The 57,671-nt window shown below is 68.0% G+C and carries 46 protein-coding genes and 1 pseudogene (1 of these 47 running past the window's edge); 13 read left to right on the top strand and 34 right to left on the bottom strand.

Annotated elements, in window-relative coordinates:
• Positions 1-90, bottom strand: the beginning of a protein-coding gene (locus tag NRB20_RS34585) for an acyl-ACP desaturase (protein ID WP_153415626.1). The gene continues 873 nt to the left of window position 1, outside the view; only the first 90 of its 963 coding nucleotides appear in the window; the start codon lies at positions 88-90; its stop codon lies off the left edge, out of view.
• A 156-nt stretch (positions 91-246) separates the two neighbouring features.
• Positions 247-789 (bottom strand): hypothetical protein, encoded by a 543-nt coding sequence (locus NRB20_RS34580; protein WP_153415625.1) that lies wholly within the window; start codon positions 787-789, stop codon positions 247-249.
• A gap of 266 nt (positions 790-1,055) precedes the next feature.
• Between NRB20_RS34580 and NRB20_RS34575 the strand changes: the two genes are divergently transcribed.
• On the top strand, positions 1,056-3,941 hold the full coding sequence (locus tag NRB20_RS34575) for an ATP-binding protein (protein WP_194290112.1): 2,886 nt from the start codon (positions 1,056-1,058) through the stop codon (positions 3,939-3,941).
• 9 nt (positions 3,942-3,950) lie between these two features.
• Here NRB20_RS34575 and NRB20_RS34570 read toward each other — a convergent pair whose 3' ends face one another.
• From NRB20_RS34570 to NRB20_RS34535, 8 genes are all read right to left on the bottom strand, one after another.
• Complete coding sequence (locus NRB20_RS34570; protein ID WP_153415623.1) at positions 3,951-4,418, bottom strand: winged helix DNA-binding protein; 468 nt, start codon at positions 4,416-4,418, stop codon at positions 3,951-3,953.
• Positions 4,419-4,435: 17 nt separating this feature from the next.
• Complete coding sequence (locus NRB20_RS34565; protein WP_153415622.1) at positions 4,436-5,629, bottom strand: GAF domain-containing protein; 1,194 nt, start codon at positions 5,627-5,629, stop codon at positions 4,436-4,438.
• Positions 5,630-5,819: 190 nt separating this feature from the next.
• A complete protein-coding gene (locus NRB20_RS34560) occupies positions 5,820-6,461 on the bottom strand; it encodes a hypothetical protein (RefSeq protein ID WP_153415621.1) in 642 nt (213 codons plus the stop codon).
• Positions 6,462-6,914: 453 nt separating this feature from the next.
• A complete protein-coding gene (locus tag NRB20_RS34555; RefSeq protein WP_153415620.1) occupies positions 6,915-7,646 on the bottom strand; it encodes a MerR family transcriptional regulator in 732 nt (243 codons plus the stop codon).
• A gap of 68 nt (positions 7,647-7,714) precedes the next feature.
• Complete coding sequence (locus tag NRB20_RS34550; protein WP_153415619.1) at positions 7,715-10,135, bottom strand: serine/threonine-protein kinase; 2,421 nt, start codon at positions 10,133-10,135, stop codon at positions 7,715-7,717.
• Positions 10,136-10,169: 34 nt separating this feature from the next.
• Positions 10,170-11,765: an amino acid permease gene (locus NRB20_RS34545; RefSeq protein WP_153415618.1), complete on the bottom strand. Its 1,596-nt coding sequence runs from the start codon at positions 11,763-11,765 to the stop codon at positions 10,170-10,172.
• A gap of 103 nt (positions 11,766-11,868) precedes the next feature.
• Positions 11,869-13,359, bottom strand: a complete 1,491-nt coding sequence (locus NRB20_RS34540) for an MFS transporter (protein ID WP_319945782.1) — start codon at positions 13,357-13,359, stop codon at positions 11,869-11,871.
• Positions 13,360-13,488: 129 nt separating this feature from the next.
• The gene (locus NRB20_RS34535; RefSeq protein ID WP_153415617.1) at positions 13,489-13,917 is read right to left on the bottom strand and encodes a hypothetical protein; all 429 of its coding nucleotides are present in this window, start codon (positions 13,915-13,917) and stop codon (positions 13,489-13,491) included.
• 264 nt (positions 13,918-14,181) lie between these two features.
• Between NRB20_RS34535 and NRB20_RS38700 the strand changes: the two genes are divergently transcribed.
• A complete protein-coding gene (locus NRB20_RS38700; RefSeq protein ID WP_319945781.1) occupies positions 14,182-15,063 on the top strand; it encodes a MerR family transcriptional regulator in 882 nt (293 codons plus the stop codon).
• A gap of 331 nt (positions 15,064-15,394) precedes the next feature.
• Here NRB20_RS38700 and NRB20_RS34525 read toward each other — a convergent pair whose 3' ends face one another.
• Positions 15,395-17,056 (bottom strand): helix-turn-helix transcriptional regulator, encoded by a 1,662-nt coding sequence (locus tag NRB20_RS34525; RefSeq protein ID WP_153415616.1) that lies wholly within the window; start codon positions 17,054-17,056, stop codon positions 15,395-15,397.
• Positions 17,057-17,590: 534 nt separating this feature from the next.
• Here NRB20_RS34525 and NRB20_RS34520 point away from each other — a divergent pair.
• From NRB20_RS34520 to NRB20_RS34505, 4 genes and pseudogenes are all read left to right on the top strand, one after another.
• On the top strand, positions 17,591-18,136 hold the full coding sequence (locus tag NRB20_RS34520) for a TerD family protein (RefSeq protein WP_319945780.1): 546 nt from the start codon (positions 17,591-17,593) through the stop codon (positions 18,134-18,136).
• Positions 18,137-18,402: 266 nt separating this feature from the next.
• A complete protein-coding gene (locus tag NRB20_RS34515) occupies positions 18,403-18,885 on the top strand; it encodes an aggregation-promoting factor C-terminal-like domain-containing protein (RefSeq protein ID WP_153415615.1) in 483 nt (160 codons plus the stop codon).
• A 20-nt stretch (positions 18,886-18,905) separates the two neighbouring features.
• Complete coding sequence (locus NRB20_RS34510) at positions 18,906-20,519, top strand: DUF885 domain-containing protein (RefSeq protein WP_153415614.1); 1,614 nt, start codon at positions 18,906-18,908, stop codon at positions 20,517-20,519.
• Between the two features lie 267 nt (positions 20,520-20,786).
• Positions 20,787-21,845 (top strand): annotated as a pseudogene (locus NRB20_RS34505) (DUF475 domain-containing protein); the annotation flags it as partial.
• 199 nt (positions 21,846-22,044) lie between these two features.
• Here NRB20_RS34505 and NRB20_RS34500 read toward each other — a convergent pair.
• The 3 genes from NRB20_RS34500 to NRB20_RS34490 form a co-directional block, all read right to left on the bottom strand.
• Positions 22,045-22,557: a mycothiol transferase gene (locus tag NRB20_RS34500; protein WP_319945779.1), complete on the bottom strand. Its 513-nt coding sequence runs from the start codon at positions 22,555-22,557 to the stop codon at positions 22,045-22,047.
• A 131-nt stretch (positions 22,558-22,688) separates the two neighbouring features.
• Positions 22,689-23,129: a DUF4254 domain-containing protein gene (locus tag NRB20_RS34495; protein WP_319945778.1), complete on the bottom strand. Its 441-nt coding sequence runs from the start codon at positions 23,127-23,129 to the stop codon at positions 22,689-22,691.
• Between the two features lie 6 nt (positions 23,130-23,135).
• Complete coding sequence (locus tag NRB20_RS34490; protein WP_194290111.1) at positions 23,136-23,456, bottom strand: hypothetical protein; 321 nt, start codon at positions 23,454-23,456, stop codon at positions 23,136-23,138.
• A gap of 175 nt (positions 23,457-23,631) precedes the next feature.
• Between NRB20_RS34490 and NRB20_RS34485 the strand changes: the two genes are divergently transcribed.
• The 3 genes from NRB20_RS34485 (at position 23,632) to NRB20_RS34475 (ending at position 25,441) form a co-directional block, all read left to right on the top strand.
• A complete protein-coding gene (locus tag NRB20_RS34485) occupies positions 23,632-24,501 on the top strand; it encodes a helix-turn-helix domain-containing protein (RefSeq protein WP_153415612.1) in 870 nt (289 codons plus the stop codon).
• The gene (locus tag NRB20_RS34480; RefSeq protein ID WP_153415611.1) at positions 24,498-24,866 is read left to right on the top strand and encodes a DUF397 domain-containing protein; all 369 of its coding nucleotides are present in this window, start codon (positions 24,498-24,500) and stop codon (positions 24,864-24,866) included. The genes NRB20_RS34485 and NRB20_RS34480 overlap by 4 nt, the downstream gene beginning before the upstream one ends.
• A gap of 245 nt (positions 24,867-25,111) precedes the next feature.
• Positions 25,112-25,441 (top strand): HIT family protein, encoded by a 330-nt coding sequence (locus tag NRB20_RS34475; protein WP_227834159.1) that lies wholly within the window; start codon positions 25,112-25,114, stop codon positions 25,439-25,441.
• A gap of 395 nt (positions 25,442-25,836) precedes the next feature.
• On the opposite strand, the gene NRB20_RS34470 is transcribed toward NRB20_RS34475, so the two are convergent.
• The 3 genes from NRB20_RS34470 to NRB20_RS34460 form a co-directional block, all read right to left on the bottom strand.
• Complete coding sequence (locus tag NRB20_RS34470; protein ID WP_153415610.1) at positions 25,837-27,324, bottom strand: HNH endonuclease signature motif containing protein; 1,488 nt, start codon at positions 27,322-27,324, stop codon at positions 25,837-25,839.
• A gap of 787 nt (positions 27,325-28,111) precedes the next feature.
• The gene (locus NRB20_RS34465; RefSeq protein ID WP_319945777.1) at positions 28,112-28,504 is read right to left on the bottom strand and encodes a TA system VapC family ribonuclease toxin; all 393 of its coding nucleotides are present in this window, start codon (positions 28,502-28,504) and stop codon (positions 28,112-28,114) included.
• Positions 28,501-28,725 (bottom strand): antitoxin, encoded by a 225-nt coding sequence (locus NRB20_RS34460; RefSeq protein WP_153415609.1) that lies wholly within the window; start codon positions 28,723-28,725, stop codon positions 28,501-28,503. The genes NRB20_RS34465 and NRB20_RS34460 overlap by 4 nt, the downstream gene beginning before the upstream one ends.
• A 79-nt stretch (positions 28,726-28,804) precedes the next feature.
• Here NRB20_RS34460 and lipB point away from each other — a divergent pair, with 79 nt between their 5' ends.
• The 3 genes from lipB (at position 28,805) to NRB20_RS39130 (ending at position 30,954) form a co-directional block, all read left to right on the top strand.
• On the top strand, positions 28,805-29,443 hold the full coding sequence (lipB, locus tag NRB20_RS34455) for a lipoyl(octanoyl) transferase LipB (protein WP_153415608.1): 639 nt from the start codon (positions 28,805-28,807) through the stop codon (positions 29,441-29,443).
• A gap of 78 nt (positions 29,444-29,521) precedes the next feature.
• Positions 29,522-29,893: a DUF1707 SHOCT-like domain-containing protein gene (locus tag NRB20_RS34450; protein ID WP_194290110.1), complete on the top strand. Its 372-nt coding sequence runs from the start codon at positions 29,522-29,524 to the stop codon at positions 29,891-29,893.
• Between the two features lie 20 nt (positions 29,894-29,913).
• Positions 29,914-30,954 carry an SPFH domain-containing protein gene (locus NRB20_RS39130; RefSeq protein WP_153415606.1) on the top strand — a complete coding sequence of 347 codons (1,041 nt, stop codon included), beginning with the start codon at positions 29,914-29,916 and terminating at the stop codon, positions 30,952-30,954.
• 100 nt (positions 30,955-31,054) lie between these two features.
• Here NRB20_RS39130 and NRB20_RS34440 read toward each other — a convergent pair whose 3' ends face one another.
• The 17 genes from NRB20_RS34440 to NRB20_RS34360 all read right to left on the bottom strand — a co-directional run bounded on the left by NRB20_RS34440 (position 31,055) and on the right by NRB20_RS34360 (position 56,642).
• Positions 31,055-35,941 (bottom strand): NAD-glutamate dehydrogenase, encoded by a 4,887-nt coding sequence (locus NRB20_RS34440; protein WP_153415605.1) that lies wholly within the window; start codon positions 35,939-35,941, stop codon positions 31,055-31,057.
• Positions 35,942-36,081: 140 nt separating this feature from the next.
• Complete coding sequence (locus NRB20_RS34435; protein ID WP_153415604.1) at positions 36,082-36,834, bottom strand: hypothetical protein; 753 nt, start codon at positions 36,832-36,834, stop codon at positions 36,082-36,084.
• Positions 36,831-37,940, bottom strand: a complete 1,110-nt coding sequence (locus NRB20_RS34430; RefSeq protein ID WP_153415603.1) for a discoidin domain-containing protein — start codon at positions 37,938-37,940, stop codon at positions 36,831-36,833. Before NRB20_RS34430 ends, NRB20_RS34435 begins: the two co-directional genes overlap by 4 nt.
• 77 nt (positions 37,941-38,017) lie before the next feature.
• Positions 38,018-38,422, bottom strand: coding sequence for a helix-turn-helix domain-containing protein (locus NRB20_RS34425; RefSeq protein ID WP_227834158.1), 405 nt, complete (start codon positions 38,420-38,422; stop codon positions 38,018-38,020).
• A complete protein-coding gene (eccE, locus tag NRB20_RS34420) occupies positions 38,423-40,162 on the bottom strand; it encodes a type VII secretion protein EccE (RefSeq protein WP_153415602.1) in 1,740 nt (579 codons plus the stop codon).
• Entirely contained in the window at positions 40,159-41,511 is a 1,353-nt protein-coding gene (mycP, locus tag NRB20_RS34415) for a type VII secretion-associated serine protease mycosin (RefSeq protein ID WP_153415601.1), read from the bottom strand. Before mycP ends, eccE begins: the two co-directional genes overlap by 4 nt.
• Positions 41,511-43,040 (bottom strand): type VII secretion integral membrane protein EccD, encoded by a 1,530-nt coding sequence (eccD, locus tag NRB20_RS34410; RefSeq protein WP_153415662.1) that lies wholly within the window; start codon positions 43,038-43,040, stop codon positions 41,511-41,513. The genes mycP and eccD overlap by 1 nt, the downstream gene beginning before the upstream one ends.
• The gene (locus NRB20_RS38675; protein WP_227834157.1) at positions 43,037-44,545 is read right to left on the bottom strand and encodes a MinD/ParA family ATP-binding protein; all 1,509 of its coding nucleotides are present in this window, start codon (positions 44,543-44,545) and stop codon (positions 43,037-43,039) included. The genes eccD and NRB20_RS38675 overlap by 4 nt, the downstream gene beginning before the upstream one ends.
• A 36-nt stretch (positions 44,546-44,581) precedes the next feature.
• Entirely contained in the window at positions 44,582-45,412 is an 831-nt protein-coding gene (locus NRB20_RS34400; protein ID WP_319945776.1) for an ESX secretion-associated protein EspG, read from the bottom strand.
• Positions 45,413-45,438: 26 nt separating this feature from the next.
• Positions 45,439-45,753 (bottom strand): WXG100 family type VII secretion target, encoded by a 315-nt coding sequence (locus NRB20_RS34395; protein WP_153415600.1) that lies wholly within the window; start codon positions 45,751-45,753, stop codon positions 45,439-45,441.
• 51 nt (positions 45,754-45,804) lie between these two features.
• The gene (locus NRB20_RS34390; protein ID WP_153415599.1) at positions 45,805-46,179 is read right to left on the bottom strand and encodes a hypothetical protein; all 375 of its coding nucleotides are present in this window, start codon (positions 46,177-46,179) and stop codon (positions 45,805-45,807) included.
• A 65-nt stretch (positions 46,180-46,244) separates the two neighbouring features.
• Complete coding sequence (locus NRB20_RS34385; protein ID WP_153415598.1) at positions 46,245-47,498, bottom strand: PPE domain-containing protein; 1,254 nt, start codon at positions 47,496-47,498, stop codon at positions 46,245-46,247.
• Positions 47,499-47,502: 4 nt separating this feature from the next.
• Positions 47,503-47,841 carry a hypothetical protein gene (locus tag NRB20_RS34380; protein ID WP_153415597.1) on the bottom strand — a complete coding sequence of 113 codons (339 nt, stop codon included), beginning with the start codon at positions 47,839-47,841 and terminating at the stop codon, positions 47,503-47,505.
• Positions 47,842-47,947: 106 nt separating this feature from the next.
• Positions 47,948-51,955, bottom strand: a complete 4,008-nt coding sequence (gene eccCa, locus NRB20_RS34375; RefSeq protein ID WP_153415596.1) for a type VII secretion protein EccCa — start codon at positions 51,953-51,955, stop codon at positions 47,948-47,950.
• 4 nt (positions 51,956-51,959) lie between these two features.
• The gene (eccB, locus tag NRB20_RS34370; RefSeq protein ID WP_319945775.1) at positions 51,960-53,513 is read right to left on the bottom strand and encodes a type VII secretion protein EccB; all 1,554 of its coding nucleotides are present in this window, start codon (positions 53,511-53,513) and stop codon (positions 51,960-51,962) included.
• A gap of 4 nt (positions 53,514-53,517) precedes the next feature.
• Positions 53,518-55,278 carry a type VII secretion AAA-ATPase EccA gene (gene eccA / locus NRB20_RS34365; protein WP_319945774.1) on the bottom strand — a complete coding sequence of 587 codons (1,761 nt, stop codon included), beginning with the start codon at positions 55,276-55,278 and terminating at the stop codon, positions 53,518-53,520.
• A gap of 413 nt (positions 55,279-55,691) precedes the next feature.
• A complete protein-coding gene (locus tag NRB20_RS34360) occupies positions 55,692-56,642 on the bottom strand; it encodes a C40 family peptidase (protein ID WP_153415594.1) in 951 nt (316 codons plus the stop codon).
• Positions 56,643-56,844: 202 nt separating this feature from the next.
• On the opposite strand from NRB20_RS34360, the gene NRB20_RS34355 reads away from it, so the two are divergent.
• On the top strand, positions 56,845-57,671 hold an 827-nt coding region (locus NRB20_RS34355), incomplete at its 3' end, for a hypothetical protein (RefSeq protein ID WP_194290109.1).

Raw genomic sequence — 57,671 nt, 5'->3', positions numbered from 1 at the left:
CTTGGCGATCGACAGGTGTCTGTTGAGGTTCTGCTCGGCGACGGGCTCGAGTTCGTTGAGAATTTCCAGCTGCGTCAGATCCCGGGCCATATGCGGAGCCTTTCCCTTGTCATGTCGTGAAGTCGTGCACCTGTCGAGGCCACCGGAGAACCGTACCGGTGACCGGTCCAGTTAACGATGATGCGTTATCAGCGCACTGTGCACTACCTGTGCCAAGACTGTGAGGACATCCAAGGACATCGCGGCTCAGGTCAGTGCACCGTCCCGACACAGGCTCGATGAGCGCCACGTGGCGGGCGGCCGCGCGCCGGATTCGAAGTCCCACCAGGAGATCGGCCCGACCGAGCGCCAGAACAGGAACATACCGGTGTCGTCGGTGACCGCGCTGAAGATGTCCGCGCTGCCGTCGACCAGCTGGTTGCCGGAGCAGTAGTCGTTGTAGGAGGTGCCGGGCTGCCAGGCTCCGGGACTGAAGCTGCCGGCCGGGTTGCCGATCGCGCCCGGGTTGGACACCGTGCTGTGGTGCGCGGTGGCCCCGTTCTTGTTCCAGCGGGCGTTGCCGAACGCGTCCATGTGGCAGCTGAACGCGTAACCGCCCGCGTACACCACCTGCCCCTGCCGGTGGCTGTTACCCGCCCACAGGCACGGCGTTCCGGTCGCGTCCGCGTGCGCCGCCGGGGCGCCCGTCGCGCCGAGTCCGGTCGCGGTGATCGCGGCCAGGGCGCACAGCATCGCCGTCCGCATCCCCGCCCGGAACCGTTGTGACACAGGTCCGTTGATTCTGCTCATTGCCGTCTCTTCCGTGTGCGGGCCGCCGCCCGGATGTGGATCTCGGGGCCGGTGCGCCCGAGATTCATCACGGGGATAATGTACCGTTGACTAACGGCACATCGTTTGAGAAATTCTCACGGTTGAGAAGAGTCAGCCACCCCGCAAAGGTGTGTCGATTCGGACAAATGCGACACTACGTGCGCGAACCGTGCACAGTGCCCGAATATTCGGCACGCGGATCGCCGGTGGGTAGTATCGACCGCCTGGCAGGAGCTGGAGTTGGTATGTCGGACGTTTCCCATGGTGACAGCGAGGACAACGGGCAGGATCGTCGCCTGATCGGTCGCGAGCGCGAGCTGATCGTCGTCGCCGAACGACTCGCGCGCACGGTCGCCGGACACGGCGGCGTGGTGATCATCGACGGTGCGCCCGGGGTCGGCAAGACCTCGGTGCTGGAGCGGATCGTCCGCTCCGCGGAACGGGTGCACCTGCGGGTATTGACCTGCGCCGCCAGCGAACTGGAGATGCGCGCGCCATTCGGCGCGACCCGCACCTGGTCGGCCGCCGACTGGTTCGACCGGGAGGTCCCGGCCGAACTGATCGACCGCTCGCGCGCGCTGCTGCGCGGTGAGACCGTCGCCGCGGGCGATGCGATCGGCTGGGCGAACTCGGTCATCGACGGCTTCCTCGAGATCATCGAAAAGCTCTGCGCCACGGGTCCGCTCGTGGTCGTCGTGGACGACGCGCACTGGGCGGATCCGGCCACCCTGCGCGCGATCGAACGGCTCGCGGAGCTGATCGACGAGCTGCCGCTGCTGCTCGTGCTCGCCCTGCGCCCGCTCCCGCGCGAGGGCCTGGTGACCGAGGTGGTCGAGCGGGTGCTGGCGGCGGGCGCGGCGCGGGTGGTCCTCGAGCCCCTCGACGATCCGGACGGCGCGGAACTCGCCGCCGCCGTCCTGGGCGCGCCGGTGGGCCCCGGCCTGGCCCGCGCACTGACCTGGGCGGCCGGAAATCCCTTGTTCATCACGGAATTGGTGGCCGGGCTGCGGCAGGCCGGACAGCTCACCCTCGCCGACGACGGCACGGTGGAGCTGGCCGCGGGCGCGCCCGGCGGACGCACCGATCCGCGCCTGCCGGTCTCGCTGACCGAGGCCATCCTGCGCCGCCTGGACTATCTGCCGACCAACGCGCAGCGGGTGCTGTCCCTCACCGCCGCCCTGGGCGCGGGCGTCGAGGCGGGCGAGCTGGCCAGCGTGCTGGGGGCCGAGGCCGCGGAGATCGACGAGATCGTCGCCCTGGCAACCGATGTCGGGGTGCTGATCTCCGGACGCACCGGCCTGGTCTTCCGGCACGATCTGATCCGCCGGGTGTTCGCCGACCAGGTGCCCGGGGCCACCCGGTCGAGTCTGCAATGGCATGCCGCGCAGACCCTGATCGCCGCGTCCGGACCGATCGAACGCATTGCGGGATACCTGCTTTCGGCCGGAATGCAATTGGATCCGCCGACCATCGATTGGCTGCTCGCCTCGGCCAACCGGCTGATGATCTGCGCGCCCGAGAGCGCGGTGTTGCTGCTGGGCGCGGCCGTGGCGCAGGATCAGGCCGCGAACCGTCCGCGACTGCTGCTGGTGCGCGCGCTGCTGTGGGGCGGGCGGGCCGGTGAGGCCGAACGCGCGGCCCGCGAAGCGCTGGAACGGCTGCCCGAACCCGGGCAACGTCAGCGCGGGGACTTCCTGTGGCTGCTGTCCCAGGCCTGTCTGGCACAGGGCAAAGTCGCTGCCGCACACGAGGTTTCGACCACTGCCGTGCGCGAGGGCGCACCACCGGTGCGCGAGGCGCGGCATCAGGGCGTGCTGGCCGTGGTCTCCCATCTGCTGGACCGGCTCGACGATGCCGAGCGAGCCGCCGATCGCGCCCGGACCCTGGGATTCGAACTCGCCGACCCGGTCTCGATCGGGATGGCACAGTTCTCGCTCGGGCTGGTCCGCTATTACCAGGGTCGACTGGCGGAGTGTATCGAGCTGGGCGACAACCTGATCCGGCAGTACGAGCTCCTGAGCCAGGGCCGCAGCACCTTCGCGCACTTCAATCCCTACCTGGTCAGCGGCCAGTGCCTGATGGAACTCGATCAGCCCGAGCGGGCCGAGGAAATCCTCACCGCGACAGTCGATTACGAGGAACGCAGCGGCGGCGCGATGCAGACCGCGAATGTGCTTGCCGTGGGCAAACTGCACTTCACCAGCGGCCGCTGGGACGACGCGCTGCTCGCGCTCGCCCGCTGCCGGGACACCCCCGACGTGTTCGGCTACGCGCGCGTCGCACCGAGCCTGATCGCGCTGATCGACATCTATCGCGGAAACTTCACCGGCACACCGGATTCCATACCGCCGCTGATCGACGACATCGCCGGACGCACCGGACTGCACGTGCGCGCGTGGGCCCAGGCGATGGCCCTCGAACGGGACCGGCAGCCCGGCGAGGCGCTGGATCTGCTGCTGTCCACCTGCGCGAAGGTCGAATCGCCGTGGACCGAGATCACGCTCTACCACATCTATCCGGAGATGGCCCGGCTCGCGGCGATCACCGAACGCGCCGACGAGCTGCGGACCATCGCGCGGGACGCGCAGGCGGCGGACGAGCGCATCGCGACCAACTCGCGGCATGCCACCGCACTGCTGTGTTCCGGTCTGGCACAGCAGGATCCGGATCCCATCGCCGAATCGGCCGAACTGTTCACCGCCGCCGGGCGACCGTTCTACACCGCGCACGCCTACGAGAATCTGGCCGCGGTGCACGCGCTGGCGGACCGGACCGAGGCCGCGCGATCGGCCTCGGACGCGGCGGTCGAGTTGTACGCGGGGATGGATGCCCAGTGGGCCGTCGCCCGCGCCGAGGCCCGGCTGCGCGGTCTGGGGTTGCGGCACGGTCGGCGCGGTCCGCGCAATCGGCCCAAATCCGGTTGGGCCGCACTGACTCCCACCGAACGACGGGTCGCGGACTACGTCACCGAGGGGCTGTCGAATTCCCAGATCGCCGCGCAGATGCTGCTGTCCCGGCGCACCGTGCAGACGCACGTGTCGAGCATTCTGGCGAAACTGGACTTCACCTCGCGGGTGCAGATCGCGATCGGGCGGGCCAATGATGCTCGGCCGCAAGAGGTTCCGCAGTAGCTCCGGAGATCACTGCCGGGATCGACGGACCGGGACCTGCGGTTCGGGGGTGCGATCGCCGAGGACCTCGTCGGCAAGTACGCTCAGCCCCAACATGATCCGGTTCATCTGCGCATCGGTGAGACCCGGGATGACCGCGCGCACACCGTCCTCGATCGGCAGCGAGGTGTCGGGCACCTGCTTGCGCGCCACACTGCCGGGCCGGACCGACACCAGCGTGCGGCGACCGTCGCGCAGATCCTGGGACACCTCGAACACACCTCGTTCCCGCAGCCGCACAACGGTTTTCGAGACGAAGCTCTGCGCCAGACCGGTCCGCTCGGCGATATCGCCGATGGCCGAGCCGGGATGGGCGGTGACATCCTGCACGATGGTCACCATTCCGGCGGACATCTGCTGATCACCGGAGCACACCGTCGCACTCGCCGCGATCTCACGCAGCACGCGGACCAGCCGGTGCAACTCGGCGACATTCATAGTCGCCGATGATACATCTACGACTTGGTGCCTCTGACCTGCCGCGACAATCCATCACCACAGGCGGGCAGCCGATTTCCCAGGGCATGGAACGGCGCGGTCACGACCTCCTCGGCCAGCGGCGCGCGGCATCGCGACCGCTCCATCACCATCCGACCGGAGTTGACATTGACCGGCCCCGATTCCTCGGGCGCCGAGACGCGCACGAATTCGGCGATCGCCAGATGTTTGGCCGAATAGCCGGGATACGGATACAGCGACAGCGAGGCGGGACCGTAACCGCCGCTGTGGTTCAGCACCCGCAGCGTCACCGTCGCGGCGACCCCCGAACGCAGCCGCTCGGCCACCTCCGCCAGCCGGGCGCGGTCGTCCGGATGGAACACCTCGACCGGGGAGGGCAGATTGTCCCAGCGCACCCAGGGCGCGGGATCGGTGAGCCAGTGCGAGATGCTCGCGTGCTCCACCTGCAGGACGCCCAGATGCGTCCCGGCCCGGCGATGCGCCTCGCGCAGGGCCACCCGCTCCAGCGCGGTGACCTGAGCGGCCGGATCGACCGGTCCGGCGTCCTCGATCAGCAGCCACGCGCCCTCGGTGCGCAGATCGTCGCGGGCCCGCATGGAGATCAGCCAGCGGGCCGAAATGCCCACTGTCACATCGAATTGCAGGCTCGCGCCGGGATTCGGGTCGTAGAGCAGATCCAGTACCTCGGCGTGCCGGTCGAATCCGGTCCAGCGGTGGAACAGCTCCGCGATCGACATGGCGGGCGCGTAATCCTCCGGCGACATCCCGGCCAGTTCGGTCACCCCGGCGGGCAACCGGATCGTCTGCGAGGCCAGATCCCAGATGCCGCCGACCGCGGGCGTCGGGCGCGGCACCCGCGCACCGGCCGGTCCGAGCCACAGCCGCACCGCGTGCACGTCACCGGCGGGTCCGAGCACCGGGCGGGCGAGCATCCGGTGCGGACCGGCGTCGGTGTCGACCCGCAGATCCACATCGATCGCCTCGCGGGACGCGGTGAGAATGGCCTGGCAGGCACTGCTGGTGGACAACCCGTACGCCGGGGGCAGCTTGGCCAGCAACCGCTGCACGACCCGCTGCCAGCCTGCGAAATCACGCGGCTCACCACCGACCGATGCTGCCGACATACCTTCGGGCGCCAGCATCTCCACCGTCAGCCACGGGTTGATGCGCGGCGTTCCGAACGACCCCATGCCAAGCATGCAACCCCGCGCCGCACACGGAAACATCCGCCAAGATACGTAGACGGGGAAAAGTTACCGGCCGGAAATGTCCGCGCCTCGGCCACGACTGTTGAAATCGAAACTAAGTTGCGGACACCGTACCGTCAATCACCGTCGGCGAATGCACAGCCGATTCCCAGCTCCGGGAAACACTTCCGGGTCAGCCGCACTGCGGACGGGTCGCGTCGCAGCCGTTCTGATGACCGTTCGGGGCCACGTTGTGCTGCGGATCGACCGCGACCGGCGGGGCCAGGATGTTCCAGAGCATCGCACCGTCCCGCAGCCACTGGTTGAACGCCGTATTTCCCGGCGCTGGCACCGGCAGATTGCGCTGCACGGAATTCTCGTTCGGGCTCGTCGCGGAGTTCGGGTTCGACTGGTGCGGCACCGTGATGTTCGGGAGTGCGTAGGAGGGCGCGGACTGCGAGGGCGCGGTCGCGCGCGGAACCGTATGCGAGGGAGCCGATTGCGCGGGCCCGGAGAGTTGGGGCCGGGACAGCGACGGGGACGACTGGGAGGGACCCGAATACGAGGGCGCCGAATAGGACGGGCCGGAGTAGGACGGACCCGAGCTGTGGTTGGACGTCCCGCTGTTGTGTGAGGTGGAGGAGTTGACGCCCGAGTTCGAGGTACCGGAGTTCGAGGTACCCGGACCCGAATGCCCGCCACCGTTGCTGTGCCCGCCGCCGCCCGATCCGGGAGCCGCGCCGGCCAGGCCCGCCGATCCGATCGACACCGCGACCGCCACCGCGACGCAGGTCAACAGCCGGGAACCGAAGGGATTTCGCTGAACACCGTTCATCTTCGAGACATTCATCTTCGTACCGTCCATCGACGTCTTATAAGAAGGGCTGCCCGGCGACGTCGATCTCACGAGCAGTGCTTATCACTCGTTTAATGTACCGCTATTCAACGGCACATTAAATGGGATATGTTGCCAGCGTTGGGAACTCCGCGCAGATGTGAGATACGCGCGCATCCGGGCGCGCGGGCACGATCCGCAATCGGGCACGCACCAGCCTCAGACCTGCATGAACGGCCGATCAACTCGACTGCACGTAAGCGAATCGGGTCGGCTCAGCCCACAGCGCAGCCGATCAACTCGGCTGGAGCGAGCAGCCTGGTCAACTCGGCCTGGCACGAGTTACCCTTGCCAGCCCGGCCCGGCGCGAGCAACCCGATCAGCCCGGCATCGTCGCTCGCGCAGCCAGCCACCTCGGCCTCGAGGTCCAGTTCGGCTCAGCCAGCAGCCCGCTCAGCCCTGGGCGAGCGCCTCGGTCAGTTCGGTGTCGCCTTCCAGGTATTTCCCGATGGAACGCTCGACCAGTTCGGTGGCGGTCTGTACGGCGATCGAACGGGTCGCGGTGAGCTGATCGGTCAAGTGGGCCAGGTCATCCGGGGTGCGCTCGGAATCCGAGTACCGGGTCCAGGCGGTGCGTTGGAACAGCTCCACCACGCGCCGTGCGATGCGGTCGCAGTCGGTGCGCATCTTCTCCAGATCGGCGAGGATCTCCTCGGCGGGCAGCCCGACGCCGGTCAACTGCTCGACCACGCGCACCAGTTTCGCGTCGACCACGCGGTAGGTCGCGGCGTCCACGGGCTCGTACAGGCCCAGGCCGACCACGCGGGCCAGCCCGTGCGGGACGTTGCTGTAGCGCTCGGCGAGTTCGGTCGCGGCGATCGTGTCATCGGACGACGGTTCGATCTCCGGTGACGCGTCCGGCTCGATGACGCCCAGGATGTCACCCAGATCGTCCCCGCGATCCCACGCCTCGAGCAGCTCGCGAATGCCGTTGAGCTTGATCCCGCGATCGAGCAACCGGCTGATGGTGGCCACCCGATTCAGATGTTCGGGCCCGTAGAAGCCCGTTCTGCCACGGACTTCCGGTGAGGGCAGCACACCCCGTTCGTGATACACGCGAAGACTGCGGACCGTCGTCCCCGCCGCCCGCGCGAGCTCATCGATGGTGTATTCCGCACTCGCCATACATAAAGGAAACCACACCGAAATACCCGTTGGTATCGTCGCGGGTGGGTATCACTGTCGAACGACAGTCACCACCAGCTGCGCGGACGCACCTGGTTGGCCAGGTCGATGAGCCGATACCGGTGCCAGCGGTCGGGCGCGATCTGGGCCAGCGCCCGCAGACTCGACTCCAGCCCCTGCCGCAGGCCGTTCGGCGTGACCGGGAAGCCGAGCATATCGCTCAGCCCCGCGGGCTGGGCCCCGGCGCGCAGCCACTCCACCGCCGCACCCACCACGATCACCTTCAATTGCAGGGTGCGCGGATCGTCCGGCAGCGCGCTCAGGCGGGCGGCCGCGGTCTCCAGATCGCGCTCGGTGATCTCGGCGGTCGGCCGCGAAACCAGCAGCAGCGAACCGGTCATCTGCGCGACCGCGTGATGGCGCGAGGCCGCGGGCACCTCGTCCAGCACCGCGACCGCCGCGAGTAGCTCACCGTCCGCGGCCAGCCGCCTGGCCAGCCCGAACGCCGCACTGACCACGCCGTGGTTGGTACGCCAGACCGTGCGGTAGTGCTCCATCGCGGCGTCGTGCAGCCGGTCCGGATCACCGGGTTCGTCGAGCTGCTGCAACATCAGCTCGGCGGCGGCGGCCAGTGCCAGCGGCGGGGCGATCTCACCCGGCACCATCGAGTGCACGGTGTCGAAATGCCGGTAGCCCAGCTCGAAATCGCCGTCCAGCAGCGCGGCCACCCCCCGATGCCATTCGATGCGCCAGTCACCGGCGTGGCGGGGGGTGAGTTCGTCCAGCAGTGCTCGGGCCGAAGGCACATCGCCGAGTTCGAGGTGCGCCTGCGCCGCGGCCAGCGCCCCCTCGAGTTCGAAGGTCTCCGGTTCGGCCACGACCCCGGCCGCGATGCGGGAACTGGTGCGCCGCAACGCGTCCAGGACCTGATGCGGATCACCGCGCAACAGCGGCAGCAGCAACTCGGCGCTGGGATCCTCGGTGTCGATCAGCGGAACCGGCAGCGCGGCAACCACATCGGCCACCTCGACGGTCGGCATGCGCTGCGTGCCGTCGATCACCCGATCGGTCTGGCCGATCAGCGTGTCGATGCCGAAATCGCCCAGTATGGACGCGAATTCGACCGAAGCCTGGGGATGTTCGCGGCCACTGTCCACGGCCAGCACCATCCGCAGCACGCCGACCAGCTGGCAGTACATCGCATACGCCGACGGGAAACGTCGCTGCGGATCGGGATCGGTTGCCCGGCAGAGCAATCGGTGTAGTCCCGGATACCGCCGCAGCAGCGGTTCCCGCTCCGGCGACGGGATGACCAGGGCCGGATTGCCGTCCGGTTCGAGCGGCAGCACCAGCATCAGCGCGGCCAGCGTGCGGCCGACCGAATACAGGTCCGAGGCCACCGTGGGCCCGGTCTCGGTGATCTCCGGCGCCTGGTATCCCGGTGTGCCGTAGATACTTCCGTAGGAATCCAGGGCGGCGACCGCGCCGAGGTCGATGAGTTTGACCTCGTCCTCGCTGATCATGATGTTGTCGGGTTTGAGATCGTTGTAGGCCAGCCCGAACGAGTGCAGGTAGTCCAGCGCGGGCAGCACCTCCATCAGATACGCGATCGCCTCGGCCACCGGAAGTCGCTGCGGCGCAATCACATCGAGCATCTTCTTGAGCGAACGCCCGCCCACGTACTCCATCACGATGTACCCGGCGGCGATATCGCGGCCCGCCGAGGCGTGCTTGACGAAGTTGTGGATCTTGACGATGCCCGGATACGCCATCTCGGACAGGAACTGCCGTTCGGCCAGCGCCACCACGTGCGCCTCGAAATCGAGCGGATTCTGCAATCCCTTGAGTACCACCCAGCGATCGCTGACATTGCGGTCCACGGCCAGATACACCCAGCCCAGACCGCCGTGCGCCAGGCAGCCCTGCACCTCGTACTGCCCGGCGACCAGTTCGCCCGGCACCAGGGTGGGCCGGAAGTTGAACGGCGAGCCGCAGGCCGCGCAGGTGCCGCTGATCGCGCCGGGCCCGTCGGCGCCGCGACGGCCCACGGGCGCATCGCATTTCCAGCAGAATCGTTTGACCTCGTGCACTTCGGGATCGGTGAGTACTGCGGCGCGCGGATCGAGCGGGGTCACCTTGGGCATCTCCATCAGCCCGCCGCCCAGTTTGCGCACGCTCGGGCGGGATCGACCGCCCCGGCCCGAGCCGCGCCCGGCGTCCACCTCGGATTCGACCGCGCCGGAATCGGATTCGGCCAGCAGTTCGAGTTCGAACTCGTCCTCGTCGCGCCGCCGCGCCACCGGACGCGCGCGCTGCGCCGAGAACCGCTGGGACAGCACCTGATTCGGGATCCGCCCCTCGGGTGGGACCGGCCCGCGCGTGGCCCACGGATGGGTGGTCGAGCGACGCGGAAGTTCGCTGCCGCGCATGCGCCGATCCGCCCACGGGTGTGGCAGCGGCTGGTCGGGAGCCTCGGAGTGCTCGGGCATGGGAACCTTTCGTACCCATTGGTGAGTCGGGCTCTCATTCTGGTCCGCCGCCGATATCGTCGTGCACACGTTGTTCCCGCCCCTGGGAATATGTTCGACCGTCGGGTTCGACCACCACGGCCACCGCCGACGCCACCGAATCCGGTTCGGCCACAGGCAGTTCGGGCATGTGCGGCGACTGCGCACTCACCGCCCGCCAACTCGCCGCGACATCGGCGGCCCGGCGGCGCGCCAGCAGCCAGCCGACCGTCAGCACCGGCAGCATCACCACCACGACCGCGATCACCGCGCCGCGCTGCACGATGTCGTCGCTGACCGCCATCAGCACCACCACGCCGAACAGGAACGCCAGCGTCAGCACGCCACTCCAGGGCGCGCCCGGCAGCCGGAACGCCGGCCGCTGCGCCAGGCCCTTGCGGCTCCACCACCACAGCCGCAGCTGGCACACCACGATCACCGACCAGGCGGTGATGGTGCCCAGCGCCGACATGTTCAGCACGATCTCGAACGCCTGGCCCGGGACCACGGCGTTGAGTCCGACTCCGATCAGCGCGATCGCGCCGGTGGCCAGGATGCCGACGTAGGGCACCCCCGAATCGGACATCCGCGCACCCAGCGCCGGCGCGCTGCCGTTCACCGACATCGACCGCAGGATGCGGCCGGTCGAATACAACCCGGCGTTCAGGCTGGAGAAGGCCGCGGTCAGCACGACCAGATTCATGATGGTGCCCGCGCCGTGCACGCCCAGCCCGGCGAAGAACGTCACGAACGGGCTCTGTCCGCCCACGAATTCGCCGAAGGGCAGCAGCAGGCCCAGCAGCACCAGGGAACCGACGTAGAACAGCGCGATGCGGGCGATCACGGTGTTGATCGCCCGGGGCATGACCCGCTCCGGATGTTCGGTCTCCCCCGCCGCGGTCCCGACCAGTTCGACTGCGGCATAAGCGAATACCACCCCGGTGGTGACGGTGACCAGGGGCAGCACACCGACCGGGAACAGCCCGCCGTTCTCGGCCAGCAGCCCGAATCCGGTCGGCTGCCCGTCGATGGTGAACCGGCCGCCGAGGATGATCGACCCGACGATCAGGAAGCCGACCAGCGCGACGACCTTGATCAGCGCGACCCAGAACTCCAGTTCACCGAACCAGCGCACCGAGATCAGATTGAACGCGACCACGATCACCAGGGCCACCAGCGCGATCGCCCACTGCGGCAGGATCCGGGTCGGGCCCCAGTAGTGCACGTAGGTGGCGATGGCGGTGATATCGACGATGCCGGTCATGCACCAGTGGAAGAAGTACATCCAGCCGACGCCGAAAGCCAGTTTCTCCCCGTAGAACTCGCGCGCGTAGGACACGAACGAGCCCGAGGACGGCCGGTGCGAGACCAGCTCCCCCAGAGCCCGCAGCACGAAGAACACGAACACGCCGCAGACCGCGTACACCAGGAACAGTCCGGGTCCGGCGTGCGCGAGCCGGTCCGCCGATCCCAGGAACAGCCCGGTGCCGATGGCGCCGCCGATGGCGATCATCTGCAACTGCCGGGGCCGCAACGACTTTCGGTAACCGGTGTCCTCGTGGTGCAGACCTGCGGACGACGCGGTCGACCTGGGTGGGTGGACGGCTGTCATGACACGGCCTTTCAGGTGACGAATATCATATCGTCACTCAATGTACCGCTGGATATCGGCACATCAATCCCACCGATGGGAAACCGTGGAGTAAAAGCGCAGCTCAGACCCGTGTTCGCCCGGGATCCTCGAGGTCGTCCGCGGTCGCCTTGGACAGCGGATCGGCGATGTCCTCCAACGACTTCCCCTCCGCGTCCACCCCGAAGAACCAGGCGACCAGACCGCCGCCGATCATCGCCGCGGCCCCGATCAGATAGCCGATCGCCAGCGGCAGCCGATCCAGGCTCGGATTGTCCGCGCCGCCCACCAGCAGACTGAACAGGTAGGGGGCCAGCACACCGCCCGCCCCCTGGGAGATCGCGAAGAAGAACGAGATCGCCTGCCCGCGCAGCTCCAGCGGGAAGATCTCGCTCACCGTGAGATAGGCCGAGGAGGCGCCCGCGGAGGCGAAGAAGAAGATGACGCACCAGAAGGCCGTCTGCGTCGCGGCGTTCAGGATCCCGGCGTGAAATGCCCACGCGGACAAGGCGAGTAGCCCGCCCGAGAGCACATACGTCCCGCAGATCATCTTGCGCCGCCCGATGCTGTCGAACAGCGGGCCCAGCACCAGCGGACCGATCAGATTGCCGACCGCGAACGGGAAGAAGTAGTAGCCGGTGTGATCGTCGGGCACATGATAGAAGTGCGTCAGCACCTGCGCCTCGGTGAAGAAGATGGCGTTGTAGAGGAATGCCTGGGTCACCATCATCGTGAAGCCGAGGAACGACCGGGATGGGTAGCGCCCGAAGAAGATTCGCGCCATCTGGAGATAGGACACCCGGTCCCGCTCGACGATCTCGAGCGCCTGGCGCTCGTCCACCGGCGGCAACTCCACGCCCCGGCTGCGCACGTGTTCCTCGATCTCGGTGACCGTGCGTTCGGCCTCGGCGGCGCGGCCGTGGGTCAGCAGCCAGCGCGGGCTCTCCGGGATCTGGCGGCGCAGGAAGATGATGATCAGCCCGAGCACCGGACCGATGAAGAAGCCTATGCGCCAACCCCATTCGACCGGCACGTAGTGCTCGTTGTACAGCAGCAGACTGGCCGCCGCGCCCAGAGCCGCACCGCCCCAATAGGTTCCGTTGATCGCGATATCCACCCGGCCGCGATACCGCGACGGCATGATCTCGTCGATCGCGGAGTTGATCGCGGTGTACTCGCCGCCGATGCCGGTGCCCGCGATGAACCGGAACAGGAACAGCGACCAGGCATCCCAGGAGAATCCGGCCAGGCCGCTGCCGATCAGATAGATCGCGAGGGTCAGGATGAACAGCTTCTTGCGGCCGAGTTTGTCGGTGATCCGGCCGAAGAACAGCGCGCCCACCACCTGCCCGGCCAGATACCACGAACCCATCGCGCCGACCTGACCCGCGGTCAGGTGCAGCGTGTGCTGGTTCTGGAGCAGCGAACCCATGCTGGAGACGATCTGGATCTCCAGCCCGTCCAGGATCCACGACACCCCGAGGCCCACCACGATCAGCCAGTGGAATCTGGCCCACGGCAACCGGTCCATGCGTGCCGGGACCAGACTCCGGATGATGGTGCTCGGTGTCGACACTGTGCTGTCACCTCGATGTGAACGGACGGATTCGGCTGTCGCGAGCGATGATCCGGTGGATCCGGGCAGGCTCGCGGTGCCAATGTAGTGGGTCCGCCGTAAGCGGAACAGCGGATCGGCCGCGGCGGGTCAGCCCGCAGTGCCGGTGGGTCGCAGACCCCGCCCCAGGATGAGATGCCGCCGGGGCGCGGCGGGGGCGTTCTCGGTGCCGCGCGGACGTTCGCTGTGCCGGATGATGCGCAGCGGGGGTTTGTGATCCAGGGGGGTGATCCGGTGGCGGTCGAGGTTCTCGAGCACGCGGCCGGTGGCGTCGTAGGCCACGCCCGCCCAGATCATCGAGCGCGGGCCCATGCCCCGATCCGTCAGTGTGCGAACAGATTCCGCGCAGTCGTTGAGCAGCGGGCACTCCTGGCAGATCCGCACCGCGGCCCGCCAGGAATCGGGGGTGCCGACGTCGAGGTCCCAGTCGTTGGGGCCGTCGGCGCAGGAGGGTCGCCGCGATCCCGCGATGGGCGCGGGGTTCTGGAACGTGGTCACAGGGTTCTGGAAAGTGGTCACAGCCGTCTCCGAGGGATGCCGAGGGCACGCCCGAGGCAGGCGTGTCCATGGGAGGGACGTCATCGGGGCCGATCAACGGTCCCCGGAAGCGGCGTAACAACGCCGCACTCGAACGCTAACGCACGACGGCGCGAAGAGCAATAGATTGTGCCGTCAAATAACGGTACATTGACCTACGGTCTCCAGAGACATACCGTTGACCATGGCACCGTTGGATCGCGGTACATATATTCAGGATGAGTTGGCCTTCCAGGGGGTCTGGCTGTGCAGGCGGAATACACGATCGATGAGCTCGCGCGGGCCGCGGAGATCACCGTGCGCAGTGTGCGGGTGTATCACGAACGTGGTCTGCTGCCGTCCCCCGCGCTGCGCGGTCGCATCGGCTACTACGGAACCGAACATCTGCACCGATTGCAGACCATCAGCCGGCTACTCAGCCGCGGCATGAAACTCAACGGCATCCGGGAACTGCTCGAGGCGTGGGATCGCGGTGAGGGGCTCGCCGAGGTGCTGGGCGTCCCCGCGCAGCAAGCCGCGAACGTTCCAGGACAGCAAGCCCCGAGCGTCGTCGTGCAACAGCCCCCGAACGTTCCAGGGCACCAGCCCCCGGGCGTTCCAGGGCCGCAATCCCCGGGCGTTCCAGGGCCGCAATCCCCGGGCGTCCCGGGGCAGCAGTCCCCCCGCGTACCGGGGCATTCTGCGGATGTCACCTGGCGAGCCACGGTCGCGCTCACTCGGCCACAACACACGGATCAACACACGGATCAGGACGCGACAGCCCCGCCGGACGAGACGCAGACGCACGCGCTCACCCAGGCACCTACGCAACAGACCGATCCGTACTACCCCGAGCCGCCACCCACGCCGTACCACACCGACCCCGCCGGCCGTCTCGTCGACGCCGGACTCAGTTCCGCCGAGGCACTAGCCCTGATCGAACGATTACGCGCGGACTACGACCGAATCGCCGCACAACACGTCGGCGAACTGTTCCACCGCCTGGCCGGACAACGCCGCGGCTCGGCCGGACGCCTCACCGCCGCCCGCACCGGATTCGAATCCACCAGCGAGACAGCACGTCTCGCGGTAACCCGCGCCCTGGCCGACCTCTTGGATCAAACCTTCGCCCGGCGGGTCAACCGGTAGCGCCCCACCTCACCCACGCTGCACACACCTCGCCCACGTCGCGCACACCCCACTCGCGCCGCGCACACCTCACCCACGCCCGCACCTCACCCGCGCCGCACACATCTCACCCACGCCCGCACCTCACCCGCGCCGCACACATCTCACCCACGCCCGCACCTCACCCACGGCGCACACACCCCACCCACGCCCGCACCTCACCCACGGCGCACACACCCCACCCACGCCCGCACCTCACCCGCGCCGCACACACCCCACCCACGCCCGCACCTCACCCGCGCCGCACACACCCCACCCACGCAGCACACACCCCACCCACGCAGCCCGCACCTCACCCACGTTGCGCGTAGGCGACCGCGACCTGCACGCGCGACCGCAGGCCGAGTTTGCCCAGGATGTTCGACACGTGGGTTTGCACGGTGCGCCGGGACAGGAACATCTTCTCGGCGATTTCGGCATTGGAGCAGCCCTGTGCGACCTGCACGGCGACCTTTCGCTCGGTCGCGGTCAGGGCCTCCCAGCCGGTTTCGGGTCGTCGGCGCGTGCCCCGCACGCCGCGTCGCACTCCCAGTTCGCGCAGTCGCGCCCGCACCCGGGCGGTCTCCGGTCCCGCGCCCAGGGTCTCGTACCGCGTCGCCGCCGCGTCGAGTGCGGCGCGCGCCTCGGCGGTGCGGCCGTTGCGCACCAGCATCTCCGCGAGGTTCTCCCCCGCCAGCGCGGCGAACCGGGGACGTTCGGAACGCTCGAATTCCGATACGGCCGCGGCGACCAGGTCCACATCGCCGTCGGCGAGGCCGCGGAACAGCAGCACGGTGGTCGGATCGCTCGGCGTGGGCAGGCTCGCCACCAGCGACTCCGCGGTCGCGGCGGCGACCGTGCCCTCGATGAGTTCGGCCACCCGATCCAGTGCGGCCGTCGACGGATTCCGGGTGGGCGCGCCGGGATCCGCGGCGGGTTCGGCGATCCGCATCAGATGCCGCCCGGCCACCTCGACGTGGCGGCGCAGGGTGGCCCGGATCGAGGGGGACACCTGATCGGCCAGCACGCGTCGGATCAGATCGTGCCGGAAGACCAGTTCGTCACCGTCGTACACCAGCACCCGCGCCTCGACGGCGGTGCGGATCTCGTGCCACACATCGATCAGCGAAACACCCAGGATCCCGGCCAGTTTCACCGGATCGACGCGCGGGGCCAGCGCGGCGGCCGCCTCCAGGATGTGCCGGGCCGATTCGGGCAGGAACTCCAGCCGCCGCGCGATCCGGGCCGACAGCGCGTCCGGGAGTCCGGCCTCCGGCGCGGCGGGAGCGGGTCCGTCCAGTAGATCGTTGAGGTACAACGGATTTCCGGCGGCACCGGCGATCAGCTCGTGCAGCTGCGGTTCGGGGGGCGCGCCGAGCGACCGTTCGACCAACCGGGCGACCTCGGCATCGGCCAACGGGCCCAACGACATTCGCCGCGCACCGACCGCGTCGAACTCCGAGAGCAGCCGGGGCAGGCCCGGTCCCAGCGGATAGGGCCGCATGGTCACCACGACCAGCAGCGGCATGGTGTCCACCGCGACGCTCAGCCAGCGCAGCACCGACAGGCTCGCGGCGTCGGCCCAGTGGATGTCGTCCATCAGCACCGCCACCGGTCCGTCCGCACACCACCGGCCCAGCAGATCCGAGAAGGCGGCGGTGGAACCCGGCTGGTGTCCGGGCACCCCGCCACCGGGATCACCTTGCGCCACACAGGAATTGACCGCCGCGCCCGGCGTCGACCGTTCGGCTTCGGTCGCCGCGCCGAGCAGGATCCGCATCCCGGCCCCGGCCGCCATGCCGACCGCGCGATGCAGCAGCGCGGTCTTCCCGATCCCGGGTTCGCCCTCGATCAGCAGGAACGCGCCGCCGCGCCCGGAGGCGACCCGGTCGATCAGCACGCCGATCGCTTCGATCTCCGTGCGGCGGCCGACGAGGCGGTCGGCGGCCTGCTCCAGGGGTTCGATCGCTGTCATCCGGCGTACATCACTCCTACGCTCATACGCTCTCTGCTTCGAGCGCACCGACCGCCCTGCCGAGCCGCCGGTTCACCCGCGAATTACATCACAATAGATTTATGTGGCGATTTGCACTACCCGAATTGCCGGAGCGGAAACACGAAACCAACGCCGGGCGGCGAGCGGCGGAAGATAACCTGCTCTCGCAGCTGGGAATTCCGCCGTGCGAGATCTCCAGCGGGTGTCGCCGTCACCCGGGGTGACCAGCGGGTGATCGTTCTTCCCCGCCGCGCCGCCGGGCGCTGATCCCCGGTGCCGCAGTAACTTTCATTGCAACGGCGCGTCGGCGGATCCATCCCCGGAACGCTGTCACCGGCCGGATCGCACTCCGCCACCCTTGTCACCCATGACGGCAATTACATCTCCAGAGATATATTTCCGGGCCGGTAACCGTGGCCAACCTCACCGCTGTGGCCGCTGCGGCGCACGACCCTTACAGTGGGACACCATCATTGGTTCGAACGCGGGAGGTTCCCGCAGAAGGGGCGGGTCGTGCCGATCCCATTGCGCGCCGAGAACGGCGCACCGCTGGACAACATCGCGATGGGGCTGGGCTGGGACGCGGCGAAATGGCGGCTGTTCGGCTCCCGTCCCGCCGATATCGACCTGAATGCCGCGGCGCTGCTGTTCAGCGGAGACCAGATGGCGGAGGCGGTCTTTCACGAGCGGCTCAACTCCAGCGACGGCGCGGTCCGCCTGCACGGCGACAACCTCACCGGCGACGGTAAAGGCGACGACGAGATCATCTCCATCGACCTGGACCGGCTGCCGTCCCGGATCAACGGCATCGCCCTGATCGTAACCTGTTACACCGGACAGACATTCGACAAGATCCGCAACGGTTTCTGCCGCCTGTACGACCGCGAGTCCGGCACCCAGTTCACCTGGCAGACGGTGCTGCGCGGCCCGCACACCGGCATGATCATGGGCATTCTGCTGCGCGCCCACGACGGCTGGCACTACACCGAGATCGGCCAGGGCATCACCGCGGACCATCCCCGCGAGGCGATGCCGCACCTGGCGCGCTACCTGTCCTGAGCCGACCGGCCCGACTTCTCCCGCACCACCTACCTCTCCCGCACCGGCTCGATCTTCACCACACAGCTCGATCTCCGTCACCTGCCACGCCACGACTTCCCGGATGATCCGGCACAGACACACCACCGCTTCGTGAACGATCTTGTAACGGTGTGGATACAGCGCGTCGGCCTTCCTCTAAACCGCTCTGAACTCGTGCTTTGCTGAGCCTGCTCCTTTCGCAACCGCACGTGCCAGCACAGCCGGTCGATGTGGAGGGCTCCGAAATGTCGATACCGCGAACGTCTCGACTCGCCACGATCCTCGCCGAACTGCTCTGCGCCGCAACCGCTTCGGTCGGTCTCGCGGGATGCTGGGAGGCGCCGCCCGCTCGTGCGGACTGCCACACGATCTGCGACAACCCCGCTGCTCCGGTCGGACTGCTGTCGGGTTCGGCATCCGGATCCGCGCTCGGCTCCGCGGCGCTCGCGCCACGCGCACTGGCCCGGATCCTGGTGCCGCCCAACCAGTTTCCGTCGTTCAACAACGTCATCAGCAACGAGAGTTCCTGGAACGTCTTCGCCATCAACCCGAGTTCGGGGGCCTACGGTCTCGGGCAGGCGCTACCGGCGCAGAAGATGGCCGCGGCGGGCGCGGACTGGATGTTCAACCCGGCGACCCAGATTCGCTGGGCCTACGCCTACATGTGCGAGCGTTACGGCAGTCCGGACGGCGCGTGGGCGTTCTGGCAGGTCCATCACTGGTACTGAATCACCGGTAACGTAGCCACATGACCGAGAGCTTCGTAGCACGGGCCGGGCGGATCATCGACGCGATACTCCGGGCCGATCCGATGACCGCGCTCTACGTCGGCGACCACCGGGCCGACGACCGACTACCCGACCTGTCACCCGAGGCGGTGCGGGCGCACACCGCGCTGCTGCGGGAGGCCTCGCACGTGCTGGCGGAGGTCGACGCCGAGGATCTCGGCGCGCAGGACCGCGTCGATCACGCGCTGCTCCAGCAGGAGGTGGACCGGCGCGTCTTCCTGCTCACGGAATTGCGCGAACACGAGTGGAATCCCTTGGCGCACAACCCGGGTCCGCTGCTGCACGGATTGCTGGCGCGGCCGTTCGCCCCGCCGGAACAGCGCCTGGAACTGCTCGCCGCCCGCCTCACCACGCTGCCCGACGCCCTGGCCACCGCCCGCGCGGTGCTGCGGGACTGCCCGCGCATCCACGTCGAGACCGCGATCGCGCAGTTCGCCGGGGTGTCGGCGCTGATCCGCGACCAGGCCCCGGCGCTGGCCGCCCAGGTGCCCGGCGCGCGCATCACCGCCGCGGCCGATACCGCGACCACCGCACTCACCGAATTCACCGGCTGGCTCACCGACCGGCTCGAACGCTCCGAACGCGATCCGCGCCTGGGCCGCCGGCTCTGGGAGGCCACGCTGTGGCACACCCTGGACACCGAGCTGAGCGCCGCGCAACTGCTCGAGCGGGCGCATCGGCACCTGGACCACGTGCAGGATGAGATCCGCAGTGCCGCAGGGGAACTGCTGGGCGTCGAGGCTCCCACCGACGAGACCGTGCGCACCGCGCTGGCACGGCTGGCCGCCGAACACCCCACCGACGAGACCGTGCTGGGCACCGCCGAGACCGCGCTGCGGGACGCCGAAACCTTCACCGCCGCACAGGATCTGGTGACCTTGATCGGCGATCCACTGGTGGTGCAGGAGATGCCGGAATTCGCCCGCGGCGTGGCCGTGGCGTACTGCGATTCACCCGGCGCTCTCGAAACCGACGGCGCACCAACGTTTTTCGCCATCTCGCCGACGCCGAGCAATTGGCCGGCCGAGCGGGTGGCATCGTTCTATCGCGAATACAACGACCACATGTTGCGCAATCTCACTGTGCACGAGGCGATGCCGGGGCACTTCCTGCAACTGGCCCACGCGCGCCGGTTCCGCGGCTCCACCGCGACGCGCGGGCTGTGTGCCAGTGGCACTTTCATCGAGGGCTGGGCCGTCTACGCCGAGGAGTTGATGTCCGAGCACGGATTCGGCGGTCTGCCGGTGCGGCTGCAACGGCTCAAGTCCCATCTGCGGATGACCATCAACGCGATCCTGGATCACGGCGTGCACTGCGCGGACATGTCCGAGGCCGAGGCGATGGATCTGATGCGGCGGCGCGGATTCCAGGAGGAGGGCGAGGCAGCGGGCAAGTGGCGGCGCGCGCAGCTCAGCGCGGCGCAGCTGTCGACCTACTTCGTCGGCTACAGCGAGGTTTCCGCGATCGCGGCGGCCCGTCCGGCGGGTACCACGCTGCGGGATTGGCACGACGCGATGCTGGCGCACGGATCGCCGTCGCCGCGGCATCTGGCGGCGCTGCTGACCCCCACCTGAGGGCCCCGCGACGGGTGCGCGGCGGGTGAGATGCCTCTCCCACCCAGTGGATCCGGACAATCCGGACGATCGGCGACACCCCCGCTGGGCAGGGCTTTCGCACCCCTTGCAGCTGGGAAGATCGAATTCTGTGGCCGGACCGATTGTCGTACCCGCGCAAGTCCTGTCACAATCGTGTGCAGGGTAACGATCGCCGCAGCGGCGCGCGTCATCCATCGAATGAGCACGCCGCGGGCTCAGGCCAGGGCTGACGAAAGGCGCGTCGTCATGTTTTTGCGAGTGTTCGCTCCCTCGTTCATCGTCGCTATCGCAGCGCTGGTTGTCGCGCTGATCTACGGTGGCCCACAGGCTCTCGTGGCCGCGGCGGTGCTGGGGGTACTCGAGGTATCGCTGTCCTTCGACAACGCCGTCGTGAATGCCGGTGTGCTGCAACGGATGAGCGTGTTCTGGCAGCGAATGTTCCTGACCGTCGGCATTTTGATCGCCGTGGTCGGGATGCGGCTGCTGTTCCCGCTCGTGGTGGTCGGGATCGGGGCGCACCTGGACCCGATCCAGGCGCTGAATCTGGCGCTGCATCCGCCGGCGGGCGGCGCGCACTACTTCCCCGACGGGACGCCGAGCTACGAAACCCTGTTGAACCAGGCCAATCCCAAGATCGCGACGTTCGGCGGGATGTTCCTGCTGATGCTGTTCCTCAACTTCGTCTGCCAGAAGCGCGAGATCACCTGGCTGACCTGGCTCGAGCGGCCGCTGGCCCAGCTGGGCCGGTTCGCGATGTTCCCCGTGGTGGTCTCCCTGATCGCGCTGGTGCTGGTCGCGGGCATGGTCGTGCCCGACGGTCAGGCGACCGTGGTGATGGTCGCGGGTGTGCTGGGCATCGTCACCTATCTGCTGGTCGACGGGCTGGGCGCGCAGTTCGACACCGAACACGCCGGGCCGTCGCGAGCGGTGGTCGCCACCGGGCGGGCGGCCTTCTTCGGCTTCCTCTATCTGGAGGTGCTGGACGCGTCGTTCTCCTTCGACGGTGTGATCGGCGCGTTCGCCATCACCGCGGATCCGATCATCATCGCGTTGGGGCTGGGTCTGATCGGCGCCATGTTCGTCCGCTCGATCACCGTGTATCTGGTGCGCAAGGGCACTCTGGCCGATTACGTGTACCTCGAGCATGGTGCGCACTGGGCCATCGGCGCGCTGGCGGTGATCCTGCTGTGGTCCACCGGGCACACCATCGACGAGGTGACCACGGGCCTGATCGGCGTCGCGATCATCTTCCTGGCGGTGCTGTGCAGCTGGGTGTACACCCGCAGGCATCGCGGGCAGGACTCACATCCGCAGGGCACCGGGCGCGACTCCGAGGAGGACGACCCAGCCCGCGCCGCCGAGCCGACGATCGCGGAGCAGACCGCCACCGAACAGAACTACGAGGGCGACGACGCGGCCCTGCACCTGCACGGCCCCGAACTGCGCCAGAAGGTGCCGAACCCGTCCTCCGCCAACGGATTCGGCCTGCCGCGCGAGGCGCTGCCTAATTCGTCCGCGCAATAACCCCGCGCAGATACGCGGCCTGCCCGGCGTGCTGGAGATCATCGGATATCACGCTGACCAGCCGCACCCCGAGCGTGACCGGCGGATCCCACCGGGTATCCACCACCCGCGACAGATCCGCATCGGTCAGCCCGCGCACATAACGCAGCGTCTGCTCGTGCACCGCGTCGTAATACCCCGTCAGCAACTCGGCCGGGGCCTGTAGCACCGCCACGTCGTCGGCGGAATCCCCGTATCCGGTAGCACTCGGATCGATCGGCAACCCGAACCGCTCGAACCACCCGTCCGCCGTCCACACCTGCTCCACCCCCGCCACATCGGCAATGTGATCGTCCTGCACCCGAGTCAGATGCCAGACGAGCCAGGCGATCGAATTCGCCCCCGGATCGACCCGGAAGTTCAACGCCGCCTCCGCGAGCCCGTCCACCGCCTCGTGCACGACCTCCCGCACCCGCTCGAACCCATCGATGAGAACCTCGGCACTCGTCGTCACCCTCGAACTCCTTGCCCCACGTAGGAATCTTCCACTACCCGCGACCGTACTCAGCCCCACCGACAAATTCGCCGGGACGGACCCCCGCGCCGACACAGGTCGCCGCCGCCAGCGAAGGAGTAATACCGGGATCACCGGAGCGGGGGAAGCAGATCAGGCAACCGGCGTCGGCATGCCGCCACGTCGAACGCCAAATCCCCATAGGCAACCGATAATTCGGCCAGTCGACGCCACGAATACCGCAACTCGTACTCACCCGCGTCTCGCCGGAGTGCGGCATGGGCATCCACCGACAACTGCGCGATGCGATCGACCACCATCCCGACGGTCTCGGTATGCAGGCTCGCCGCCCCGTGCGCGATCGGCATCCGAGCGGCCACCCAGCAATCGATCTCCCGCACCGAACATGCTCGCGCACTGTCGATCTCATCCCGCACAGCCCCTTCCGCACCCACCCGGGCACGATGCAGAGCGCCCAACTTCTGCGCCGCCCGGAGAACCGGATGCGGAACCACCACACTCCCCGCACACGCTTCGAGCAACATGTCCTTCGACGGCAACTTCTCAGCCACCCGCGCTCACCCCCGAAAACCGTTCTCACACAGCAGATCCCAGGCAGGACGACCCGTTTGATCGACAGTGCACCGACCACCATCCTCGAACCGCACCGGCCACACCACATGCCCAACCGCCTCGACCGCCGTCAACCCGAGCAAGCACGACAGCGGCACCATCTCCCCGACCGCCTCGGCAACCCGCATCGCAGCCACAGCCTGCTCGAACGTGAGCGTGCGCCCCGGCAGAAACGACACCACCCACCCGCCACACCCCACCGATCTCGCATGATGATCGCTTCGATCACTGACGATCCGCCGACTGTCTACCACCTGCACTGCCATCGCTCCTCGATCCCCGCCGGGTAGCCCCCGGTCCGAGCAGTTCCTCGCCTGTGACGGCCGCCACTGACAAGTTGGTATCGTATACCAGGATTGAATACTGGTTGCGATAAATGGGATTGGTTAGCGGGAACCTGATAGCGTCGTAAAGCGCCATCGCGTGAAGGAGGGGTTGATCGTGAGTTCCAACTCGCCCACAGTTGCCAGGTGGGAGCTGGCCATACGCCTGCGACAGCGACTCGAATTGATGGGCGTCAAAGTCCCCGCGCTCTGCAAGGAGGTCGGGTTCACGCCGGCGTACTGGTCGCACATGATGACCGGCCGCAGCGTGCCGACCGAGGACAAGTTGCGTCAGGTCCTCGATCAGCTCGAGTTCCCGGCCGACGAGTACCCCGATATGTTCGAGTTGCGCACGGCCGCAAAGGAAGCTGGGCGCTGGTCCCGCTTCTCGGCACTGTTCGGCGATGAGCTGATGCGCCTGTTCGGCCTCGAGCAGGGGGCACACAGCATCCGTGGACACGAATCCGCACTCATACCCGCGATGCTCCAGACCCCGGACTACATCCGAGGCCTGATGACCTCGCCGTACGGGGTGCGTTCAACGGTCGAAGCCGACCAGTACACCGAAGCACGCCTCATGCGCCAGGAAAGACTCACCGGGTCCGATCCACTGCACTTCACCGCGATTCTCACCGAAGCCCTTCTCCTGCAGCATCCTTGGGGTGCACGTACTCAAATCGCGCAGCTACGCCATATTCGTTCCCTGATCGAGGAGCATCCGGCAACCATCGACGTCCGTGTGGCACCGCTCGGATCACCCGAATGCGTAGCTCTGGGTGGGACGGTCTTCCTGATCGACTTCGCCAGCTCTCGCCTGCCCACGGTCGCGTGGTACGACAACGCGCTGTTCGGGCAGGTGGTGGATGACCCCACCCAGGTCCGGAACCTCGGATATGTCTTCGACAATGTGCTCGCAGCCGCACCGAGCCGAGAGCAATCTTTCGCCCTCATCGAGGCCACCGAGACTCGACTAGCATCGCAGACATGAGCGTCACGAACACGGATCCGCGCAAGAACGGCTGGTACAAGTCGAGTTTCTCCAAAGAGGCGGCGTCCTGCGTCGAAGTGTGTTTCGCCGACGACATGGTCCTGGTCCGCGACAGCAAGTACACCGGGCCCGCAGCGGATCAACCGATCATCGCCGTCCCCGCCGCACACTGGGCGGAATTTCTCGACGCTGCACTCGACAACTCCAAGGCGTCCAACACATTCGGCGTCCCGAGCACCGAACACAACGACCACACCGGCACCGTCATCCTGCGCGACGCCGTCGGCACGGAACTGGCCTACACCGCCCGCGAATGGCAAGCGTTCACCGCCGGAATCCGCGCCTCGGAGTTCACCACGGCCTGACGCGCGGGCGTCGTGGGACCAGCGACAGCTGCGCAGAAGTGCAACAGGTTATCGCGCAAGCGGATACCGCGTTCCTGAACGACCGATACGCGGCATGACGGTGCGTTTGTAGATACAGTCGCGTGGTGGGGAATGAGTGTCTTATCTGCGAAAAGCATGGTGGCATAGGCCGTTTGGTCGGCCCGGTAATCTACGCCGATGATTTGGTTGTCGTGACGCACCGTCCACTCTCCGAGGGTGTGCCGATGCCCGGCTACCTGTTCGTCGAAACCGTCCGTCACGCACCGACCTTGGCTGATCTGAGCGATGCCGAGGGTGTGGCCGTTGGCTGGGCGGTTCGCCGTGCGGCATACGCGCTACGTACTGAACTGTCCCCTGATTACGTGTTCTCAGCGATCACGGGGCGTAGCGTCGCGCACTTCCATCAGCATGTGTTCGTACGCCCCGAAGGCACTCCCGACACTGTGAGCTGGTTCGCCTCCTGGAGCGACGGGCCGCATGTCGATGAACCTACGTTGGCCACGCTGTGCGAGCGGCTCGCCGTACATTTCACGCAGGACGAGGTACCGCTCTAGTTCTGGGGCGTTCACTCAACTCGGCACTATGGAATGTTCCGGCCGCCACCATGATCGGACAGCGCGGCAAATCTGGAACATGTTCCGCAAGCCGCGCCGTCCTGATCAAGGACGGAGTCATCGGCGGCAGCCGTCGGACTCAGTTGGAGCCCCGGGCTCGCCGACACGCTGTCACCGGCTGGGATCACCCCTCTCGCCGGCCTGACCCTGGCCGACCTTCAACAGGCCTGGCACACGGACCGAACTGAAGAAATGCCATCGCTTTGAGACTGGAGACGACCGCCACGGCATGAGACTCCGGAATTCGCGCCTCGGAGTTCACCGCAGCCTGATGCGCGGGCGGCGTGTCGGCTTCTGCGCGTGCCTGTGCCCCGGAGGAGCAGGCTCTCTCCGGGTCAGGCTGCGATATCGCCGGGTCTTCGTTCGCGCAGCCAGCGTTGGTGTGCGGCGCGGTCGCGTTCGCGGCGCGTGTGGATCTGTGCTACGACCTGGGCCAGTAGATCTCCTGCGCGATGGCGGTGGTTCACTCGTGGGGTTGCGGTCGGGTCGATATGTGGTGGCGCGATCCATGCGGTTCTGCCTGGGAATTGTGAATTCTCGTCCAGGACAACGGTTTTCCATCCGGTATGGGTGTCGTTGATCAAGCCGTGGCAGTGATCGCACGCCAATACCAGGTTCTCGATATCGGTCGGTCCGTTCTTGCTGTAGTCCCGCACATGATGCACCGCGCACAGGGATGCGGGGGCATCGCATCCCGGACGCGAACACCCACCCAATGCCGCGACCAGCGACAATCGTTGTGCAGGTGAGGCCAAGCGCCGCATTCGACCCAGGTGCAACGGCAGACCGGCATGATCGAACACCGCCAGGTACGGGCGCGACCGCTCGGCCAATCGCAACGCCTCGGTGATCGGCACCGTGCCGCCGGTCGCGGTGGTCGCGACCCCGGACTCGCGTTCGACATCCTCGAGGCGCATCGTCAACACGGTCGTGACCGGCATCCCGCGATGCGAACCGAGTGCGCCGGTGTCGACCAGCGACCCGAGCAGCAGGGTCAACGCATCGTGGGTTCGTTGGGCCGGGGTGCGTGTGTCGCGTCCGGCGGCCTCGGCGATCAGGTCCGGATCCACATGATCGACCTCCGCGCCCGGACTCGCCGCATCATCGGGGTTGCCGACACCAGGGCGGGCGTACTTGGCCAGGACCGGATCCAGCAGCGCCCGCAGGACCGGATCGATGTCTCCGCTGATCGGGGACATTCCATCCGGGCGTTGCCGACCCACGCGTACCCCGCGCATCCGGGCACGATCGGTCTCGTCGGTGATCGTGCCGTCCGGATCCAGATGCGCGAGGATGCGGTCCCCGACCTTGGACACATCATCGGGCGAACCCGATCGCGCGAACTCGGCCAGAATCTGCTCCGCGGCCGCGCGATCATCCGCGTCGGCTCCACGGGGGATTCGGGTCATCACCCCGGCGACGCCCCGCACATGTTCGACCGAGACATCTCCCTGCCGCAAAGCTGCTGCGGTGCACGGTAACTCGGGCTCCCGTTCGTCACCGGCCATGTTGGAGAAGACGCCCACCTTCGCGGCCGCACGCACTCGCGCGCCGGCTTCCGCGTGCGACAGGCGCAGGGTTTCCATCAGGAACCGTTTGATCGTCTTCGCGTCCGAATCTGCCGGGATCGATCGGGAATCCACCTCGATCAACGCCCGATGCTGCACCGCGGCCAACATCCGCACCGCGCGCTCCACCCCACGCAACAAATCCACCAACTCGCCATCGGCCAACGGCGTCAACGAGCACTCGACCAGCTCCCCGACATCGCTCAGCAGCGCCTCCGCACTCGGCCTCCCGATCTCCACCCCTATCGAATCCATGTTCGAATTCTACCTCGAAACGCGCCCCGAAACACCCGTCGACCCAATGTGAAATCAAAATCTTCACCCTGGACAACCGACCCAATCACCGCTGCACACAACACTTTTCACCGAGATGGTCCAAACAAGCGACTGATAGGTTGCGAGCCCTACGACGAAAGCCTTTCGGCGACAATCTAATTGGATATTTGGAGGCTTATGCAAAAGTCCCGTCGCGCGAGGCATCATTGCAGGTCAGGGTGTCGGATCGCCGAGTTTTGCATGAGCCTCTTATATGGATGCGAATCTCTGTGATCGAAAGTCGTTCCACAACATACGATTACGATCATCGACTGGCCCCGCCCCAATAGATCAGCAATGTGATCGTCCCGCACCCGAGTCGGATGCCACACGAGCCGGACAATCAAAATCCGCACCCGAACCAACCCCGAAGTTCAACGCGCCTCCCGAGCCCCTCCACCGCCCCGTGCACACCCTCCGCACCCGCCCGAACCCATCGATGAGAACCACGACACCCGTGGCTCCCCCGAACTCTTTGCCCCACAGAGGAACCCTCCACCACCTCGTACACGATCTCCCGCTCCCGCTCGCACCCGCCGACGAGAACCTCGACACCCGGGGCCACCCCCGAACTCCTCGCCCCACAGAGGAACCCTCCACCGCCCCGTGCACGACCCCTCCCGCACCCGCCGATCAGAACCTCGACACTCGCGGTTCCCCCGACCCCCTTGCCCCACAGAGGAACGCCTACCGCCTCGACCGCCCACCCCGCCGTGGACGAGAGGGCCTACCGCAACAGATCTGCAACGTCGGGATGCACTGCGGCCAAACCTTGATCGAACGTGGCGATCTTTCCCTGTCGCATCCGGGCGAGCTGCGCAAGATAAGCGTCTGTGACCTGACGATGCCCGATCACCAGGTCCATTCTCACCCCATCGAACGCGATGGTGTCAGGCCAGAACTCATGCCGTTCGTGGTCTGTGACATCGGCCAGGACTTCCAGCGCAGTACGCGTCTCTCGCCCCTCCCGGAGCAATATCCGCAACAGACTCCCCTGCGTGATCGGGCACGTGGCGAAGTTGTCGTCCAATTCGCCGAACCACATCTCAGCCGCATCATGATGCACATGATTGGTGACAACCAGCGCGATCAGGACGTTGGCGTCCAGAAGAACAGTCACTCGTCCTCCAGCGACCGAACATCCTCCGAGGTGATCACCCTGCCGAGCGTAACTGTTCGCAACCCTGTCTTCGGGCTGCGAACAGAGTCACCACCACCCTGCTGACGCAGGCCACGCCTGATGAGGACACTGACCGTCTCACTCAGAGAACGATGAGTGTCGCGGGCGATCGCAGTCGCCTGTCGGTGCAGATCTTCGGGAAGATCGATCGTGGTTCGCATCTTTACATCATAACATCATGATGCATTGCCTTGAGAGCGTCGGCCGGAGGTGTGGGCGGCGGGGATTAAACTCGGCCGTATGAAATCCCGGCCGTTGACGCTCGTTCAGGATGATCTCGTCGAGTACGAGAAGGCGATGGCTCGGATGGTGGAGTTGGTCGAGCAGCGGCAGCGGGACGAGCGGGCGGATACGTTGTGGTTGTTGAGTCATCCGCAGGTCTACACGGTGGGGCGGCGGACGCCCGATGAGCATCTGCCGGATCCGGGGCATCGGATTCCGGTGGTGGAGACCACGCGCGGGGGGCAGCTGACGTATCACGGGCCGGGGCAGCTCGTGGGGTATCTGATCGTGAAGTTGGGGCAGGGGGAAGGGGTGGTGGATTACATCCGGGAGGTGGAGTTCCGGTTGATCGAGGCGTTGGGGCGGGTGGGGGTTGTGGCCGAGCGGCGGGATACGCCGCCGGGCGCGGAGCTGTTGACGGGGGTGTGGACCAAGGCGACGGGGCGGAAGATCGTGTCGATCGGGATGCGACAGAGTCGTGGGGTCACCAGTCATGGGTTCGCGGTCAATGTGGATGGGGATCTGGAACCCTGGCAGTGGGCGGTGGCGTGTGGGCTGCCGGAGGTGGATATGACCTCGGTGCGGCGGGAATCCGGTGTGGGGACCATGGATTCGGTGCGGGGCGTTGTCGCGGAGGCGTTCGAGGCGACGCTCTAGGCCATCAGCACCGAAGCTTCCCAGCAGTGGTGATTCGCGGCCGGAGAAAGCCCCGGTCGCGGACATATTCTGCTCGGTGTGGATGATGTGCCGTACGCCCGACTCAGCACCGCTGAGCGTGAGCGTGCGCTGTACGAACTCGCCCATCATCTGAGTGTCGGGCGGTTGCATCCGGCCGAGTTCGAGGATCTGACGATGCGCGCAGCGGCCGCGACCAGCCGGGCCGAGTTGGCCGAGTTGCTCGCCGAGTTGCCGGGGCAGGCGCCCAGGCCCTCGACCGAACCGCCGCCGCGCCCGCTGGCGGCGGTCGCCACGCTGTCGGCGCTCGTGGTGCTGGCCGCGATCGGGATGAGCGCGATGGCGGGAAATTGGTTGTGGCTGTTGACCATTCCGGTCGCACCGATCGTAATCCTCGGTGTGCGAGGCATTGTCGCGCGCCGGGCCGCCTGATTCGCCGAGGGAGTACCGATATGGCGTGGTTCGACCGGGAGTTCATCGCCGTCCCCGAGGCCCGCAAGAATCAGCTGGTGTACAAGTGGCCGGATGTGAACATCCGCCGGTACTCGCGGGCGGTGGTCAATGCCGACGAGATGGCGTTGTTCGTCAAGACCGGGCGGGTGGTGGCCACCATGGGCCCGGGGCGGCACCGGGTCGACGCCGACGAACTGCCGGTGCTGGGCGCGCTGGTCGACTCGGTCACCGGCGGCAACTTCTATCGCGCCGAACTGTACTTCGTCTCCACCCGGGAGTTCCCGGGCGTCAAATTCGGTGGGAGACTTGCCGATATCGTCGACCCGGCCAGTGAGCAGGTGGTGACGTTGCGGGCGTTCGGCGAATTCGCGCTGTCGGTGCGCGAACCCGAACAGCTGATCACCGCGCTGGCCGGAACCACCGACCTCACCGACCCCGCCGCGGTGCGAAACTGGTGTTCGGAACTACTCCTGAAATCCATGAAAGTGACCATCACACAGGGGATTTCCGGTGGCGAATGGCCGGTGCTGGGGTTGCCCGCGCACCTGCACGTCATCGAGTCGGCGGTGCTGCGCCAGACCAACACCACCCTCTACGAATACGGTCTGCGCATACCGCGCATGGGCAATTTCGACATCACCCTGGCCCCCGAGGACGCGGACCGCCTCAAACGACTCGCCAAGGACAAGACCTACATCCGCCTCACCGGCGACTTCCAGCGTTACGCCGCAGGAGAATTGGCGCTCGACGCGGGCCACGGACTCGCCAACGGCACCGGCGGCGGTGGCGGATTCCTCGGTGCCGCCTTGGGCCTCAACGCGATTCAGCAGCACACCGCCGCTCCCCCGGTTCCCACGCAACCCGCCGCCACACCCACCTGCCCGTCCTGCCGCACCGCCAACCCCGAAGGCGGACGGTTCTGCTCACACTGCGGCGAGAACCTCGAATCCCATGAGCCGCAACACTGTACGGCCTGCGGACACCAACTCGCCGCACTCGCCAAATTCTGTAGCGCCTGCGGCATCGCCACCGGACGCTGACACACTCTCCGAGTAAACCCGCACCTGACCAATCAGACTGCGCAACATACCGATCGGGCCGCGCTCGGTGTGCGAGGCGCGACCCGATCGTAGGGCGCTGTCAGTCCAGGATTACCGCGCCGGCCTCGCCGGTGCCGACCAGGCTCCGGAACTGCCGGGCCGCTACCGACAGCGTCGCGAGATCCTTGCTGTCGCTGGCGAAGATGTCGGTCAGGGCCGCGCGGGCGCGAGCGAGGCGGGGGCGGTTGGTGGACTCCCAGTAGGTGATCTTCTCGGTGGGGGTCTCGGTGGGTTCGGTGATGGTGAGGACGTCGATGGTGAGGGAGCGCAGGGCGCCGTAGAGGTCGTCGCGGACGGCCAGGCGGGCCAGGGCCTGCCAGCGGTCGCCGCGATCCAAGCCCGCTACCTCGGTGAGCAGGCGTTGGATCTCGAAGCGTTCATCCAGGGCGTAGTAGAGGGCCACCACCTCCGGGGCGTCGCGGTGGGTGATCTCGGCGATGTCGAGCACGTCCAGCAGGGAGAACCGGTGGATGAGCAGGTACACCTCCTCGGCCAGATCGCGGGGTGCGCCGCGATCGATCGGCCCGCGCGAACGCCGCAGCAGATCCTTGGCGAGCGGGCCGGGCTGCCACGCGGGCACCGAAAGGGTGCGCACCCCTTCCCAATAGCGGGCGATATCCGCGCCGATCGCGATCGGTTGCGGGCGGTGGGCCAGCAGCCAGCGGCAGGCGCGATCGAGGGTGCGCTCGGTCTCCAGCTCCAGTTCGTCACGGACCGCGGCGGGCATCGGTGTGGTGCGGATGCGCTCCCACAGCGAGTGCAGATCGAAGATCTCCACCGCCGCGGTGAAGGCGCGCACGGCATCGGCGGCATCGGCCCCGGCCTCCTCGGCCAGCCGGAACGCGAAGGTGATGCCGCCGTAGTCGACCATCTCGTTGACCACCGTGGTCGCGACGATCTCCCGACGCAGCGGATGCTTGCGGATCGCGGCGCCGAACCGCGCGCTCAACGGTTCGGGGAAGTAGCCGGGCAGCCGCGCGGCGAACGCCTGACTGTCCGGCAGATCACCGGCCAGCAATTCCTGTTTGAGCGAGAGTTTCACGTGGGCAAGCAGATTCGCGATCTCCGGGGAGCTGAGTCCCTCGCCGAGTACCGCGCGTTCGCCGAGTTCGGCCTCCGCGGGCAGCGCCTCGAGCGCGCGGTCCAGACCGTGCCGGACCTCGAGGTCGGCGATCAGCCTGCGGTGCACTTCCAGCATCGAGCGGGCGTCGCTGCGGGACAGCCCCATGCAGAAGTTCTGCGAAATATTGTCCCGCAGTACGAGTTCGGCGACCTCGTCGGTCATCGAGGCCAACAGCGGATCGCGTTCGTCGGCGGGCAGTTCACCGGCGGTCACCAGACTGTCGAGCAGCACCTTGATGTTGACCTCGTGATCCGAGCAGTCCACACCGGCGGAATTGTCCAGCGCGTCGGTATTGCACTTACCGCCCTGGCGGCAGAACTCGATGCGCCCGTGCGGGGTGAGCCCCAGATTGCCGCCCTCGCCGATCACCCTGGCCCGCAAGCGATTCGCGTCGACGCGGACCGGATCGTTGGTCTTGTCACCGGCGTCCGCATTGGACTCGCCGGACGCCTTCACATAGGTGCCGATACCGCCGTTCCACAGCAGATCCACCGGCGCGAGCAGAATCGCCCGAATCATCTCGGCGGGCGACAGCGAACTCACCCCGGGAGCGATCCTGAGCGCCGCACGCACCTGCGAACTGACCGGAATCGCCTTGGCCGACCGATCGTAGACGCCGCCACCGGCACTGATCAGCGACTCGTCGTAGTCCGCCCACGACGACCGCGGCAGCGCGAACATCCGCTCCCGCTCCGAAAACGACGACGCCGCATCGGGATTCGGATCCAGGAAGATATGCCGATGATCGAAGGCGGCCACCAAGCGGATGTGCCGCGACAACAGCATGCCGTTGCCGAACACATCACCCGACATGTCACCGACACCGACGACAGTGAAATCCGTTGCCTGCGTATCGATATCGAGCTCGGCGAAGTGCCGTTTCACACTCTCCCACGCCCCCTTGGCCGTAATCCCCATGGCCTTGTGGTCATAACCCGCCGAACCACCCGAAGCGAACGCGTCACCCAGCCAGAACCCGTACGACTGCGCGACCTCGTTGGCGATATCGGAGAACGTCGCCGTCCCCTTGTCAGCGGCCACCACCAGATAGGTGTCATCACCGTCACGCCGTACCACCCGCTCGGGCGGAATCACCTGTCCCGAAACATGATCCACGTTATCGGTCACATCCAGCAGCCCCGAGATGAACGTCCGATAGCAGGCGATCCCCTCGGCCTGGGCAGCCTGCCGATCCACCACCGGATCACCCGTCGCGGCAGGCGGCTGCTTCACCACGAAACCACCCTTGGCCCCCACCGGCACGATCACGGCGTTCTTCACGGCCTGAGCCTTCACCAGCCCCAGCACCTCGGTCCGGAAGTCCTCCAGCCGATCGGACCACCGCAACCCGCCACGAGCCACCGACCCGAACCGCAGATGCACACCCTCCACCCGAGGCGAATACACGAAGATCTCGAATTGTGGCCTGGGCCTGGGCAATTCGGCAATGGCATGCGGAGCGAGCTTGAACGACAGCTGATCCCGCGCCGCGCCGTTCTCGTCGCGACGGTAGTAGTTGGTGCGCAACGTCGCGGTGATCAGCCCGAGGAACGCTCGCAGAATCCGATCGGTGTCCAAACTGACCACGGCATCGATGTCGTCCTGCAACCGCCCCGCGACGGCCGCCGCCCGCGCCGACGCCACCGCGGGCACGCCCTCGGGATCGAAGTAGGCGTCGAACAATTCGGTGAACCAGCGCGCGGCCACCGGATGGGTGGACAGCACCCGGGTGATATTGCCCAGCGTGTAGGTGAAACCGGCCTGCCGCAGATATTTCGCGTACGCGCGCAGCACGGCGATCTCCCGCCAGCGCAGTCCGGCCCGCAGTACGAGTTCGTTGAGGCCGTCCACCTCCGCGCGCCCCGACCACATGGCGGCGACGGCGTCCGCGAAGCGTTGCCGCACACCGTTTTCCGGTCCGGCCTCATGCTCGGCGGCACGCGCCAGCTCGGCCTCCAGATCCTCGTCGACCGCGCCGCGCAGCATGCCCGCCGGGGCGCGCAGCCCGAAATCGTAGATCCACCGGGTGCTGCGGCCGGGCAGTTCGATCCGGTACGGCCGCTCGTCGACCACCTCGACCCCGAGGCTGTGCAGCAGCGGCAGCACCCGGCTCAGCGAGACCTCGGCCCCGACCACCAGTAGCGTGAAACGCCATTCCCCCGAGGGTGATTCGGGATCGCGGTACAGATCCGACTCGACCTCGCCGTCGGCCAGCGCCTCGAGCCGCCGCAGATCCGCGAGCGCCCGATCGGGTTCGTACTCCTGTTGATAACCGGCCGGGAACGCGTCCGCGTACTCCCGGGCGAGAGCCGCGCTGATCGCCGGAGCACTCGCGGACGCCGCGACCAGCCGATCGGACCAGGTGCGGGTGGCCTCGAACAGCGCCTCCTGGATGCGGTCGCGATTGGATTCGGAGATGTCCACCGGCTCGGCCGCCGGGTCCCGATGCACCGTGAAATACGTTACGGCCAGGTCGGATTCGGTGACGCGCACCGAATAGGTGATCCGGGTGGCGGCGAACTCGGCGGCCAGCACGTCCTGCATGGCGCCGCGCACCTCACCGGAGTAGCGGTCGCGCGGCAGGTAGACCAGGCAGTGCACGGTCCCGCCGCGGTCGTCGCGGCGCAGGAACAGCCGAACCTGGCGGCGCAGACCGAGATTCATGACCGAGGAGACGGTTTCGAACAGTCGCCGCACGTCGGTGGAGAACAGCTCCACGCGCGGAAAGGTTTGCAGCACTTCGAGCATCGCCTGCCCGGAGAAGGAGTTCAGGTCCAGCCCGGCCCATTCGATGACCCGGTGGATGCGCCGCGAGATCAGCGGGATGTCGAGGATGTCCTCGTGCGATCCGGTGACGGTGAAGGTGCCGACGAAGACGTGCTCGCCCGGCATGGTCTCGGGCACCTCGGCGACCGGCAGTTCCCGGCCCGGATCCGCGACGCGCACGAAGCACAGGTCCGCCGCGCCCGGCAGCATCGAGTCGATGGATCCGCTGGTCAGCCGCAGCACCGGGGCACCGGCGAGCCGACCGGCCGCGGGCACGCCGACGCCGTGGCGCAGCACCCCGAGTCCGGTTCCGGTGGCCTGCCGCAGGTCGGCCTCGGTGGCCGGATCGGTCCGGGCGATCGGGTAGAAGCCGTAGCCCAGCACCGTGCAGTGGCCGTCGGCCATCCAGCGCAAAAGCCTTGCGCTGTCGTCGATCTCGACGTCGCCGGCCACCCGCACCATCCGGTCCAGGCGGTCGGCCAGCGCGGCCATGGTCCTGGTCATCGGGGTGGTGTCGTCGTTCACCCGACGCAGTTCCTCCAGCAGCGGCCCGAGCGCCCGTTCGATGCGGTCCAGCAGTTCCGGATCCGCCGAAGTGTGCAACTGGACGTGGATCCACGACTCGGCGGCCGCCGGACCGGGCCGGGCGTCGCTCGCGCGCGGCGCCAGCCCCTGCAACCGGCCGACGGTGTCGCGGGCGACGTCGAACACCGGATGCACGACCTCGGCGATCTCGGCGCCCAGGCGGCGCAACGCCGAGGTCAGCGTGTCGACCAGCAGCGGCATATCGTCGTTGACGACCTGGATCGCCGGGCCCAGCCCGCTGCCGTCGTCGGGCCGGTACACCCGGGTGATCGCGACGCCGGGCTGCCGCACGACCGCGAGTTCGAGGTGATGCCGGAAGATCCGTTCGGCGCGATCGGTGATGGTGGGGGCGGCGGCGCCGCGTTGGATCCAGCGGAAGTACACCGCCTCCAGATCGGTGGGAGCGTCGCGGAAGCGCTTCAGTGGAATCGTCTGCTGGGTGACTGCCGACATCGGCCCGGGCCTTCCCTCAATTACGAGACTCGTCGGCGGCATCTATACGCCGCTAAATAACGGTACATAAATTAATGGGACGTAGTCGATACAGGTCTATCCCCGCGGTTGGGAAGTGGTGTCGCGCAACCTGTGCGATATCACCGGATCAGACCGGCGCGCACCAGGAAGGTCTGGGCGGCCATCCGACTCGCGAAGGTCCCCGTTTCGATGCGCAGCCCGGTGCGGGTGTCGGCATACCACACGGTGTTCGACGGGCCGACCCCGACGAAGACCGCGCCGTCGGCCAGCACCGTCGCACCCGCCGCATGCCAGCGCCGCACCACGTCACTCACCTGATCGACGCTGTCGACCTGCACCGACAGCGGCAGATCGCGACCGCCGGTGAGACCTCCCGACAGCAGCGAATCGGTCCCGGTGATGACGCAGTTGCCGACCCCGGCGGCCGGGCACGACGCGGCCGACCGCACCACCTGCGGCAGCGCGTCCACCGGATTCGTCCCGGGCATCGACGGCAGCCCACCCGAACACGACCGGATGAGCAGGAAGGCCCCGAGCCCCATCGCCGCGAGGATCACCGCGACGGCCTGCCAGCTCAGCTTCGGCAGCATGGTGTCGAACAAACGCTGCACATTGTTGGCGACCGTCGCCGCGCCCTTCACCGACTGCATCGTGTCGGTCGCGACCCGCGCGGTGTCGGCGAGCGCGTGTTCGGCGACCGTCGCCCCCTTGGCCGCCTCGGTGAGCATCGAATGCCCTTCGGCGGCAGGAGAATTCGCGGCAGGTGAATTCGTGGCCGGAGTGGTCAGGGGCGCACCGCAGTGCGCGCACTGCGCCTCCGCGGCGTGGTTACGGTGCGCGCAGTACTGGCAGACCAGATGGGAGAGGCTCAATTTCCGGTGATCACAATCGAGGAGATGGCGGTGATGTTGACCGAGGGGTCGCCCTTGGATTCCAGGATCGTCAGCGTCACCTTGGAGGCCCGCACCGGCGGCGAGAGCGTGGTGACCACGAGCGTGCGCTGGTCGAGGGTCTGCTGGGTGTAGGTGGTCAGATTGGAATCGTTGAACTGGTACGACACCCGGCTGACCGTGCGGAACTTGCTCCACTCGTCCGCGCCGTCCGCGCTGACGCCGTCCCAGCCGGGCACGATGCCGATCGAATCCACCTCGTAGGTCTTGCCGAGATCGATGGTCAGCACCTGCCCGTCGACCTTGTAGGCCCGCGCGCACGACCAGGCTTTCCCGGGCTGCCCGCTGAAGGCGTCCATCGCATCGGTGCTGCCCGACGGGCAGTGCGCCCGCGCCGAGCGCACCTGGATCGTCGCGGACGCGGCCTGGGTCGGCGTCGGTTTGGCCGAGGAGGTCTGCGGCGCGGCCGCGACAGGCGTGATGACGGCCAGCTGATTCGTCTGCTTGTCGTCCCCGCCGGTCGTGGTGACCAGCACGATGATCAACAGCACCGCCAGCACCGCGGCCACGGTGAGCGCCACCTTGGGTTTGCGCAGCTGAACCAGCACGTCCCGGCCGAATCCGGCAGCCGGAGAGGCGTTCGACGCGGTCGGCGGAGAGGGAGGTCGCGGACTTTCGGGCGGCGGCTCGCTCGGACTCTCCGGCGGCGCACTCGATCTGTTCGCCACCCGACCGAAGTCCGAGGTGTATTCCGGCCCACTCGCGCCGCTCGGCGATTCGCCGTTCAGCAGCGCCATGATCCGATCGGAGGCCCGCGGCCCACCCGACGCGCGACGCGGATTCGGCGCGGTGCTCTCGGGTTCGGGGTCGGGCAGCAACTGCGACGCCACCGGACGACCGGCGGTCTCACCCGAGCTCGCCGACGGCACACCGACCGCGGCACTCACACTCGACGACACACCCGTCGCCGGGGCCGACACACCTACCGCGGGGGCCGCGGCCTGCCCCGAACCGGGCCCGGAAAGCAACGCTTCCAGAACCGCGCCGCGATGGCGAATGAATACATCTCCCGGGTCCGACTCGGACATCCTCGAATGTTATCCGGCCGGGCCCACACCAGGAATGGACGATTGTTCCCGCTGGCGGGAATATCCCGCCGCGACGGTCAGGATTTCCCGCCGCCGGTGACGAAATATTCGGGCGGCACATCGAACACCCGCGCCAGCGCGATAATCAGATCGAGCCGCGGAATCGCCTCGCCGTGCATCAGCCGATACAGCCCCGATTGCGAGACCGGCACATCCGGATAGGCCAGCTCCAAATGTTGTGCCAGCGCGTACAGCGTCAGTGACCTGGTCGTTCCGTCCTCGGTCGAGACGACGGATTCGGAAATCAAATCCGACAACCGGGCGGAGAAAATGACCGCCGCGGCCTGCCTCGGGCTCAGCGCGTCGTCACCGTCCTGCTCCTGGAGCGTCGTGCCCTCGGGAAGAACCGCACCTCCCTGCACATCGACGGCATCCGCCTGAGAATCCATTACCACATTGATAGACATTACCGTTCCCTCCATTCACCGCACTCGAGATTTATCGGGTAGCGGAACCGTTGTGGATACCTCGAGCGCGGCGTCCGGCGGGGACATCGCGGAGGAGGCGGGCGGACCCTCGAAATAGCGGCTCTCGCCACGCGGTTCGATCAGTTCCACCCGCACGGTGCGCATCGGGATACCGACGTCGACCGAGGTCGCGCTGACCTGATCGATCGACAGGTCCGCCGACCGCCGATGCGGTGTACCGGGCTCGCTGATGGTGACCGTGGTGTGCGCCGCGGACACCCGCGGCGGCATCTGATCGAACACCGCGATCGTGGCGGGCGCGCCGTCGTCGGGAGCCGGATCGTTCCCCGTCTCCGCCGGATCGGCCAGCCGCAGCGACATCGGATCCCCGACCACCGACACCAGCTGCGACCAGCGTTGCGGCCGAGCCGAATACACCTCGACATCCGCGCCCACGACCATCGCGCGCAGCACGATCTGCTGGGCCACCGGCAGTTCCGCGTGCACGTCGATGGTGCGGCGCTGCGGGTTGTAGTGCGCCGGATCGAACAGCGGCAGCGCCAACGTGTGCCGAGGTTGTCCGCTGATCGCGCCGAGGATCTGGCCGTTGGGGCCGATGGCGATGGGCAGTTCGGCGAGCAGTTCCGCGGGGGCCAGGTCGTCGCCCGAATCGTCGCCGGGCACGTCGCGGGTGGAGGTCCCGGTCGGCAGCGTCGCCAGCATCGCGACCGACTGGCGGCCACCGAGCGGACGCAGATAACCCGGCGGGGACATCGTCGGCGCGGGCCCGACGCAGCGCACCAGACCGCGCGAACCCAGCGCGCCCCCGGCCAGACTCACCACCAGCGTGGTGCGGCCCCGGTTCCAGGTCCAGCAGTCGTCCAGACCCGCGCCGTCGAGCCTGGTCCAGTCGATCAGATAGCTCGAGACGAACCGGCCCGGCACCGAGGATTCCAGATGTCCCCACCGCTCGCGCAGATCGGTCAGTTCGACTCCGGCGTGCAGCAGTCTGGTCGCCTCGCGCACGGCCTCGGCCGGGAGCGCGTGGGCCGCGGTGCCACGCTCGCGCAGTCGACCGGCGATCCGGTGGGCTGCGGTGGCCAGTGCCCGGGGCCCGGACACCGCGACCGGGCCGCGCCGGGTCAGGGCGTCGAGATTGCGTTCCTGATCGAGCCGGACCACCAGCCAGGTGCGCCGGTCCCCCACCACCGGATGCGGGCCGATCAGCTGGTCGTACAGCATGCTGTAGCTGCTGGCCGACCGGACCCGCTGCGCGGTGGTGACGATGTCGATATCTATTTCCAGGCCGTACTGGTGGAGCATCGGCAGCAGCGCGTCGACCGGCACGGTGTCCTCGGTGTAGAGCGAACTCTCGCTGATCACCGTGGGCAGGTCCAGATTCGGCGCGAGCTGGATCATCGCGACCAGGGTGGCGCCCGCGTCGTGGATACCGCAGACACCGGCCGCGACCGTGACGTCCTGCACCGACAGCGGATCGACGCGATCGCGGGCGCGGGCCGTACGCCCGGTGCGATACCCGGCCCAGTCCAGCAGCCAGCGGGCCGCGGTGCGCCCGTTCACCCGGACGATCACCGTGGTCAGCAGCACCGTGACCACCGTCGGCGCGATCCACCACGGCAGCCGTCCCCAGGCCCCGGCCAGCACGAAACTGCCGCCGACCACCACCGTGGCCACCGGACCGCGCTCGAGCCGGGCGACCCCGAAGATTCCGACGACCCCGACCGCCCCGCTCATCGCCTTCTCCCGAGCGCGGAACCGGCGTAGTTCGCGCCCACGCCCAGCAGTACGGCCAGCAGCACCACGATCGACGCGATCACCGCGGGCCGATAGTCCTTGGGGCGCACCGGTTTCGGCATGGGCAGCGCGGACCAGCGGAACAGCCCGGTCGGCGGCTGCGGCGGCGTGCGATAGCTCAGCGCGGCCAGCGGATCGATGACCCCGGCCCCGACCGAATTGTCGATACCGCGCGCGGGCGCGTGCGCCGAGGCCGTCAACCGCGCGGTGATCTCGCGCGGCGTCTCGTTCGGGAATCGCGAACGCAGCAGCGCCGCAACGCCACTGACGTAGGCCGCGGCGAACGACGCACCGCCGACCGCGACCAGTTTGCCGGGCTCCCCGACGCCGTTGATCAACCGGCCGCCCGGACCCAGCGATTCGATTCCGGTGCCCGGCGCGGCGACCGACACCCACGGCCCGGTCAGCGAATCCTCCATCGGCACACCGTTGGCGGTGGTGAACCCGACGGTCAGCACGTCGGGGGAATACCAGCCCGGCGTCGAGATGGTCTTGACATCGCGCCAGTTCCGGGAGTCGCCGGGACGTCCCGGATCGATGGCCGGATTCTGTTCGCAGCCCGAACTTCCGGTGTTCCCGGCCCCGGCCACGATCAGCGCGCCCCGCACGTGCACCGCGTACGCGACCGCCGCCATCAGCGTCGACTGATCGACGCGCGCGTCGGAGGGCAGGCAGATCGGCAGCGACACCGAGATGACCTTCGCCCCGAGATTCGCCGCGTGCGTGATGGCGCGGGCCAGGGTTCGCACTTGAAGTGTCAGGCGCACGTTCTCGTCGGAGGTCCCGGCCATATCGGTCTCGAACGCGCCGGACTGGGAGCGGATCGAGATGAGCCGGGCGTCCGGCGCGACGCCGGTGAACCCGTCGGCGGAATCGGCTGCGCCACCGATGATTCCGGCGATCAGCGTGCCGTGCGCATCGCAGTCGGACAGGCCGTTGCCGCCCGCCACGAGGTAATCCCCGCCCGCGGTCAGATGCGGCAGCCGCGAACTCGGCGACACCCCGGTGTCGAGCACGGCGACGGTCACACCGGTTCCGGTGCTCAACGCGCGCGCCCGCTTCAGATCCAACGCCTGTTCCGGCGGCGGTACCTGGGACAGATCGCTGTCGCGCAGCACGCCCGCGGCCACACAGCCCTTGTCCTGTTTGGTCGGGATCTCCGGCCCCGGATTTCCGTCGGCGGGCGTCGCCCCGAGCACCACCTCCGGCGGATCCAACGCCTGGGCCGGCGCCGCGACACCGGCCAGCACCAGCGCGACCAGCGCGGCCGCGGGTAGCGCGAGCTTCATCAGATCGCCCGCATCGCCGTGTAGACGCCCATGATCCAGAACGCGATCACGGGGACGAGCAACACCAGCGCGTACTCGATCAGATCGATCACCCGTCGGGTGACCGGCGACAGCCGCTTACTCGGAAGTTTCAGCGCCGCAACACATCCCGCGCAGGACGCGGCGACGACCAACAGCGCGACCAACAGCCGGGCCGCGGCGCTGCCGTAGGCATCGATCAGCACGAAACCCACACCCGTCACGGTGACGACCGCCGCGGTGAGCAGCGAAAGTGCTTGCGCGCGATCGGGATACCAGCGCACCCGCAGCACGAGGATCCCGGCGACGGCGGCGGCCAGCACGATCTCGCGGATACCGCCCGGACTCGCGGCGGCGGTCAGCACACAGGAGACCGCCAGCACCGCCGACATCGCGGCGATCAGGCCGCGCAGGCTGGTCACCGCCAGCCGGGCGCGGCCCTCGATACCGGATTCGCTGTGCTGATACCGGAGTTCGGGATCGTCGGCGGGATCGTCGGGGTCGACCTCGCGGGCCGATTCGGCGTCGAAGATATCGGCCAGGGTGGCGGGCGCGACCTCGTTACCCGGGTCGGGCAGGTCCGGCGGCCGGATCCGGGCGGCCAGTACCGCCAGACGCGGGGCCATGGTGAGGCCGACCAGTCCGACGAAGGCGGCGGCGCCGGAGATCTGCCCCACCGACACGTCGAAATAGGCCAGCGGCAACGCCAGCACGGTCACCATCGCGCCGGTCACCGTCACCGCCATCAGGGTCGCGATGCCCTGTCGGGTCAGCCGCAACATGGTCGCGGCGGCGACCGCGGCCACCACCGCCCCCGCCGCCACATTGGCCGCGGCGAATCCGCCGACATGCCCGTAGGCCGGGGGCACCAGCATCGCGCCACCGGCGAACAGCAGCGGCAACGCGGCCAGCGACAATCCCAGGCAGATCGCGGGCGCGGCGCGGCGGCGTCCGGCCAGCAGCGCCGCACCCCAGCAGATCGCGCCGAGCAGCAGCGCGGGCAGCCCGCACCACAGCAGCGAACCCGCACGCGTCCAGGACACCGACAGCATCGCCGCCGTCGCGATCGACCCCGCGCCCAAGGCGGCGAGTCCGGCGATTCTCGTTGTCGCGGCGTCGAATTCGGCGAATTCGCGTTCGTTGATCTGGGCCAGCGCGTCGGTGATGTCCTCGACCACCGGGGTGAACATCTCCGCCGATTCCACCACCGACAGCATCAGCACCGCGCCGTCCACGATGTCGTGATCGGCGAGGCTGCGCCAGCGGGGCATCGGCGGTTCGCCGGGACGCCCGAGGCTCCACTGGCCGGTCGGCGGGGTGAAGTCGACGGTGTCGTCGTCGATCGAACGGGCCAGCACGGTCAGCAGATCATCGATGAAGGTCTCGATGGTGAACTTGGTCGGCACCACCACGTCGACCTGGTAGGTCGCGACCATGACCGCGACGCGGGCGCGCGCGACCTCCGCGGAGGGTTGCGTCGGAGCCGACGCCGGGGCGAACGCCGTGCTCATCGCCACCCGCCGCGATCGTCCGGGGCGGCCGGATAACTCGGGAAGCCGTCGGCCAGCGCCGCGGCGAGTTCCTCGAACGCCAACGCGGTGTCGGCGTCGAGCAGGCGCAGATCGATCTCGGCCCCCTCGCCCAGGTGCGGGTCGTAGGGCAGGATGCGGGTGGGCCGCTGCGCGGAGGCGAACAGCTTCTCGATATGGCCCACCTCGACGGTCGGCCGGGCCGCCTGATGATGGGTGATCGCGATGATCGATTTCGCGATGAGATGTTGCATCCCTTGGGAATTGAGCCAGTTCAGGGTCGCGACCGCACCCTTGACCCCGCCCACGGTGGCCGGGGTGACCACCAGCACCGCGTCACTGGTCCGCAGCACCGTGTTGGTCACCGAATCCAGTACACCCGTACCACAGTCGACGAGCAACAGGTTGTAGTGCCGCCGCAGGATCTCGACCGCCGCGCTGTACTCCTGCCCCGAGAGCGCCTCGGTGGCCTCGGTATTCCACGGCGACCCGATCACCGCCAGATCGGACTCGTTGACCGAGGTGAACGAGTGCACCGCCGAGAACGCCTCCAGATTCCCGGCCCGCGCGAGGTCCCGCAGGGTCAGGCCGTAGGGATGACGCCGGGTGCGGGTGGGCAGGTCGCCGAAGTCGGGATTCCCGTCGATCGCGACCACCCGGTCCGGGCGCAGATCGGCGAAGGTCGAACCCAGCGCGGCGGTGACGGTGGTGCGGCCGACGCCGCCCTTCACGCTGATCACCGCGATCTGATAGGTCGAGGTCAGCTGACGACGGATGCGGCCGCGACGCTCCTCGGTGCGCTGCTCGGCCGGGGACAACCCCAAATTGAAGCCGACCTTGTTCAACGCGCCGCGCATACCGCTCTGCGACTTCAACTGCGCGCGGCGGGCGGCGGCGATATCGGCGAGCAGATCGGCGGAGGTCAGCGCGGCGGGCATCACCTCGATGCGGCCGGAGGCGTCCCGGGCGGTGCGCTCGGGCGGACGGGTCGCGGGCAGGGACGTGGTGGGTTGCGCCGCGGGCCGGGCGGTCTCGGCGGAATCCGCGGATTGCCATGGCCTGCTGACGTTCTCGGCCGCGACACCGTAGTGCGCGCCGGTGTTCTGATAGCTCACGGTCGGTTCGGCCGCCGGTGGCGTGCTGCTCGTCGCCGGGGGAACACTCGCCGATTCCGGCCCGGTCCAGGCACGGCCGGTGGCATCGGCCGACGCCGCCGGGAACGCCTGCCCCGGCGCGGCGGTCACCGCTCCGGAGCCCTCGGCGCGCGCGGGCGGTTCCGGCGCGCGCGGCGGGGTGGGCGCCTCGGGGCGGCCGGTGGAGAAATGCGGCGCGCCACCGGTCGACGCGGCCTCCGGCAGCGGGGCGCTCGGCCCTTCGATCACACCCGATCCCGTCTGTTCGGGGATCGGCGCGAAGAAGGCGTCGTATCCGCCCCGGGCCCGGACGGACTCGGTCGCGTGACCGTTCGTACTCGGTGCTCCGTTCATTTCCCTCATCCTCTCGAAAAGCCCAGCGGGACAACCTCAGCCGCTTCTGCTGGTGTCGAACCAGCTGCGGCCGGGCAGTAACTCGACCAGGGCCCTGACTCCCGCGTGCAGGGCCGCGTCGTCCCCCGGCGCGTAGTTCACCCACGCCTGCCCGTCCATCGCCACACTCGGCGAGGCGACGAATCGGCCGGACGGGGTGTCGAACACGCTCATACACACCTCGGGCTGCGCGGCGCTGCCGTCGTGATGCTCGACCATCACCACTTCCGCCCGCCGCCACACCTCGCCGAAGACCCGGCCCAGCACCCCGGCGGTGTGCGGCGTCGCGCCCAGTTCCAGCAGTCCGCGACGTTGCTCGGACGGTTCGGACAGCACCTCGCCGAGTTGGTCGGCCGGTGCGGTCAGCGGTTCGAAACGCAGCGCCGGACCGGGGCCCAGGGCCGTGGTCAGCGCGGCGGTCACCGTGTCGAGCTGGCGGTCCGGCCGGAACACCGGCTGGATGACGACGTGGTCGTCGCAGCGGATCGCGAGGACGTGGCTGTCACCGGTACGCACCAGCGACAGCCGCAGCACATCCCCCGGCTCGCCGTCCGGCTCGAATGCCATGATCCGGGCCGCCAATTCCACATCCGGCCGGTACAGGCACCGCACCCAGTGCTCGACCAGCGGATGAACGGTGCCGTCGCGGAGCACGCCCACCTCGGTGAGTTGCTCCGCGACGACCTCGTGCACCCGATCCCGGTCCGCGAGCCGAAAGATGTTCGGCAGCAACGCCAGTACCGGCGGATAGGAATCGATGCCGACCAGATGTTTCAGCAGCAGCGCCGCATCGACGTTCAGGTCGACGGCGATCGGATCCTCGTCCACTCCTTCGCTGATCCCCGGCGCGGCCGTCAGATCTGGCCGAGGTTGAAGGTGGCGCTGACGCCGTGGTCGGTCTCCCGGATGATCTCGACCGCCTGCTGCACCTTCTTGTTCAGGTTCTGCAGGTTGGTCTCGTAGTCGTTGATCAGCTTCTGCAGGTTGGTCAGAATCGTCTGGGCGGCATCGCCACCCTGACCCTTGAACCCGTCCTGCAACGCGGTCCACATCTTGCCGAGGTCACCGTTGGTGGTGTTCATACCGCCGACGATGCCCGACGTTTCGACCGCGGCGTGTTCGACCAGTGCGTAATTGGCACTGATCACACCCGTCTGTGCTCCAGCCATCTGGTATCGGTCCTTCCGATGGAAAATAGTGGGGTGGTGATCGGCGAGCGATCAGAAATTCGTGCTCACCTTCGAGAAATTGGTGTTCTCGGAGGTGTACTGACCGGCGTCGTCGGCCGCCGCGGCGGCCTGACCGACCAGGTCGGCCGAATGCTGCGCGGCCTCACTGAATTTCACGTGCGCGGCCCGCAGCGGGTCGAGAATTCCGTTCTCCAGGTAATTGGCCAGTTTCTGGGCCGAGGAGATCGCATTCTGGATGGCGGTGTCGGTGGCAGCGCCGGTCTGCCCGCCGAGTGCCTGATTCCAGGTGGTCTGGTTGGTCTGCAATTTACTGATGTGGCCCATCAGTTCACCGTGGCACGTCGCGGTCTGCTTGGCACCGTTGATCAGATGGTCGGGTGTGGTGAGAGTAAGCGCCCCTGCCATTTCCTCATTCCTTTCGCGGATTTCTTGTCAACCCCGGCTGGATCACCGCGGAAGTCTGGTGGATTTCATTCGTGGTATTCGTCGTGGTGGTCGTCGTCGCGATATTCGATGACGCCGACCAGCGGCACCGATTCCAGGACCGGCACCTCCTGCTCCTCCCCGGGCGTGATCACCCGGGACGCCCGCGTTTCCTCTTCGTCCCGGCGACGCCGCCGCATCCGCGCCTCGGGTGCGGTCGCGCCGCGCGGCGCCAGCGGCCGACTCACCGGTGTCTCGGCCTCGGCCAGCGACGCTCCGAAGGCCCGTCCGCCGGACTTCCAGTTGGCAGGCATCCGGTATCCGGTCGAGGCCCCGGCCAGCGAACCCAGTCCGCCGCGCGTCATCCCGAGGGCGACGCTGCTGCCGACGCCGCCGTGCAGCGCGGACAGCGTGGGTGAGGTGCGGGTCGTGCCGTGCAGGCCCGAGTGGTTCGCCGAGTTGCCGTCGTATCCGTTCGTCGAATCGGTGTACCGGCTCGGATCGACCGGGGAGTTCGTCGGCTGCGAGGTGTCGGTCGGGGACGAGGGGTCGTTGGTGAGGTTGTTCGGGTCCGTCGCCTCGGTGTTGGTGGGAGTGCTGGTCGTGGACTCGTGGGTGCTGCTGGAACCGTCGCCGAGAGTGCGCAGCGACGACGAGCCCGGGGTGACCGACCGCAGCGAGCGCGTCACCACATCCCCGACGGTCGAGGAGTTCAGGTATTCGACGGTCGTCATGGAGGTCAGCTCGGGCCCGGCCGGATTGGTGACGACCGGCTGCCCGACCACGGGCGTCGGCAGACCGGCCAGCACCGGCTCGAGCGCCCCGGCGTAGCCGACCATGACGCCCACGGCCGCGGCGAGGATCGCGATGCTCTCGGTCTCCATCAACAGCAGCAGCGGCGCGGTCGGAATGCCGGAACATCCGGCCAGCGCCACCGCCGTCTGCCTGGCCTCGAATTCGATGAGTTCGGCCTGCACGACCGCCATCGCCTGGCACGCCGCGTCGTACGTGACCTCGGCCTGTATCAGCAGCGACGAGGTCGTCAGCGCGACGTCGGCCTGCTCACGCAACGTGTTCGCGTTGATCCGGAAGGCCGTCTGCGCGGTGTCGGAGGACGGTCCGCGCCAGGTCTCCCCCATCTGGGTCATCGAGCCGTCGGTTCCGGCCGCGGCGGCGTGCAATTGCGCCGCGATCGCCGCATAGGCCTCGGCCGTCGCGTGGATCGATGCGGTTCCCGGCCCGATCAGCAACTGCCCGATAATCGCCTGCGCGGTAATCGCGAAGAAATCGAAGGGCAGCATGGGATCAGCGTCCGCAGATGGGCGTTATCGGATCCGAGAAATTCGACGACGCCGTGACCGTGGCGCCGCCGAACAGATCGGTGACGATGTAATCCATCGCGATAACCGGTAGTACCGCGGAGGCTTCCACACCGCAGCCGACCATCTCCAGCGCGCTGGGAAAGAAGGCCATCGCGTGCGTGAAGGTCGCCAGCGGTATCTGCGCGCTCACCACGTCCGATCCGGGAGGCGCCGCAACGGAGATCGGCGCGCCCGCGGCAATGGTTTGCATGGCGGTGGTCTGGACCGCGCCCAGTTGCCCACTGATGACCGGGAGATGTTCCGGAGTGATCTCGAGAGACATGGAATTCTCCTAACAACGGCTGCCGACTCGGGAGGAGTCGTACATCAAGAAAGTTAAGGCATTCCCAACCTTGGGGATATCGCGCAAATGGCTTCCCACCTGCGGTTCAACCCTCCGGCGGGGTCCAGGCGGCCTGGACCAGATCCTTGCGCGAACGCAGCGGTTCGACCAGGATTCCGCGGCCCACGGGCTGTTTGGTCGCCTTCACATCGCCCAGCAGCACACCGTCCAGTCGCGACCCGTCCATGACCAGGCCCGACGAGTTCAGGTTCTTCATCTGGCCCATCACGTTGTCGTAGAGGGCCATGTCGGCCTGCGCGATATTGCGGGCGGTGATCAGGTGCAGACCGGTGTCGCGGCCGTCGACGATGATGTCCTTCAACGGGTCCAGCGGATTCATCTGCCCGCGCTGCGCGACCATGTGGTAGTCGTCGATGACCACGAAGATCTCCGGCCCGGTCCACCAGGACCGTTCCTTGAGTTGCTGGGCGGTGACGTTGTCGGGCGGGCGGCGGGTGCGCATCTTCGCGGCGAACGGCGGCAGCCCCTCGATCAGGTCGCGTTCACCGTTCAGGTAGCCGATCAGATACTCCTGCGGCACCGCGTCCATGTGCTGACGGCGGTAGTCGATCAGCAGCACCCGCGCCTGATCCGGGGTGAACTGCCGGGTGATGGATTCCAGGAACGCGGCCAGCACGGTCGACTTACCGCAACTCGGCGAGCCGACCACGATGAAGTGCGGCGACATCCCGAAATCGACCGTCGCGGCGCTCAGATCGGACTCCCGCAGCCCGAACGGGATGACCAGACGCTGTGCGAGCGTGGTGGGTTCGGGCCGGCCCGCGCGGACCTCGTCCAGGCCGATCGCGGTCGGCAGCAGCCTGACCTCCGGGGCCCGCCGCCCCGGATAACGCTCGTTCAGATGCTGGATCGCGGCCGCCAACCCGGCCGCCGCGGAGTCGGCATCGCCTACGCCGTCGATGCGCGGCAGCGCGGTCATCATGTGCAGCGCCTCGTTGGAGATGCAGCGTCCGGGCCGGTCCGGCGGAATGGCCGCGACGATCGCCCGGTGCGGGCCGAAGACGGTGTCGGTCAGATCGCCGAGCCGCATCTCCAGCCGGGTCTGCAACAGATCCTTGACCGCCGGGCGGATCGCGGCCCAGCGAGAACTGCTGACCAGCAGGTGAATTCCGTAGTTGAGGCCCTGCAGCGCGAGCAGTTCCATGACGGGCTGGTACTCCTCGTAGTACGGCCCGTTGGGTGAGAAGCCGATGTCCCAGCCGTCGATGGCGAAGAAGACGTCACCGTGGATGTCCCCGCGCGCGGTGATCTCGGCCGAGTCCCCCGGCGACGCGCGCCGCCGCCGGAATTCGCGCATGGAGTCGATGCCCAGATCCGCGAACATCGCCTGGCGGCTCGCCAGCAGGTTCGTGATCAGCGCGAACGTCCGGCGGATCCGGTCGCCGTCGCGGGCGGCGGCGACCACGCCGACGTGCGGCAGATTCCGCAGCCCCGACAACCCGCCGGCGAAATCGAGACAGTAGAACTGCACCTGTTCCGGGGTGTGGGTGAGCGCGGCGGACAGGATGAGCGTCTGCATCGCCGTCGACTTGCCGGACTGCGGGCCGCCCACGATCGCCGCGTGCCCGCCCGCCGCGGACAGATCCACCGACCACACGTCCTGACGCTGCTGGCGCGGCTGGTCCATGATCGCCAGCGGTATCCGCAACGACCCGGCCTGCACGCCGCCGACCAGCCGTTCCAGCGTGGACGGCACGCCCAGGGGCGGCAGCCACATCTTGTGCGCCGGACGACCGTGCCCGGCCAGCTGCTGCAACACCGTCTCCATCACCGTCACCGGTTCGGTCTCGGGCGTCTCGGGCACGATCGGTTCGGGCCGCGCGATCGGTTCGGGCCGGGCGTTCGCGATGTGCGCGGCGGTGAACCGCTGCGGCGGCCGGTAGCCGCCGCCGACGCGGCGGGCGCGTTGCGCGCTGGCCGCGGACGCCTGCGCCGGCGCGGTGTATCCGGACCCGACGTACGCGGCCTGGAAACGTTGCAGATCCCCCGCGCCCGCGCGCAGATATCCCGAACCCGGTTTCTTGGGCAGGTGGTAGGCGTCGGCGGTGCCGATCGCGTCGCGCGAATCGGCGGTCTGGTTGGTGCGCAACGCAACTCGATACGACAGGTGGGCCTCGAGCTCACCCATCCGGTTGGCGGGCACCTTCTGCGAGGACAGCAGCAGGTGGATGCGCAGCGACCGGCCCAGCCGCCCGATCGCGACGAACAGTTTCGAGAACGTCGGATGCTGTTCGAGCAGTTCGGCGAACTCGTCGAGGATGATCAGCAGGGTCGGCAACGGCGGCAGTTGCGCGCCCTGTTCGCGGGCCCGCTCGTAGTCCGCGACGCTCGCGAAATTGCCCGCGTCGCGCAGAATCCGTTGGCGGCGCGCCATTTCGCCGTTGATCACGTCTTCCATACGGGTGACGAGATCGGCCTCCTCCTCCATATTGGTGACCACGGCGGTGACGTGGTGCAACCGGTCGAAGCCGAGGAAGGTCGCGCCGCCCTTGAAGTCGACCAGCAGCAGGTTCAGCACGTCCGGCGAATGCGTCGCGACGGCCGAAAGTACCAGTGTGCGAAGGAATTCCGACTTGCCCGAACCGGTCGCGCCGATGCACATGCCGTGCGGGCCCATGCCCTCCTCGGCCGATTCCTTGATGTCCAGGTGGACGACCTGTCCCGTGGGATCGTGCCCGAACGGGATGGTCAGGCGCGCGCGGTCGCTGTCGCGCCGCCGCGGCCACTGCCGTTCGGTGCGGATGCTGCCGGGATCGGGGATGCCGACCAGGTCCTCCCACGAGGTGCCGCCACTGGCCTGTTCCGCGGCCACGGCCTCGACCACCGTGGACAGGCGGTACGGGGAGATGCTGCGAGCCAGCGCGGTCATCCCGGTCACCGACATGGTGTCGGCGGTGCCGACCCGGCGCGGGCCCCGCGAGGTCACCTCGTGCAGGCGCAGATCCTCGGCGACCTCGAACGTCATCGCGCGGGGCAGATTCTGTTCCACACTGCCCAGGCGGATCCAGGTGCAGCCGTCGATACCGGAGATGTCCCGTTCGGTGACCGCGCCACCGACGTCGACCAGCAGCAGGAAGTGGGTGCGGTCCAGGGTGGGCTGGGTGTTGGCCGAGAACGGGCCGCGATTGAGTCCGGCCAGCACCTTCGAGCGCAGTTCGGCGACGCTGCGGTAGACCATCCGGCTCGACCCGATCGCGTCGGTGTCACTCGGATGCTGGGTGTGCGGAAGCCATTTCAGCCACGCCCATTCCGGCGCGTCGGGGCTGGACAGCACCGCGGCCACCGCCACCTGATCCGGCCCGTGCAGCACCGCGACCTCGGCGATGATCGCACGCACCAGACCCGCCGCAGCGGCCGCGTCGCCTTCGAAACCGACCTGCGGTGACGACAGCAGATTGATCGCCACGGGCATCCCGCCCACGGTCGAATACGCCTTCGCGAAGCGCGTCACCTCGACCACGCCGACCGGATCCAGATCGGAGGTCGGCGCGGCCTCGGGCACGATCACCCGCACCTGGTTCGCGATCCGGCCCCGGCCCACCCGCACCCGCAGGAACTGCGGGCTCGCGACCTGCACCTCCCACATCCGGGTGCCGCCGACCAGCCGCGACACCTCGGCCGGGCCGGGATGGGTGTACCGCAGGAACGTGTACAGCTCGGCCTCGGCCGCGTGCACCGTGCGGCGATTGTCCGCGATCGACCGCAGATAGTCCTTGCGTTCCTCGTTGAGCCCGGCCGCACCCGCCGGGCCGTTCCCGCCGAGCGCGCCGCCCATCATCCCGAACATGGACACCAGCATCATGGCCGGGAACATCAGCGAGGTCGGTGACATGGCGCCGCCGCCGCGGAACATCATCACCATCATTCCGCCCATGCCGGCCATCATCACGACGGGCATGATCATCCGCAGTCGGGACGCCGGGACCGGCCTGGGCAGTTCGGTGGGCGGTTGCAGGCGCAGTTCGGTGACCGCGGGCGCCTTGGGCCCGCGCACCGCACGGGCCGGACGCACGAAACGTCGGGTGGCGGTCATGCGGTCAGCCTCCGTTCTGGGTGGGCAGCCCGATGGCGGCCTTGTCGACCGTGACGCCGTCGTGCTGGATGCGCGCGTCCTTCTGGGACAGCGCGGGCCCGACCGCGAACAGCGACACGATGCTCCACGGCGCTGGTATCGGCGAACGCAGGCCGAGCGCGGACAGGGTCTGATCGCTGTTGCTGGCGGGCGGGACGTCCAGGCCGTAGCGCACGCCGCTGTCGGAGATCCAGAACAGGCCCTCGTGCAGCGGTGAGCCAGGATTGGTGCCGGTCACCTGGACGAACCGGCCGACGGTCGCGTCCACGAACGCCGCGTCGGCGGTGCCGCCGTGCGAGACCGGTCCGGTCACCAGACTCACTGCGCGACTTCGCTTTTCGGGCGAGAGCGGCAGTTGCCGACCGACGATCAGTTCGGTCGCCGCGTTCGGATCGCCGTTACCGCGCGACCAGTGGTAGCAGGTCACCGTCGAGCGCGGATCCACGATCGTGACCGGACGGGACGGGAAGGTGTCGGTGCCCGGCCAGGCACCGGGACGCAGATTCGCCGCGACCACGTCGGGTCCGACCGACATGGTGGTCACCGTGCCGTGCGAGTCCGCGTTGCGGATCATCGACGCCAGCACCGCGCTGATCCGCACCAATCCGGTCTGCGAGGCCAGATAGTAGGACGCGCCGCGATCGGGTGTGGACATGGTCAGCACCGAACCGACCGCGATGGTCAGGCCCGAACTGAGCGTGGCGACGGTGCCCGCGCCGGGAACGTCGGGCACGCGCAGCGGCGGCACCTCGGCGATCGCGTCGACCAGGCCCTGCGACGCGGTGATCACCGGCACGGTCGGATCGATCCCCAGGGCCAGCGTCACCGCCGAATCGCCGAGATCGATCGCCGCCCGCACCACGCCCTTGTCCCGGTCGTCGTAGACCAGCCAGGTGGTGGAACCGTTGCGCAGCAGCCGGGCCGCGCCGTCGGGGAGGGTGCGCGCGGTGGCGCCGTCGACGGTGAGCGCGCCGGAGATGACGGTGGTCTGCATGGGCGACCACGCGGTGGTCGGCAGTCCGGTGGACGGATCGATCGGCGCGGCGGCCCCGATCCGCGCGGTATCGCAGACCGCCCAGGACGAATCCCGGCTCCCGTCGTCGATGATGGTGCCGGGCGCGCCGGGAATACCCACCCACGGCCCGCGCGGATATTTCGCGATCTCCTCGCTGGAGACCGGCGTCGGATTCTCCGCGGCGCCGGTGATCAGCCGGGCCGAGGTCAGGTTCAGCGCGGGATACAACCGCCCGTCCAACCGCACGTACAGCGCGCCGGAATCCTTGTCCGACACGATGTTCGCCTCGGCGACCTGTTTCGCCGGTTTGAAGAACGCCAGCACCGCCGCGCCCGCGACGAACACGCACGCCAGCGCGATCCCGATCGACAACGCCGTGGACCGCCCGCGCTGCGGATCGTCGACCATGGACGCGTCGCGGCGCACCAGGGCGTGCTCGATCCGATGCAGCAGGAACCGCCACCCCGAAATCTGGTGTTTGGTCACCACCCGGAAGCGTGCCACCGGGTCAGCTCGTGGTGGTCGGCGCCAAACCAGCCAGCGCGGCGGTGATGTCGGCCGCGTCGATCGTCATCAGTTCCTCGTCGGTGAGCGCGGCCACGTTGACGTTGTCCTTGGTGAAGCGATAGTCGCGTTCGGCTTCGGCGGCCTCCACCACGTTGCGCACGAATCGGCCGTTACCCGCGAGGTCGATCAGGCGCCGACCGTTCCGGGATTCGGTGGCCAGCTCCACGCAGCGTTCGCGCAGCACCTCCCGCGCCTGCGTGGAGAGCATCGAATCCTTTTTGCGCGCAATGACATCCGCGATCTGCACGAGTTCGTCGGCGCCGTAGCTGGAGAACTTGATGTGCTTGGTGAACCGGGATTCCAGCCCGTCGTTGGACGCCAGGAACCGGCTGATCTGATCCTCGTATCCGGCGATCACCACGACCAGTTTGTCGCGGTCGTTCTCCATCCGGGCCAGCAGCGTGTCGACGGCCTCCTTACCGAAGGCGTCACCGCCGGACAGGCCCTCCTGGATCAGGGTGTACGCCTCGTCGATGAACAGCACACCGCCCAGCGCCGAATCGATCAGCGCGTTGGTCTTGGGCGCGGTGTGGCCCAGGTGGGTGCCGACCATGTCGTTGCGGGAGACCTCGATGACCTCGGAGTTCTGCACGACGCCGAGCCCGGCCAGGATTTTGGCGATGACGCGGGCGATGGTGGTCTTACCGGTGCCGGGCGGGCCGGAGAAGATCATGTGCTGGGATTTGGATTCCACGGCGAGACCGCGCTGGGCCCGGACCTGATCCATCACGATGATCGATTTCGTGCGGTCGATCTGTTCCTTCACCGAGTCCATACCGATCTGCGCCATCAGCAGTTCCGAGGCTTCGGCCAGCAGGGATTCGCGTTCCTCGCGGGCCGCGGACGCGGCGGCCTCGCGCGGATCCGCACCCGAGGTCGGATCCCACTGGTCGGTGCGGGAGGCCAGCAGGTCCGGCGTGGTGACCTCGAGTTTGAAGGTCTTGTCGCGGACCGCGCGCTGCCATTCCTCGCGTTCGGACCACAGGCCCGAACCCTGCAATCCGCCCAGGATCCGGTCGGCGGTCTCGTGATCGCCGTTCTGCCGGTGCAACATGCCGAGCAGATAGTGCGCGTCGGCCCAGATGTAGGACAGGTTGCCCGAGGAGCTGTCCTCGACGATGCGCTGCGCCCGGGGCATCGCCTCGCCGAATCGGCCCAGGTGGGCGAGCGAGGTGGCGGCCATCAACTCCGCGCCGATGTCCAGCAGACCGTCCTCGAGGATGGGTTTGGTCTTGCGGATGTCGATCACGTCCGGCCAGCGGTTCGTGCGGAAGTACAGGGACATGCGGACGAAATCGGAGACGTCGTCGCTGGGCACCTGGTCGAGGATCGCGGTGGCCTCCTGCCATTCGCCGCCCTCGGCGTAGGAGCACGCCTGCGCGATCGCGATCTGGTCGCGGTCGGCCATCGCGACGCGCAATCCGTAGACGCCGATCTCGACCTGACACCAGAGTGCGCGGTCGGCCAGACCGGCGCGCTGCTGATCCCGGTAGAGGTTGTGCGCGGAGCGGTAGGCCCCGTAGATCACCTCGGAGGTGACCTCACCGGCCATCGCGCGGCCCAGCCAGGCATCGCACATGTCCGGATCCAGATCGGTGGCGGCGCTGAACGCCGCCAACGCATGCTGTTCGTTGCGTATACCCCCGGCGACCAATCCCAACGATTGGACACCCGTGTAGAACGCGTCCTCGGCCGCAGACACCTGGATCTCCCTTTCGCCGCTCTCGCCTGCCCGAACGATAGACACTCGGCGGCGGGAGGCAGGCGCTCGCGATTCCCATTCCTGGGAAGAGCGCGACTGCCGCCGACGACGGCCACGAGCTGGCTTTTCGACTTTATTTATCGTCTCACTATTGATCGTGCCGTCATTTAACGGTACATTGGTCCTCGGGTCGACAGTCCCTCATCCTGGAGACCCGAACCTTGGGACAGTGCCCGGCGATCGCGATCCGATCGCCGGGTGCCACGGGAGATTCCACTCCCGGCCCGAGTCGCCGGCCCCCTCATCCGACGACTCCTCCCACCGGCGGCGGCGGTGAGTCCGGACAGCTCACCGCCGTTCCGTCGTATTGATTGCGCTCTGTCTGCACGAGTGACGCGTCGTCCCCGGGCGGCTCACATCACCCGGACGACTACGGCCCGGGGTGGCATCGCCGATACCTGGACCGTCGCGCCCGAGTGCGGGGCCTCGATGACCAGGCCGTTACCGGCCGCCAGTTGGACGTGTTCGGGTCCGCGCTCGCTGAACGAACTCGCCGGGAACACCAGGTCGCCCGGCCGTACGTCCTGCGGCGACACCCGTACGCCGCTGTAGATCTGTTCATAAGTGGTGCGCGGCAATACAACTCGGCCGTCGGTGGCCTGCGCGATCGCGTACTGGGTGAGTCCGGAGCAGTCGAAACCGCCGCCGCTCGGCCCGCCCGCGCCGCCACCGCCCCAGATGTACGGCGTCCCGATCCAGCAGCTGGCCGCGCTGACCGCCTTGCCGCCCGCGGTGCCGTCCGAGGCCACCGGGCGGCGCGGCCGGTATCCGGATCGTCCGGCCGAACGCACCCGTGAGCGGCGACGGCGGCGGTTCGGCAGCGCGGTGCGCCGGGACGACACCGGTTTGATCACCGGCGGACCGATCTGGGCCGCGTGCCGGCGCGCGGCCGCGACGTCGGCGTCGACCTGTTTCGTCGCATCGGTGATGGTGGCGTGCGCGACGGACAGCAGCGCGGACCGGCTGAACCGGGTGTCGCCGACCGCGGCGATCGCCTGGATCCGGGCGCGCAGATCGGCGATCTGATTGGTCAGTTGATTGCGGCCGTGCACGGTACCGTCACCGGATGCCGCGACGGTGGTGCCGACCGCCGAATCCTTTCCGGCGTGCGCCTCCGACACCGACGACTGCATGCTGTGGGTATCGGCGTAATTGGTGATCACGGCGCCTCTGTGTGCGTCCAGACCCGCCACAACCGCCTTGACCGCCGCCGGAGTATTTCCCGCGACCGGCTGACCGGTGCCGTAGAGTCCGAGCAGCGAACGCATCACCGCGTCCACACTGTCGGTCAATTGCGGCGACATTCGGCCGACTCCCCAGCGCTCATCGGTGACCGCCTCTCGAATCGGGCCGCCGTTCACGAACCCACGGATGTTCCCCCGTTCCACTGTCCCGGGGTTGTCGACGACTATGCGACACCGCGGTCCGGGACGCGAAACAACTCCGCTTCCCATTCCGGGGAAGGCCGGACAATGAGGGAGATCCGGAGGGAGGCAGTGCGAGCGCATGGCCCACAATATGGAAGGCAAGGTCGGCCACTATTGGACCGTGCCGCCGCTGACGGTTCCGCCCGGCGCCTCGACCGCCCTGAAAACCTTCCTGCTGATGGCGCACGAGGCCATTCAGACCGCAGTGGATCTACTCGGCCGCGATATGCCCGAACTGCCGCCGTCGGTGGACTCGCTGATGCAACCGGTGGTGTACACCGACCTCGGCAAGGGTGAGGGCACCACCTCCTACAAACAGGCCCTGACCAAGGTGCAGAACGCCCGCACCTCCCTGCTGGAATACGACCACAAGGTCGCGGCGACGGTACTCGACGTCGCGGACGGCCACAGCGAAACCCTCGCCGAGATCAAGGACATCGTCGAAAAGCTCAACACCGCACTGGCTTCCGTCCCCGCGGGCGCGCTGAAAGGCCACGAACCCACGGTGATGAAGTACGTCGCCAGTGGCGTCGACGCGGTCTACAAGAAGGTCGAAGCCGTCTACGCTTACAACGAGAACCTGGCCGGCGGCTCCTCCGGAAACGGCTCCGACAACGGCGCCTCCGGCAGCGGCTCCGGCTCCGGCAGCTCATCGGGCAGCACCTCCACCACCGGCACCTCCAGCGGCGACGGCCTCAGCGGCCTCCTCTCCGCCGTAGCCCCCCTGGCCATGATGATCCCCGTCGGCCTGATGGCACTGGCCCCCACGGTGATGCAGATGATGCAGCAGAACCAGGAAAAAGAAAAAGAAGAAAAGGAAAAGGCCGCCCAAGCCGCCCAGAACGGCACCGGCCAACCCGCCCCCACCCAACAGAACCCCGCCACCCCCGCCACCGCCCCGACCGG

The organism is Nocardia macrotermitis (genome assembly GCF_009604405.1).
Classification (GTDB): domain Bacteria; phylum Actinomycetota; class Actinomycetes; order Mycobacteriales; family Mycobacteriaceae; genus Nocardia; species Nocardia macrotermitis.
Note: the sequence above shows the minus strand (reverse complement) of the source record. Positions and strands in the feature narration are given on the sequence as shown.

Bases quoted from the DNA above. Each gene is read 5' to 3' on its own strand.
- NRB20_RS34490 (WP_194290111.1), bottom strand. From the start codon at position 23,456: ATGGCAGTGCAGGTGGTAGACAGTCGGCGGATCGTCAGTGATCGAAGC.
- NRB20_RS34475 (WP_227834159.1), top strand. From the start codon at position 25,112: ATGCCCGGCTACCTGTTCGTCGAAACCGTCCGTCACGCACCGACCTTG.
- eccD (WP_153415662.1), bottom strand. From the start codon at position 43,040: ATGAGCACGGCGTTCGCCCCGGCGTCGGCTCCGACGCAACCCTCCGCG.
- NRB20_RS34560 (WP_153415621.1), bottom strand. From the start codon at position 6,461: ATGAACGGTGTTCAGCGAAATCCCTTCGGTTCCCGGCTGTTGACCTGC.
- NRB20_RS34425 (WP_227834158.1), bottom strand. From the start codon at position 38,422: ATGGAGGGAACGGTAATGTCTATCAATGTGGTAATGGATTCTCAGGCG.
- NRB20_RS34390 (WP_153415599.1), bottom strand. From the start codon at position 46,179: ATGGCAGGGGCGCTTACTCTCACCACACCCGACCATCTGATCAACGGT.
- NRB20_RS34380 (WP_153415597.1), bottom strand. From the start codon at position 47,841: ATGTCTCTCGAGATCACTCCGGAACATCTCCCGGTCATCAGTGGGCAA.
- NRB20_RS34575 (WP_194290112.1), top strand. From the start codon at position 1,056: ATGTCGGACGTTTCCCATGGTGACAGCGAGGACAACGGGCAGGATCGT.
- NRB20_RS34515 (WP_153415615.1), top strand. From the start codon at position 18,403: ATGTCGATACCGCGAACGTCTCGACTCGCCACGATCCTCGCCGAACTG.
- mycP (WP_153415601.1), bottom strand. From the start codon at position 41,511: ATGAAGCTCGCGCTACCCGCGGCCGCGCTGGTCGCGCTGGTGCTGGCC.
- eccE (WP_153415602.1), bottom strand. From the start codon at position 40,162: ATGAGCGGGGCGGTCGGGGTCGTCGGAATCTTCGGGGTCGCCCGGCTC.
- NRB20_RS34470 (WP_153415610.1), bottom strand. From the start codon at position 27,324: ATGGATTCGATAGGGGTGGAGATCGGGAGGCCGAGTGCGGAGGCGCTG.
- lipB (WP_153415608.1), top strand. From the start codon at position 28,805: ATGAAATCCCGGCCGTTGACGCTCGTTCAGGATGATCTCGTCGAGTAC.
- NRB20_RS34510 (WP_153415614.1), top strand. From the start codon at position 18,906: ATGACCGAGAGCTTCGTAGCACGGGCCGGGCGGATCATCGACGCGATA.
- NRB20_RS34525 (WP_153415616.1), bottom strand. From the start codon at position 17,056: ATGACAGCGATCGAACCCCTGGAGCAGGCCGCCGACCGCCTCGTCGGC.
- NRB20_RS34545 (WP_153415618.1), bottom strand. From the start codon at position 11,765: ATGACAGCCGTCCACCCACCCAGGTCGACCGCGTCGTCCGCAGGTCTG.
- NRB20_RS34480 (WP_153415611.1), top strand. From the start codon at position 24,498: ATGAGCGTCACGAACACGGATCCGCGCAAGAACGGCTGGTACAAGTCG.
- NRB20_RS34555 (WP_153415620.1), bottom strand. From the start codon at position 7,646: ATGGCGAGTGCGGAATACACCATCGATGAGCTCGCGCGGGCGGCGGGG.
- NRB20_RS34570 (WP_153415623.1), bottom strand. From the start codon at position 4,418: ATGAATGTCGCCGAGTTGCACCGGCTGGTCCGCGTGCTGCGTGAGATC.
- NRB20_RS34565 (WP_153415622.1), bottom strand. From the start codon at position 5,629: ATGGGGTCGTTCGGAACGCCGCGCATCAACCCGTGGCTGACGGTGGAG.
- eccCa (WP_153415596.1), bottom strand. From the start codon at position 51,955: ATGACCGCCACCCGACGTTTCGTGCGTCCGGCCCGTGCGGTGCGCGGG.
- NRB20_RS34395 (WP_153415600.1), bottom strand. From the start codon at position 45,753: ATGGCTGGAGCACAGACGGGTGTGATCAGTGCCAATTACGCACTGGTC.
- NRB20_RS34385 (WP_153415598.1), bottom strand. From the start codon at position 47,498: ATGCTGCCCTTCGATTTCTTCGCGATTACCGCGCAGGCGATTATCGGG.
- NRB20_RS34550 (WP_153415619.1), bottom strand. From the start codon at position 10,135: ATGCCCGAGCACTCCGAGGCTCCCGACCAGCCGCTGCCACACCCGTGG.
- NRB20_RS34440 (WP_153415605.1), bottom strand. From the start codon at position 35,941: ATGTCGGCAGTCACCCAGCAGACGATTCCACTGAAGCGCTTCCGCGAC.
- NRB20_RS34460 (WP_153415609.1), bottom strand. From the start codon at position 28,725: ATGCGAACCACGATCGATCTTCCCGAAGATCTGCACCGACAGGCGACT.
- NRB20_RS34580 (WP_153415625.1), bottom strand. From the start codon at position 789: ATGAGCAGAATCAACGGACCTGTGTCACAACGGTTCCGGGCGGGGATG.
- NRB20_RS34360 (WP_153415594.1), bottom strand. From the start codon at position 56,642: ATGTCGCCGCAATTGACCGACAGTGTGGACGCGGTGATGCGTTCGCTG.
- NRB20_RS34430 (WP_153415603.1), bottom strand. From the start codon at position 37,940: ATGTCCGAGTCGGACCCGGGAGATGTATTCATTCGCCATCGCGGCGCG.
- NRB20_RS39130 (WP_153415606.1), top strand. From the start codon at position 29,914: ATGGCGTGGTTCGACCGGGAGTTCATCGCCGTCCCCGAGGCCCGCAAG.
- NRB20_RS38675 (WP_227834157.1), bottom strand. From the start codon at position 44,545: ATGAACGGAGCACCGAGTACGAACGGTCACGCGACCGAGTCCGTCCGG.